Source organism: Kitasatospora sp. NPDC028055, from assembly GCF_040637885.1.
Lineage (GTDB): Bacteria > Actinomycetota > Actinomycetes > Streptomycetales > Streptomycetaceae > Kitasatospora.
On the sequence record NZ_JBEZXE010000041.1, the window covers coordinates 1 to 56,467 of the forward strand.

The 56,467-nt window shown below is 73.4% G+C and carries 52 protein-coding genes (1 of these 52 cut by a window edge); 31 read left to right on the forward strand and 21 right to left on the reverse strand.

Annotation, left to right across the window (positions count from 1 at the left end; translation table 11 throughout):
• Positions 1-687: 687 nt before the first annotated feature.
• Positions 688-2,013, forward strand: a complete 1,326-nt coding sequence (locus AB0F71_RS30615) for a hypothetical protein (protein ID WP_360241058.1) — start codon at positions 688-690, stop codon at positions 2,011-2,013.
• Between the two features lie 98 nt (positions 2,014-2,111).
• On the opposite strand, the gene AB0F71_RS30620 is transcribed toward AB0F71_RS30615, so the two are convergent.
• The 9 genes from AB0F71_RS30620 to AB0F71_RS30660 all read right to left on the reverse strand — a co-directional run bounded on the left by AB0F71_RS30620 (position 2,112) and on the right by AB0F71_RS30660 (position 13,767).
• Positions 2,112-2,936: a CDP-alcohol phosphatidyltransferase family protein gene (locus AB0F71_RS30620; protein ID WP_350506808.1), complete on the reverse strand. Its 825-nt coding sequence runs from the start codon at positions 2,934-2,936 to the stop codon at positions 2,112-2,114.
• A gap of 40 nt (positions 2,937-2,976) precedes the next feature.
• Positions 2,977-3,669 carry a phosphatidylserine decarboxylase gene (locus AB0F71_RS30625; protein ID WP_360241061.1) on the reverse strand — a complete coding sequence of 231 codons (693 nt, stop codon included), beginning with the start codon at positions 3,667-3,669 and terminating at the stop codon, positions 2,977-2,979.
• 517 nt (positions 3,670-4,186) lie between these two features.
• Positions 4,187-5,389 (reverse strand): acyl-CoA dehydrogenase family protein, encoded by a 1,203-nt coding sequence (locus AB0F71_RS30630; RefSeq protein WP_360241064.1) that lies wholly within the window; start codon positions 5,387-5,389, stop codon positions 4,187-4,189.
• A gap of 149 nt (positions 5,390-5,538) precedes the next feature.
• Positions 5,539-6,042, reverse strand: coding sequence for a MaoC family dehydratase (locus tag AB0F71_RS30635; RefSeq protein WP_360241236.1), 504 nt, complete (start codon positions 6,040-6,042; stop codon positions 5,539-5,541).
• Positions 6,043-6,047: 5 nt separating this feature from the next.
• Positions 6,048-7,010, reverse strand: coding sequence for a CoA ester lyase (locus tag AB0F71_RS30640; RefSeq protein ID WP_360241067.1), 963 nt, complete (start codon positions 7,008-7,010; stop codon positions 6,048-6,050).
• 43 nt (positions 7,011-7,053) lie between these two features.
• The gene (locus tag AB0F71_RS30645) at positions 7,054-9,084 is read right to left on the reverse strand and encodes a protein meaA (protein WP_360241070.1); all 2,031 of its coding nucleotides are present in this window, start codon (positions 9,082-9,084) and stop codon (positions 7,054-7,056) included.
• Positions 9,085-9,094: 10 nt separating this feature from the next.
• Entirely contained in the window at positions 9,095-10,432 is a 1,338-nt protein-coding gene (gene ccrA, locus AB0F71_RS30650) for a crotonyl-CoA carboxylase/reductase (protein ID WP_360241073.1), read from the reverse strand.
• Positions 10,433-10,813: 381 nt separating this feature from the next.
• Positions 10,814-11,734 (reverse strand): TetR family transcriptional regulator, encoded by a 921-nt coding sequence (locus AB0F71_RS30655; protein WP_360241076.1) that lies wholly within the window; start codon positions 11,732-11,734, stop codon positions 10,814-10,816.
• A gap of 257 nt (positions 11,735-11,991) precedes the next feature.
• Positions 11,992-13,767, reverse strand: coding sequence for a 3-hydroxybutyryl-CoA dehydrogenase (locus tag AB0F71_RS30660; protein WP_360241079.1), 1,776 nt, complete (start codon positions 13,765-13,767; stop codon positions 11,992-11,994).
• 587 nt (positions 13,768-14,354) lie between these two features.
• Between AB0F71_RS30660 and AB0F71_RS30665 the strand changes: the two genes are divergently transcribed.
• From AB0F71_RS30665 to AB0F71_RS30675, 3 genes are all read left to right on the forward strand, one after another.
• Positions 14,355-15,794, forward strand: coding sequence for a glutamine synthetase family protein (locus AB0F71_RS30665; protein WP_360241082.1), 1,440 nt, complete (start codon positions 14,355-14,357; stop codon positions 15,792-15,794).
• Positions 15,795-15,797: 3 nt separating this feature from the next.
• Entirely contained in the window at positions 15,798-16,874 is a 1,077-nt protein-coding gene (locus AB0F71_RS30670) for an amidohydrolase family protein (protein WP_360241085.1), read from the forward strand.
• A gap of 292 nt (positions 16,875-17,166) precedes the next feature.
• Complete coding sequence (locus AB0F71_RS30675; protein WP_360241088.1) at positions 17,167-18,657, forward strand: S8 family serine peptidase; 1,491 nt, start codon at positions 17,167-17,169, stop codon at positions 18,655-18,657.
• A 127-nt stretch (positions 18,658-18,784) separates the two neighbouring features.
• Here AB0F71_RS30675 and AB0F71_RS30680 read toward each other — a convergent pair whose 3' ends face one another.
• Positions 18,785-19,687 carry a HipA family kinase gene (locus AB0F71_RS30680; protein ID WP_360241091.1) on the reverse strand — a complete coding sequence of 301 codons (903 nt, stop codon included), beginning with the start codon at positions 19,685-19,687 and terminating at the stop codon, positions 18,785-18,787.
• 90 nt (positions 19,688-19,777) lie between these two features.
• On the opposite strand from AB0F71_RS30680, the gene AB0F71_RS30685 reads away from it, so the two are divergent.
• The 9 genes from AB0F71_RS30685 (at position 19,778) to AB0F71_RS30725 (ending at position 30,575) form a co-directional block, all read left to right on the forward strand.
• On the forward strand, positions 19,778-20,218 hold the full coding sequence (locus AB0F71_RS30685) for an SRPBCC family protein (protein ID WP_360241094.1): 441 nt from the start codon (positions 19,778-19,780) through the stop codon (positions 20,216-20,218).
• A gap of 156 nt (positions 20,219-20,374) precedes the next feature.
• Complete coding sequence (locus AB0F71_RS30690) at positions 20,375-21,529, forward strand: glycosyltransferase (protein WP_360241239.1); 1,155 nt, start codon at positions 20,375-20,377, stop codon at positions 21,527-21,529.
• A 394-nt stretch (positions 21,530-21,923) separates the two neighbouring features.
• Complete coding sequence (locus tag AB0F71_RS30695) at positions 21,924-23,447, forward strand: sugar transferase (RefSeq protein WP_360241097.1); 1,524 nt, start codon at positions 21,924-21,926, stop codon at positions 23,445-23,447.
• A 6-nt stretch (positions 23,448-23,453) separates the two neighbouring features.
• Positions 23,454-24,767, forward strand: a complete 1,314-nt coding sequence (locus AB0F71_RS30700; protein ID WP_360241100.1) for an O-antigen ligase family protein — start codon at positions 23,454-23,456, stop codon at positions 24,765-24,767.
• On the forward strand, positions 24,764-26,527 hold the full coding sequence (locus AB0F71_RS30705; RefSeq protein WP_360241103.1) for a lipid II flippase MurJ: 1,764 nt from the start codon (positions 24,764-24,766) through the stop codon (positions 26,525-26,527). The genes AB0F71_RS30700 and AB0F71_RS30705 overlap by 4 nt, the downstream gene beginning before the upstream one ends.
• Positions 26,517-27,368: a polysaccharide deacetylase family protein gene (locus AB0F71_RS30710; RefSeq protein WP_360241106.1), complete on the forward strand. Its 852-nt coding sequence runs from the start codon at positions 26,517-26,519 to the stop codon at positions 27,366-27,368. The genes AB0F71_RS30705 and AB0F71_RS30710 overlap by 11 nt, the downstream gene beginning before the upstream one ends.
• Positions 27,365-28,480, forward strand: a complete 1,116-nt coding sequence (locus tag AB0F71_RS30715) for a glycosyltransferase (protein ID WP_360241109.1) — start codon at positions 27,365-27,367, stop codon at positions 28,478-28,480. The genes AB0F71_RS30710 and AB0F71_RS30715 overlap by 4 nt, the downstream gene beginning before the upstream one ends.
• Positions 28,481-28,527: 47 nt before the next feature.
• On the forward strand, positions 28,528-29,418 hold the full coding sequence (locus tag AB0F71_RS30720; RefSeq protein WP_360241112.1) for a Wzz/FepE/Etk N-terminal domain-containing protein: 891 nt from the start codon (positions 28,528-28,530) through the stop codon (positions 29,416-29,418).
• Positions 29,415-30,575, forward strand: a complete 1,161-nt coding sequence (locus tag AB0F71_RS30725) for a GNAT family N-acetyltransferase (protein ID WP_360241115.1) — start codon at positions 29,415-29,417, stop codon at positions 30,573-30,575. Before AB0F71_RS30720 ends, AB0F71_RS30725 begins: the two co-directional genes overlap by 4 nt.
• Positions 30,576-30,582: 7 nt before the next feature.
• On the opposite strand, the gene AB0F71_RS30730 is transcribed toward AB0F71_RS30725, so the two are convergent.
• On the reverse strand, positions 30,583-31,839 hold the full coding sequence (locus AB0F71_RS30730; RefSeq protein WP_360241118.1) for a glycosyl hydrolase: 1,257 nt from the start codon (positions 31,837-31,839) through the stop codon (positions 30,583-30,585).
• Between the two features lie 370 nt (positions 31,840-32,209).
• Here AB0F71_RS30730 and AB0F71_RS30735 point away from each other — a divergent pair, with 370 nt between their 5' ends.
• The 9 genes from AB0F71_RS30735 (at position 32,210) to AB0F71_RS30775 (ending at position 39,330) form a co-directional block, all read left to right on the forward strand.
• Complete coding sequence (locus tag AB0F71_RS30735; RefSeq protein WP_360241121.1) at positions 32,210-33,181, forward strand: hypothetical protein; 972 nt, start codon at positions 32,210-32,212, stop codon at positions 33,179-33,181.
• A gap of 205 nt (positions 33,182-33,386) precedes the next feature.
• The gene (locus AB0F71_RS30740; RefSeq protein WP_360241124.1) at positions 33,387-34,985 is read left to right on the forward strand and encodes an ABC-F family ATP-binding cassette domain-containing protein; all 1,599 of its coding nucleotides are present in this window, start codon (positions 33,387-33,389) and stop codon (positions 34,983-34,985) included.
• A 327-nt stretch (positions 34,986-35,312) separates the two neighbouring features.
• A complete protein-coding gene (locus tag AB0F71_RS30745; protein ID WP_030059940.1) occupies positions 35,313-35,546 on the forward strand; it encodes a helix-turn-helix domain-containing protein in 234 nt (77 codons plus the stop codon).
• Positions 35,547-35,777: 231 nt separating this feature from the next.
• Positions 35,778-36,584, forward strand: a complete 807-nt coding sequence (locus tag AB0F71_RS30750) for an enoyl-CoA hydratase/isomerase family protein (protein WP_360241127.1) — start codon at positions 35,778-35,780, stop codon at positions 36,582-36,584.
• 159 nt (positions 36,585-36,743) lie between these two features.
• Positions 36,744-37,277 (forward strand): Asp23/Gls24 family envelope stress response protein, encoded by a 534-nt coding sequence (locus tag AB0F71_RS30755; protein ID WP_360241130.1) that lies wholly within the window; start codon positions 36,744-36,746, stop codon positions 37,275-37,277.
• Between the two features lie 103 nt (positions 37,278-37,380).
• Positions 37,381-37,572 (forward strand): hypothetical protein, encoded by a 192-nt coding sequence (locus AB0F71_RS30760; protein ID WP_063349611.1) that lies wholly within the window; start codon positions 37,381-37,383, stop codon positions 37,570-37,572.
• A 92-nt stretch (positions 37,573-37,664) separates the two neighbouring features.
• On the forward strand, positions 37,665-37,961 hold the full coding sequence (locus AB0F71_RS30765; RefSeq protein ID WP_360241133.1) for an Asp23/Gls24 family envelope stress response protein: 297 nt from the start codon (positions 37,665-37,667) through the stop codon (positions 37,959-37,961).
• 107 nt (positions 37,962-38,068) lie between these two features.
• A complete protein-coding gene (locus tag AB0F71_RS30770) occupies positions 38,069-38,671 on the forward strand; it encodes a DUF6286 domain-containing protein (protein WP_360241136.1) in 603 nt (200 codons plus the stop codon).
• Positions 38,668-39,330, forward strand: coding sequence for an alkaline shock response membrane anchor protein AmaP (locus AB0F71_RS30775; protein ID WP_360241139.1), 663 nt, complete (start codon positions 38,668-38,670; stop codon positions 39,328-39,330). Before AB0F71_RS30770 ends, AB0F71_RS30775 begins: the two co-directional genes overlap by 4 nt.
• A 56-nt stretch (positions 39,331-39,386) precedes the next feature.
• Here the strand turns inward: AB0F71_RS30775 and AB0F71_RS30780 are convergent, their stop codons facing one another.
• Positions 39,387-40,148, reverse strand: coding sequence for an SDR family oxidoreductase (locus AB0F71_RS30780; protein ID WP_360241142.1), 762 nt, complete (start codon positions 40,146-40,148; stop codon positions 39,387-39,389).
• A gap of 411 nt (positions 40,149-40,559) precedes the next feature.
• Here AB0F71_RS30780 and AB0F71_RS30785 point away from each other — a divergent pair, with 411 nt between their 5' ends.
• Together AB0F71_RS30785 and trxA are read left to right on the forward strand one after the other, a co-directional pair.
• Positions 40,560-40,976, forward strand: a complete 417-nt coding sequence (locus AB0F71_RS30785) for a MerR family transcriptional regulator (RefSeq protein WP_360241145.1) — start codon at positions 40,560-40,562, stop codon at positions 40,974-40,976.
• A gap of 3 nt (positions 40,977-40,979) precedes the next feature.
• A complete protein-coding gene (gene trxA / locus AB0F71_RS30790) occupies positions 40,980-41,312 on the forward strand; it encodes a thioredoxin (RefSeq protein WP_360241148.1) in 333 nt (110 codons plus the stop codon).
• Here the strand turns inward: trxA and AB0F71_RS30795 are convergent.
• A complete protein-coding gene (locus AB0F71_RS30795) occupies positions 41,309-42,112 on the reverse strand; it encodes an SURF1 family protein (RefSeq protein WP_360241151.1) in 804 nt (267 codons plus the stop codon). The two genes, trxA and AB0F71_RS30795, sit on opposite strands and share 4 nt — an antisense overlap.
• 31 nt (positions 42,113-42,143) lie before the next feature.
• On the reverse strand, positions 42,144-43,139 hold the full coding sequence (locus AB0F71_RS30800) for a DEDDh family exonuclease (RefSeq protein ID WP_360241154.1): 996 nt from the start codon (positions 43,137-43,139) through the stop codon (positions 42,144-42,146).
• Positions 43,140-43,284: 145 nt separating this feature from the next.
• Between AB0F71_RS30800 and AB0F71_RS30805 the strand changes: the two genes are divergently transcribed.
• The 4 genes from AB0F71_RS30805 to moaA all read left to right on the forward strand — a co-directional run bounded on the left by AB0F71_RS30805 (position 43,285) and on the right by moaA (position 47,627).
• Entirely contained in the window at positions 43,285-44,328 is a 1,044-nt protein-coding gene (locus tag AB0F71_RS30805) for a zinc-dependent alcohol dehydrogenase family protein (protein WP_360241157.1), read from the forward strand.
• Between the two features lie 260 nt (positions 44,329-44,588).
• On the forward strand, positions 44,589-44,945 hold the full coding sequence (locus AB0F71_RS30810) for a DUF485 domain-containing protein (protein ID WP_360241160.1): 357 nt from the start codon (positions 44,589-44,591) through the stop codon (positions 44,943-44,945).
• A complete protein-coding gene (locus tag AB0F71_RS30815) occupies positions 44,942-46,561 on the forward strand; it encodes a cation acetate symporter (RefSeq protein ID WP_360241163.1) in 1,620 nt (539 codons plus the stop codon). The genes AB0F71_RS30810 and AB0F71_RS30815 overlap by 4 nt, the downstream gene beginning before the upstream one ends.
• 76 nt (positions 46,562-46,637) lie before the next feature.
• Entirely contained in the window at positions 46,638-47,627 is a 990-nt protein-coding gene (gene moaA / locus AB0F71_RS30820) for a GTP 3',8-cyclase MoaA (RefSeq protein ID WP_360241166.1), read from the forward strand.
• Here moaA and AB0F71_RS30825 read toward each other — a convergent pair.
• The 6 genes from AB0F71_RS30825 to AB0F71_RS30850 all read right to left on the reverse strand — a co-directional run bounded on the left by AB0F71_RS30825 (position 47,624) and on the right by AB0F71_RS30850 (position 53,480).
• Complete coding sequence (locus tag AB0F71_RS30825) at positions 47,624-47,851, reverse strand: hypothetical protein (protein ID WP_360241169.1); 228 nt, start codon at positions 47,849-47,851, stop codon at positions 47,624-47,626. The genes moaA and AB0F71_RS30825 overlap by 4 nt on opposite strands.
• Before the next feature lie 267 nt (positions 47,852-48,118).
• Positions 48,119-48,502: a DUF3099 domain-containing protein gene (locus AB0F71_RS30830; RefSeq protein WP_360241172.1), complete on the reverse strand. Its 384-nt coding sequence runs from the start codon at positions 48,500-48,502 to the stop codon at positions 48,119-48,121.
• Between the two features lie 145 nt (positions 48,503-48,647).
• Complete coding sequence (locus AB0F71_RS30835) at positions 48,648-49,196, reverse strand: RNA 2'-phosphotransferase (protein ID WP_360241242.1); 549 nt, start codon at positions 49,194-49,196, stop codon at positions 48,648-48,650.
• Positions 49,197-49,227: 31 nt separating this feature from the next.
• Positions 49,228-50,625: a metallopeptidase TldD-related protein gene (locus AB0F71_RS30840; protein ID WP_360241175.1), complete on the reverse strand. Its 1,398-nt coding sequence runs from the start codon at positions 50,623-50,625 to the stop codon at positions 49,228-49,230.
• On the reverse strand, positions 50,625-52,127 hold the full coding sequence (locus tag AB0F71_RS30845) for a TldD/PmbA family protein (RefSeq protein WP_360241245.1): 1,503 nt from the start codon (positions 52,125-52,127) through the stop codon (positions 50,625-50,627). Before AB0F71_RS30845 ends, AB0F71_RS30840 begins: the two co-directional genes overlap by 1 nt.
• A 207-nt stretch (positions 52,128-52,334) precedes the next feature.
• Positions 52,335-53,480, reverse strand: a complete 1,146-nt coding sequence (locus tag AB0F71_RS30850; protein WP_360241178.1) for an MBL fold metallo-hydrolase — start codon at positions 53,478-53,480, stop codon at positions 52,335-52,337.
• 316 nt (positions 53,481-53,796) lie between these two features.
• Between AB0F71_RS30850 and fabG the strand changes: the two genes are divergently transcribed.
• Entirely contained in the window at positions 53,797-54,516 is a 720-nt protein-coding gene (gene fabG, locus AB0F71_RS30855; RefSeq protein ID WP_360241181.1) for a 3-oxoacyl-[acyl-carrier-protein] reductase, read from the forward strand.
• A 2-nt stretch (positions 54,517-54,518) separates the two neighbouring features.
• Positions 54,519-55,286 (forward strand): enoyl-ACP reductase FabI, encoded by a 768-nt coding sequence (gene fabI, locus AB0F71_RS30860; protein ID WP_360241184.1) that lies wholly within the window; start codon positions 54,519-54,521, stop codon positions 55,284-55,286.
• Between the two features lie 89 nt (positions 55,287-55,375).
• On the opposite strand, the gene AB0F71_RS30865 is transcribed toward fabI, so the two are convergent.
• Positions 55,376-56,050 (reverse strand): FCD domain-containing protein, encoded by a 675-nt coding sequence (locus tag AB0F71_RS30865; RefSeq protein ID WP_360241187.1) that lies wholly within the window; start codon positions 56,048-56,050, stop codon positions 55,376-55,378.
• A gap of 126 nt (positions 56,051-56,176) precedes the next feature.
• Between AB0F71_RS30865 and AB0F71_RS30870 the strand changes: the two genes are divergently transcribed.
• A protein-coding gene (locus tag AB0F71_RS30870; RefSeq protein WP_360241190.1) for an MFS transporter crosses the window boundary here: on the forward strand, positions 56,177-56,467 show its start. 996 nt of this gene lie beyond the right edge of the window; only the first 291 of its 1,287 coding nucleotides appear in the window; its start codon is at positions 56,177-56,179; the stop codon falls past the right edge of the window.

The following is a 56,467-nucleotide window of genomic DNA, read 5'->3' on the forward strand; positions in this document are numbered from 1 at the left end:
TTGGCCGGGGCCCACGCGGCGCCCCACCACCCCGGCCCCCCCCCCAACCCCCCCGGGGGGCCCCCCCCCCCCCCGCGCCTGCATAAACTCATCGCGGCCTGAGCAAACCGACCACGTGTTGCAACGACCCCTAGAAACCGCCTCCCTCCCCCTCCCCCTCCCCTCCCCTCACCCCCACTGCACCAGAAGTCGACCCCGCCGACTTCCGGTGCAGCACTGCCCCCCACCGGCACATGCCACCTGGCCGGATCACAGCCCTCCGCTTCCACCGCACCCCGCCCCTCCCGCACGCCCGCAGAACCACCCACCGCCCCCACCCCCACACGCAGCGTGACCACCCGACCGGCCAGGGCAACGCCCCACCACCCCCCTGGCATGACCCCGCCACACGTTTCCGGCCAGGCGGTTTGCCTCTGTTGCCCGATCTTGCGGAGGTGCCGCCCCCGGTCGAGCGGTCGTACGGGCAACCGGATGTGACAGAAGGCCGGTACAAGGGGAAGACTGCTCGACGTGACGTCTCGGAACCCGCGCGACCGTGATGCCCCGCTCCCGCCGACGATCGGTACCGGTGCGACGGTGACCCGTCTCCCCGGTACGGCCCAACGGCCCTCCGGCGGCAGGCCGGGCGGGGCCGCCGTACCCCGACGCCGTGGTCCCGCCCCGGCCCCCGGCCGGGGCCGGGTTCCGGTGCCGGAGGGCTTCCCCGCGCCGGCCGAGCTGGCCCCGCTGGCCCGTCGGATGCTGGTGGACGCCGTCCGGATCGCCCGCTGGGCCGGGGAGCTGGCGGAGGTCGACAAGCGCGGCGAGCTGCTCCCGGACGACGCCCGTGAGGCCGGCCGGGCGCTGGCCATGACGGTCGGCGCGGCGGCCAAGGCCTGGGGCCAGGCCCTGCTGGTGGGCCTGGTGGAGGCCCGGGACGGCGGAGCGGGCCCCGGCTGGCGCCTGCACGCCTGGGAGCACGACGACGAGGCCGTGGTGCGCGGCTGGTCCGGGCTGTTCGACGCCTGGACGCTGCTCGCCCCGGTGCCGCCCGCCGCGCTGCGCGGGGTGTTCGCCGTCCTGGCCGGCCAGGCCGTGGACCAGGCCCCGCAGTTGCTGTCCTTCCTGCACCTGGTGGACGGCCCGGTGGCCGAGAGCGAGCTGCTGGAGCTGCTGCGCCGCGGCCTGGACGAGCGCCGGGTCGGGGCCGGGCTGGGCAATCCGGGCCTGTCGCCGGTGCCGCACGCCGCCTCGGCGGTGTCCGCGGTCCGCGGCACCTGCCGGGCGCCGCAGATCGACACCCCGGCCGCGCCCTCCGACGTGGCCGCGGTGCTGGACTGGATGCTGGACGGCCTGACGGCGGTCGGCGCCGTGGTGCGCCGCGACGACGCCGCCGAGCTGTCCCCGCTGGGCCACTGGGCGGTGCGGGCGAAGCTGGAGGAGATCTGCACCGTCGCCCAGACCGCGGCCGGGCACATCGAGCAGAGCGCCTTCGAGCTGCTGAACGCCTGCGCGGACTACTCGCCGGGCCCGGCCCGGGCGGAGTTCCGCGCCTGGGTGGCGGCCCGCCCGGCGGACCGCGCGGTGGCCGAGCTGCTGGACGCGGCCCAGGGCGACGACGCGCTGGTGCGCGGCCTGGCCTTCGAGGCGCTGCGGGTGGCCGGCGGTCCGGCCGAGCAGGCGGTGCGGGCGGCGGTGGACGAGCCGGTGCTGCGCCCGTACGCGCTGCTCTGGCTGGCCGAGCGGTCCGACGAGGGGGTCGCCCCGGCGGACGTGCTGGGCGCCGAGGACGCGGCCTGGCTGTGGGTGGACACGGCGGCGGCGGTGCTGGACCACGGTGAGACGGAGCTGCTGGTGGGGCACGTCGAGGGCGCCTCGGCGGGTGACCCGGTGCGGCTGTTCGCCCGGGCCCGGCAGTCCGGGCACCCCCGGGCGGCCTCGGTGCTGACGGCGGTCTCCGGCGTGCACCCGGACCCGGGCGTGGCCCGGGCGGCCCGCCGCTCGGCGTTCAGCGTCCACACCGGCGGGGCGTGACCCTCCCAGCAAGGACCGCAGACCCCCCAGAAGCAACGCGAAGGGCCCGGAACCTGATGGTTCCGGGCCCTCCGTACGTCACTACGTCACGCGGCGGTTCAGCCGAGCCGCGACTCCGCCCGCCGGGCGCGGACGTCGCCGACCTTCTGCCCGACCTTGCGCCGGATGACCAGCAGCGGCGCCATCGCGGCGAGCGTGATCTGGGCGAAGGCGCCGATGTGCATCAGGGTGTCGCCACCGGGCAGCCCGGTCGCCCAGGCGGCCAGGCAGCCGATCGCCACGACGACCCAGCAGAGCGTGGCGGTGGCCAGCAGCCCCTGCGGCTTGGGGTACTCGATCCGGCTGACCATGAGGTACGCGGCGCCGAAGATGGCGAGCAGACCGGGCAGGAACGGCGGGTCGAGCAGCACGATGGCGATGACCGTCATCGCGCCCATCGGGCAGGGCATGCCCTGGAACACCCCGGGCCGCATCTTGACGGCCGAGAAGCGGGCCAGCCGCAGGACCACCGCGAGCAGCACGGTCAGCGCGATCAGCGCCGAGAGCTTGGTGTTGGAGCCCTGGGAGACCATGCCCCAGACGGCGACGAAGTAGGCCGGCGCGATGCCGAAGCTGATCAGGTCGGCCAGGTTGTCGAGTTCCGCTCCGAGGGCGGAGGAGCGGAGCTTCCGCGCCACCAGGCCGTCGAAGAGGTCGCACATCGAGCCGATCAGCAGCAGCGTCACCGCGGTGGCGGCGCTGTGCCGGTCCGGAGCGGCGTCCGGGTTGGTGATGTGCGGGACGAGGACCCCGGTGGTGATCGAGTAGATCGCCAGGAAGCCGCAGACGGCGTTCCCCAGGGTCAGGAAGTCGGCGGTGGACAGGTGCTGCGGGGAACGCGGGGCGCGCAGCTCACGGTCGCGCGCCCAGCGGCGACGGCGCAGGGCCGTCTCCTCGTCGTCCAGGCCGACGATTGTTTCAGGATCAGTCACGGTCAAGGCGCGTCACCCCGGCTGTGGTCTTCTGGCCGACCTCGACGCCGACCTCGACGCCGGCCGGCAGGTAGGTGTCGACCCGGGAGCCGAACCGGATCAGGCCGATCCGGTCGCCCTGCTCGACCTTGGTTCCGGCGGTCACGTACGGCACGATGCGACGGGCCACGGCCCCCGCGATCTGCACCATCTCGATGTCGCCGAGCTCGGTCTCGAAGTGCCAGACGACCCGCTCGTTCCGGTCGCTGTCCTTGTTGAAGGCCGGCACGAAGCCGCCCGCGACGTGCTCGACCGACGTCACCGTGCCCGGCAGGGGCGCCCGGTTGACGTGGACGTTGAGCGGGCTCATGAAGATCGCGACCCGGGTGCGGCCGTCCGGCCAGGCGTCGATGCTCTGGACCACGCCGTCGGCGGGGGAGATGACTCTGCCGGTGCCGATCTCACGCTCGGGGTCGCGGAAGAACCACAGCATGCCCGCGCCGAGCGCGCAGGCCGGTACCGCGGCCAGGGCCCACTTGCCGTTGCGCCGGGTGAGGGCGGTGGTCACGGCGGCCGTGGCGAGGGTGGGGACGAACCAGGGGGTGGCTCCGCGCGCGATGGTCACGCGGGGTCGCCGACCGGCCGTCGGGGCTGCGAGGGCATCGCGGTCCGTGACGGAGGTGTGAGGGGACGGGCTGATGGGCATCGAAGACCTTTGTCGCGGGGGATCATGGCCGCTGGACGGGGGCCACCGCGGGATCGGTAATAGAGGGACGGCTTGCTGTCCCGGTGGATGCTATCGGGAGCACACGGTGGGTGGGCAACCCGCCTGCTCGTTCATGTGTCCGGTGGGAGCGCGTGCGCGCGTCCCACCTCTACGACCGTAGCTCGCCCCGGTCCGGTTCCCAAGGGACCGGACACGGCTGGTGACACTTGTCTCAGCAGGGGTGCGGTCGGAACCCGGTGGGGGACACGGGCCGCACCGGGTGGAAGAAGGTGTACGGAAGCGGCCGCAGGGCGTGTCGCTGCAGCTGTACGCCCTGCGGCCGCTTTCCGGAGGCCGTGCCGGACCCAGGCGGACCAGGCCGGGCCGTGACGGGCACGGCGCTCTGCCGGGACGGGCCCGCACGCCCGTCGACCGGCGGTTTCGGAGCGGGCCGCCCGTCAATCCGGGCGGTCCCGCAATCACTCGGCGGTCCCCGCGCTCGGGCGGGGACCGGCCGTCACTCGGCGATCTTGTACTCCTCCAGGAGCCGGCGCCCGACGATCATCTTCTGGATCTCCGCAGTTCCTTCACCGATGAGCAGCATCGGGGCCTCGCGGTAGAGGCGCTCGATCTCGTACTCCTTGGAGAAGCCGTAGCCGCCGTGGATCCGGAAGGCGTCCTCGACGACCTCCTTGCAGTACTCGGAGGCCAGGTACTTGGCCATGCCGGCTTCCAGGTCGTTGCGCTCGCCGCTGTCCTTCTTGCGGGCGGCCATGACCATCATCTGGTGGGCGGCCTCGACCTTGGTGGCCATCTCGGCGAGCTTGAACTGGATCGCCTGGTGCTCGGCGATCTTCTTGCCGAAGGTGGAGCGCTGCTGGGCGTAGGAGATGCCGAGCTCGAAGGCGCGGCGGGCGACGCCGCAGCCGCGGGCGGCGACGTTGACGCGGCCGACCTCGACGCCGTCCATCATCTGGTAGAAGCCGCGGCCCGGGACGCCGCCGAGGATCCGGTCGGCCGGGATCCGCACGTCCTGGAGCACCAGCTCGGTGGTGTCGACGCCCTTGTAGCCCATCTTCTCGATCTTCCCGGGCACGGTGAGGCCGGGGACGGTCGGGTTCGGGCCGAAGCCGGCCGTCTTCTCGATCAGGAAGGTGGTCATGTTCTTGTACGGGGAGCTGCCGCCCTCGTCGGTCTTGCACAGGACCGCGACCAGGGTGGAGGTGCCGCCGTTGGTGAGCCACATCTTCTGGCCGTTGAGGACGTAGAAGTCCCCGTCCTTGACGCCCTTGGTGGAGATGGCCGAAACGTCGGAGCCGAGTCCGGGCTCGGACATCGAGAAGGCGCCGCGGATTTCGCCGGCGGCCATCTTCGGCAGGAAGTAGTCCTTCTGCTCCTGGGTGCCGTGGGCGTTGATCATGTGCGCCACGATGAAGTGGGTGTTGACGATGCCGGAGACCGACATCCAGCCGCGGGCGATCTCCTCGACCACCAGGGCGTAGGTGAGCAGGGACTCGCCGAGGCCGCCGTACTCCTCGGGGATCGTGAGGCCGAACAGCCCGAGCTGCTTCATGCCCTCGACGATCGCGGTCGGGTACTCGTCCTTGTGCTCCAGCTCGGTCGCGACCGGAATGATCTCCTTGTCGACGAAATCCCGCACGGTGGCGAGGATGTCCCGCTGGATCTCGGTGAGGCCGTCGGTCTGTGCGAGGCGTCCCATCGTGCGGCTCCGGAATGTCTGAAAAAGGGCGGGGGGGGGGGATTTTCCGGGGGCCCTGCCGGCGTGGCTGCGGCAGCAGGGCCCCCGACCGGGTGGGGGTCGGCCGATGACGGCGGCCTACCCGTCCGGGGTCTTTGAGAGGGGAGAGGCTAGGAAAGGGGCTCGGGGCGGCCGGGCTGCTCGCCGCCGCGCGCCTTGGTGTACGTCTCGGTCGGCACCATCACCTTGCGGCGGAAGATGCAGACGACCGTGCCGTCCTGCTTGTACCCCTTGGTCTCGACGTACACGATGCCCCGGTCGTCCTTGGACTTGGACGGCCACTTGTCGAGCACGGTCGTCTCGCCGTAGATGGTGTCGCCGTGGAAGGTCGGCGCGACGTGGCGCAGCGACTCGATCTCCAGGTTGGCGATCGCCTTGCCGGAGACGTCCGGGACGGACATGCCCAGCAGCAGCGAGTAGATGTAGTTGCCCACCACGACGTTCTTCCCGAAGTCCGTCGTCTTCTCCGCATAGTTGGTGTCCATGTGGAGGGGGTGGTGGTTCATGGTGAGCAGGCAGAAGAGGTGGTCGTCGTACTCGGTGACCGTCTTGCCGGGCCAGTGCTTGTAGACCGCGCCGACCTCGAACTCCTCGTAGGTGCGTCCGAACTGCATCTGGATCACGCCTCCGGGATCTCGAACTTGGTGGTGCGCTGCATGCCGGCGGCCCGGCCCTTGCCGGCGATGACCAGGGCCATCTTGCGGCTGGCCTCGTCGATCATCTCGTCGCCGAGCATCGCGGAGCCCTTGGCGCCGCCCGCCTCGGAGGTGCAGTAGTCGTACGCGTCGAGGATCAGCTCGGCGTGGTCGTAGTCCTCCTGGGAGGGGGAGTAGACCTCGTTGGCGATGGCGACCTGGTCCGGGTGCAGCACCCACTTGCCGTCGAAGCCGAGGGCGGCGGAGCGGCCGGCGACCTCGCGGTAGCCGTCGGCGTTGCGGATCTGGAGGTACGGGCCGTCGATCGCCTGGAGGTCGTTGGCGCGGGCGGCCATCAGGATGCGCATCAGGATGTAGTGGTAGGCGTCGGCGTGGTAGCCGGGCGGCTGCTCGCCGACCACCAGGGACTTCATGTTGATGGAGGCCATGAAGTCGGCGGGGCCGAAGATGATGGTCTCCAGCCGGGGCGAGGCCTCGGCGATGGCGTCGACGTTGATCAGGCCCTTGGCGTTCTCGATCTGCGCCTCGATGCCGATCTTGCCGACCTCGAAGCCCATGGTCTTCTCGATCTGGGTGAGCAGCAGGTCGAGCGCCCTGACCTGCTCGGCGTCCTGGACCTTGGGCAGCATGATGCAGTCGAGGTTGGGGCCGGCGCCCTCGACGACGGTGATCACGTCGCGGTAGGTCCAGTGGGTGGTCCAGTCGTTGACGCGCACGACGCGGGTCTTGTTGCCCCAGTCGCCGTTGTTCAGCGCGTCGACGATGTTGTGGCGGGCGCTCTCCTTGACCAGCGGGGCGCAGGCGTCCTCGAGGTCGAGGAAGACCTGGTCGGCCGGGAGGCCCTGGGCCTTCTCCAGGAAGCGCGGGTTGCTGCCCGGTACGGCGAGGCAGGAGCGGCGCGGGCGCAGGCGGTTGACAGTGGTCATGAGGGTGGTTCGGTTCCTTCCCAGTGGTCAGCTGGTCAGCTGGTCAGTTCGTGGCCGCGGTCGGTGCGGACGTCCACGGCTGGAGCCGGTTGGCCAGCCGGATCTCGTCCACGATCCGGCCGATGATGGTGGTGATGCCGAAGTCCTTCGGGGTGAACACGGCGGCGACGCCGGCGGCCTTGAGGGCCTCGCCGTCCGCTGCCGGGATGATGCCACCCACGATCACCGGGACATCCTCCACCCCGGCGCGGCGCAGCCGCTTGAGGACGTCGGGCACCAGCTCGGTGTGCGCGCCGGAGAGGATGGACAGGCCCACGCAGTGCACGTCCTCCGCCACGGCGGCGGAGACGATCTGCTCCGGGGTGAGCCGGATGCCCTGGTAGACCACCTCGAACCCGGCGTCGCGGGCCCGGACGGCGATCTGTTCGGCGCCGTTGGAGTGGCCGTCCAGGCCGGGCTTGCCGACCAGCAGGCGCAGCTTTCCGGCGCCCAGCTCCTCGGCGGTGGCGGCGACGGCGGCGCGGACCTGCTCCAGCTCCCCGCCCGGCTCGGCGGCGACCGCGACGGGCGCGCCGCCCACGCCGGTGGGGGCGCGGTACTCGCCGAACACCTCGCGCAGGGCGAAGGACCACTCGCCGGTGGTGACCCCGGCCCGGGCGCAGGCGAGGGTGGCCGGCATCAGGTTGGCCTCGGTGGCGGCGACGGTCTTGAGCTCGGCCAGCGCCTCCTGGGCGGCGGCCTCGTCGCGGGCGCCGCGCCAGGCCTCCAGGGCGGCGAGCACGGACTGCTCGGAGGCCGGGTCGACGACCATGATCGCGGTGTCGAGGTCGGCGGTGAGCGGGCTGGGCTCGGTGGTGTCGAAGCAGTTGACCCCGATGATCTTGTCCTCGCCGGACTCGATCCGGGCCCGGCGGGCGGCGTGCGAGGCGACCAGGTTGGACTTGAGGTAGCCGGACTCGACGGCCGGGATCACCCCGCCCATCTCCAGCACCTTGGCGATCTCCGCCTCGGCGCCGGCCAGCAGCGCCGCGGTCTTGGTCTCGATCACCTCGGAGCCGTTGAAGATGTCCCCGTACTCCAGCAGGTCCGACTCGTAGGCCAGCACCTGCTGGATCCGCAGCGACCACTGCTGGTCCCAGGGCCTGGGCAGCCCCAACGCCTCGTTCCAGGCCGGGAGTTGGACGGCGCGGGCGCGGGCGTCCTTGGACAGGGTGACGGCCAGCATCTCCAGCACGATCCGCTGGACGTTGTTCTCCGGCTGGGCCTCGGTCAGCCCGAGCGAGTTGACCTGGACGCCGTAGCGGAACCGGCGCTGCTTGGGGTCGGTGACCCCGTAGCGCTCCAGCGTGACCTTCTCCCAGAGCTGGGCGAAGGCGCGCATCTTGCACATCTCCTCGATGAAGCGCACGCCGGCGTTGACGAAGAAGGAGATCCGGGCGACCACGTCGCCCATCCGCTCGGCGGGCACCTGCCCGGAATCGCGGACGGCGTCGAGCACCGAGATGGCGGTGCACATCGCGTACGCGATCTCCTGGACGGGCGTGGCGCCCGCCTCCTGGAGGTGGTAGCTGCAGATGTTGATCGGGTTCCACTTGGGGATGTTGCCGACCGTGTAGGCGATCATGTCGGTGATCAGGCGCACCGACGGGCCGGGCGGGAAGACGTGCGTCCCGCGCGACAGGTACTCCTTGACGATGTCGTTCTGGGTGGTGCCGGTGAGCTTGGCGATGTCGGCGCCCTGCTCCTCGGCGACCACCTGGTAGAGCGCCAGCAGCCACATCGCGGTGGCGTTGATCGTCATGGAGGTGTTGGTCTGTTCGAGCGGGATGCCGTCGAACAGGGTGCGCATGTCGCCGACGTGGCCGACCGGGACGCCGACCCGGCCCACCTCGCCGCGGGCGAGGATGTGGTCGGAGTCGTAGCCGGTCTGGGTCGGCAGGTCGAAGGCGACGGACAGGCCGGTCTGGCCCTTCGCCAGGTTCCGCCGGTAGAGCGCGTTGGAGTCGCTCGCGGTGGAGTGGCCGGCGTAGGTGCGCATCAGCCAGGGGCGGTCGCGCTTCTGGGGCTCGGTCATCGGAGGTTCCTCAGACGTTCCGGAAGCGATTGATCGCGGGCAGGTGCTTCTCGCGCAGCTCGGCGTCGCGCACGCCCAGGCCCTCCTCGGGGGCCAGGCAGAGCACGCCGACCTTGCCCTGGTGCTTGTTGTGGTGCACGTCGAGGGCGGCCTGGCCGGTCTCCTCCAGCGAGTACACCTTGGAGAGGGTCGGGTGGATCTTGCCCTTGGCGACCAGGCGGTTGGCCTCGTAGGCCTCGCGGTAGTTGGCGAAGTGCGAGCCGACGATCCGCTTGAGCGACATCCACAGGTAGCGGTTGTCGTACTGGTGCATGTAGCCGGAGGTGGAGGCGCAGGTGACGATGGTGCCGCCCTTGCGGGTGACGTACACCGAGGCGCCGAAGGTCTCCCGGCCCGGGTGCTCGAAGACGATGTCGACGTCCTCACCGCCGGTGAACTCGCGGATCTTGGAGCCCAGGCGCTTCCACTCGCGCGGGTCCTGGTTGTGCTCGTCCTTCCAGAACCGGTAGCCCTCGGCCGAGCGGTCGATGATCGCCTCGGCGCCCATGGCGCGGCAGATGTCGGCCTTGGACTCGCTGGAGACCACGCAGATCGGGGTGGCGCCGCCGGCCAGCGCGTACTGGGTGGCGTACGAGCCGAGGCCGCCGCTGGCGCCCCAGATCAGCACGTTGTCGCCCTGCTTCATGCCGGCGCCGTTCTGCGACACCAGCTGGCGGTAGGCGGTGGAGTTGACCAGGCCGGGGGAGGCGGCCTCCTCCCAGGAGAGGTGCTTCGGCTTGGGCAGCAGCTGGTTGGTCTTCACCAGGGCGAGCTGGGCCAGGCCGCCGAAGTTGGTCTCGAAGCCCCAGATGCGCTGCTCCGGGTCCATCATCGTGTCGTTGTGGCCGTCCGGGGACTCCAGCTCGACCGAGAGGCAGTGGGCGACGACCTCGTCGCCGGGCTTCCAGGCGTTGACCCCGGCGCCGGTGCGCAGCACCACGCCCGCGAGGTCGGAGCCGAGCACGTGGTACGGCAGGTCGTGGCGCTTGGTGAGCGGCGACAGCCGGCCGTAGCGCTCCAGGAAGCCGAAGGTGGAGACCGGCTCGAAGATCGAGCTCCACACGGTGTTGTAGTTCACCGAGCTGGCCATGACCGCGACCAGGGCCTCGCCGGGGCCGAGCTCCGGGAGGGCGACCTCGTCGAGGTGGAGGGACTTTCGGGGGTCCTTGTCGCGGCTGTCGAGGCCCGCGAACATCTGCTCCTCGTCCTTGTGGAGCGTGACCGCCCGGTAGGACTCGGGGAGCTTGATCGCCGCGAAGTCGGCCGACGTGGCGTCGGAGCTGAGGATCGCGTCGAGGATTTCCTGCATGGCTGCCTCCGAAGGCGTACCTGTGTGAGGGTCACAGGGCGTCTGGGGGAGCCGGGAGCGGACACCGGCTTCGCTGAGGTGGGTGGTTGGCGGTCAGGCGGTCGCCCGGTGCTGGTCCGGGCGGGTCCGCACTGCTGGTCTGGCTCTGTTCCCGGGGTGGGGGAACGCCGGACGACGGCGCGCCGAGGTGGGGAGCCGCGGCGCCGCGACTGGTGAGTAACAAGGTAGTGGCACCCTGTGCCACTCGTAAAGACACCGGGTGTCAGGAATTCCGACGCTCTGGAAGGGTGCGGGACGCGCGTAGTGCGGGTACGCCGAGGGCCCGCACCGATTCATCGGTACGGGCCCTCGCTACGCCTCTGACCTGCAGTAACAGCCGCCTCAGTGGTCCCGGGCGCCACTCAGCGCGGCCCGGATGCTGTCCACCACGACGTCCAGCGGAGCGTCCGTGCGGGCGACTGTGATGAGCACCTCACCTCCGGGGCTGGCACTCAGTGCGCTCTCCGCCACCACGTCCTCGGGCATCCCACTGGCACCGGGTGCCACCAGCGAGCCCCGGCGTCTGGCACCCGGGGCGCTGGCCGCCCAGAAGGTCCGCCGGATCACCTCGAAGGAGTGGTCCAGCTGCGCCTCGACGTCGCCCCGGCCGCCGGCCCGCAGCCAGCGCCGCAGCACGTGGTTGTGCGCCGCGACCACCGCCGCCGCCGACACCTCGGCCAGCATCGAGTCGTCCTCGCCGCCGCGCTGCCAGCCCGACGGAATGGACTCCCCGGTGTCGAAACGGCCCAGCAGGTAGCGGGTGAACAGCCGCTCGTACCGGGCCACCACGGCGATCTCGCGCTCGCGCAGCGCCGGGACCTGACGGATCAGCTGGTACCGCGCGACCGACACCCCCGGGGTGGAGGCGTACATCCGCAGCACCTCCTTGATGCCGCGGCACACCACGTCCAGCGGGTGCTCCTCCGGCTCGGCGCTGGCCAGCAGGTCGGCCACCCGGACCAGGGTGTCGTCGTGGTCGGGGAAGATCGCCTCCTCCTTCGACCGGAAGTACCGGAAGAAGGTGCGCCGGGCGACCCCGGCGGCCGCGGCGATCTGGTCGACCGTCGTCTCCTCGTAGCCCTGCGAGGCGAACAGCTCCATCGCGGCCGCGGCCAGGTCCTGGCGCATCTGCTGGCGCTGCGCCGCCGCCCGGCGGCTGCCCGGCCCGGCCTCCGTCCCGGCGCCCCCGGACGGGCCGGCCGTCCGGTCGGCGCCGCGCGGTCCGGCGGTGTGCTGCGGGGTGGCTGACTGAACCCGATCCATGTCCGGAACGCTACACGGCCCGGGTGGCGGGGCCGCGGCCCTTCCCCGGCGCACCGGCGTGACCGGGCCGGTCACGGCCGGTCTGGGCCAGCGCGCGGACACCGCCCCCGGGGTCCAGGCGGGGCGGGCGGCCGCCCCGGAGCCGTACGGCGCGGTGCCGTTGCCGTAGGCCGCGCCGTTGCCCGGCGGGGCGGAGCCGGGGCCGTACGGGGTCGCCCCCGCGTCGGGCAGCCGGTCGCCGCCGGCCCGTGACGCGGTCACCGGCGCGCGTGGTCGCGGAAGCCGCGGCCGGTCTTGCGGCCCAGGCAGCCGGCCGCGACCAGGTGCTCCAGCAGCGGCGCCGCGGCCAGGCCCGGCTCGCGGAACTCCTGGTGCAGCACCTGCTCGATGGTCAGCGAGACGTCCAGGCCGACCACGTCCAGCAGCTCGAACGGGCCCATCGGGTAGCCGCAGCCCAGCTTCATCGCGGTGTCGATGTCGTCCACCGTCGCGTAGTGCTCCTGGAGCATCCGCACCGCGTCGTTCAGGTACGGGAACAGCAGGGCGTTGACGATGAAACCGGCCCGGTCGCCGCACTCCACCGGGTGCTTGCGCACCTTCGCGGTCAGCTCCAGCACCGTCGCCGTGACGTCCGGGGCGGTCAGCACGGTGGAGACCACCTCGACCAGCTTCATGGCCGGCGCCGGGTTGAAGAAGTGCATGCCGATCACGTCCTGCGGACGCGAGGTGGCGGTCGCGCAGCTGATCACCGGCAGCGAGGAGGTGGTGGTGGCGAGCACCGCGCCCGGACGGACGATCTTGTCCAGAGTGGCGAACAGCTCCCGCTTGACCGCCAGGTCCTCGGCGACCGCCTCGACCACCAGGTCCACCTCGGCCAGCTCGGCGTACTGGCCGACCGGGGTGACCAGCGCCAGCGCGGCGTCCCGCTGCTCCGCGCTCAGCCGCCCCTTGGCGACCGAGCGCTCCAGCGACTTCGCCAGCTGCGCCTTGGCCCGCTCGGCCTTCTCCTGGCTGCGGGCGGCCAGCAGCACCGGGTGCCCGGCCTTGGCGAACACCTCGGCGATCCCGGTGGCCATCGTGCCCGAGCCGCAGACGCCGACGGTGCGCACCTCGCGGCCCGCCACCTTCGGCCGCGCCGGGCCGGTCGCCGCGTCCACGGCCCTGGAGGAGCCCGGCGCCTCGTAGGTGTAGAAGCCGCGCCCGGACTTGCGGCCCAGCAGCCCGGCCGAGACCAGCTGGCCGAGGATCGGCGCGGGCGCGTGCAGCCGGTCCCGGGACTGCTCGTACATCGCCTCCAGCACCGTCCGGGCGGTGTCCACGCCGATCAGGTCGAGCAGCGCCAGCGGGCCCATCGGCAGGCCGCAGCCGAGCCGCATCGCGGCGTCGATGTCCTCCCGGGAGGCGTACTTGGACTCGTACATCGCGGCGGCCTGGTTCAGGTAGGCGAACAGCAGGCCGTTCACCACGAAGCCGGCCCGGTCGCCGGCCGCCACCGGCTCCTTGCCGAGGTCCCGGGCGAAGGCGGCGGCGTCCTCGGCGGTCTGCGGGGAGGTCAGCACGGTGCGGACCACCTCGACCAGCTTCATGCTGTGCACCGGGTTGAAGAAGTGCAGGCCGAGCACCCGCTCCGGGCGGGCGGTCGCGGCGGCGATCCGGGTCACCGACAGCGCGGTGGTACCGGTGGCCAGCACCGTGCCCTCTGGGCAGATCCGGTCCAGCTCGGCGAAGACCTCCCGCTTCAGCTCCAGCTGCTCGGGGACCTCCTCGATCACCAGGTCCGCCTCGGCGGCCGCGGCCAGCGCGTGCCCGACCGAGATCCGGGCCAGCAGCGCGGTGCGCTCCCCGGCGGTGATCCGCTCCCGGTCGACCGCGTGCGCGGTCGCCTCCTCGATCCGGGCCAGCGCCCGGGTGGCCGAGTCCTCGGAGGCCTCGATGCCGATCACCCGGCGGCCGCTCCTGGCGACCGCCACCGCGACGCCGGCACCCATCGTGCCGAGGCCGACGACGGCCACGGTGGGGAAGGGACGCTCCATCTGTCCTGACTCCTAGTCATGAAGGGCCCGCGCGCGCTCCGGCGGGCGGGCCGCCGCACCCGTCGACGAGGACGGGGGCGGCCGCCCGCCGGAGGAGGGTCCGCGCACGGGGGCTTGGGGAGATGACGGGGTTCCGGCAGGCCCGGGCAGCGGCCGGTCCGCTCCGGCCGAACTGCGGGGTGTGCCGTGGTGCTCAGGCGCTCGAAGGTGAAGGAAGCGGCGCTGATACGAGGAGAGACCCGGCCCGCCGCGGTTCGCGGCACCGGCCGGTGAAAGCGCACCGCACGGGCGCCGCAGACACGGCGACCGCGACCTCCCGTCGGTGCGGCTCCCGAAGCCCGACGGTGGTGCGTCCGGCCACTGTAGCGAAGCTACTCGTGAGTAGGAAGAGGGCGTCGGCGGAAAACCGCCCGGACCGCGGACGGAGCGGTGGACTCCTTCGCCGAGCGGGCGGGGGGCTTGCCCGGAGCAGTGGCGGATCGGACCCGAATGACCCTTCCTCGAACGGGTGAACGGGCGGACGCGTGTCCGCCCGTTCCACTCGATAGGGGAGTTACCGGCCCCGCTCCGCAGGGCAGCATGGCGGCATGACCACCGCCACCCCCGCCCAGGCCGCCGACCCCGTCGGGCCGCTCGGCCCCGGCGCCCTCGCGGCCGCCGTCGCGCTGCCCCCGCGGGCCGAACGCGCCGAGCGGGCCGAGCGCGCCGTCGACCGGCTGCGCACCGCCGCCGTCGAGGCGGTCGCCGTGACGTGGGTGGACAACGCGGGCATCGCGCGGGTCAAGGGCGTGCCGCTCGACGGCCTGGCGCACGCGGCCCAGTGGGGCGTCGGCGCGGCGCCCTGCTTCGACGTGTTCCTCGCCGACGACACCATCACCACCAGCCCGCTGATCGGCGGCCCCACCGGCGACTTGAGGCTCTACCCCGACCTCGACCGGATCGTCCCGCTGGCCGCCCAGCCCGGCTGGGCCTGGGCCCCCGCGGACCGCTACACCCAGGCCGGCGCCCCGCACCCCGGCTGCCAGCGCCTGTTCGCCCGCCGGGCGGAGGCCGCGGCCGCCACCCGCGGGCTGAGCCTCAAGGCGGGCATCGAGGTCGAGTGGGTGGTCGCCCTGGCGGGGGCCCCGCAGGAGCCGCCGCAGTACCCCACCCACGGCCCCGCGTACGGCATGCACCGGCTCACCGACCTCTCCGACTACCTGCGGGACGTCCTGCGCGCCCTCCGCGCCCAGGGGCTGGGCGTGTTGCAGATCCACCCCGAGTACTCCCCGGGCCAGTTCGAGGTCTCGGTCGCCCCCGAGGGCCCGGTCGGCGCCGCCGACACCTCCGTCCTGGTCCGGCACACCGTCCGCGCCGTCTCCGCCCGGCACGGCCTGCGGGCGTCCTTCGCCCCCGTGGTCGAGCCCGACGGGGTCGGCAACGGCGGCCACCTCCACCTCAGCCTCTGGCGGGACGGCCGCAACCTCGGGCACGGCGGCTCCGGCCCGCACGGGCTGACGGCCGAGGCCGAGGGCTTCCTCGCCGGGGTGCTCCAGGCGCTGCCCGAACTCCTGGTGCTGGGCTGCTCCAGCCCCGCCGGGTACCTGCGGCTGGTGCCCCAGCACTGGGCCGGGGCGTACCAGTGCTGGGGCCTGGAGAACCGGGAGGCCGCGCTGCGCCTGGTCACCGGCTCCACCGGGGAGCGCGCCGACGCCGCGAACGCCGAGGTCAAGTGCTTCGACGGGAGCGCCAACCCGTACCTCGCGGTCGGTGGCGTGATCGCCGCCGGCCTCGCCGGCCTGGACCAACGCCTGGCCCTGCCACCGGAGTTCACCGGGGATCCGGCCGCCGCCGAGCCGGGTACGGTGCCCCGGCTGCCACAGGGCCCGGCCGAGGCGCTCGCCGCGTACGAACGCTCGGCGGTGCTGCGCGAGGCGCTCGGTGAACCGCTGCACCAGGCGGTGGCGGCGGTGCGCCGGGCCGAGGCCGAGCAGTACGCGGCCGTCGGCGCACCGGAGTTGATCGCGGCGACGCGCTGGCGGTACTGAGAAGTGGCCCGGCCGGAGGTCGGGGCACTGGTCGACCACCACTGCCACAGCGTGGTGGCGGCCGAGCTGGCCGACGACGCCCTGGCCGGACTCCTCACCGAGTCCGACCGACCGCCCGCGCCCGGCTGCTCGCCCTTCGACAGCGCGATCGGCCTCGCCGTCCGGCGGTGGTGCCCGCCCGTACTCGGCCTGCCCGCGCACGCCCCGGCCGCGGACTACCTGGCCCGGCGGCGCGAGCTGGGCGCGGCCGAGGCCACCCGCCGGCTGCTCGCGGCCGCCGGGCTGGACACCTGCCTGGTGGACACCGGGCTGACCGCCGCCGCGGGCCGTGACCTGCTGCCGCTGCCCGAACTCGCCCGGGCCACCGGGGCGGTGGTGCGCGAGGTGGTCCGGCTGGAGCCGGTGGCCGAGCGGGTGCCGGGCGGCGCGGCGGACTGGCCGCGGGCCGTCGGCGAGGCCCTGGCGGAGGCCGCCGCCGGAGCCGTCGCGGTCAAGTCGGTGGTCGCCTACCGGCACGGCCTGGCCGTCCCCGCCGAACGGCCCGCCCGCCGGGCCGTGGTGGCCGCCGCCGGGGCCCGGCTGCGTGCCGGGGGCGGGCGGCTGACCGATCCGGTGCTGCTGCACCACCTGCTCTGGACGGCCGTGGACGTCTGCGCCGAGCTGCGCCTGCCCCTCCAGCTCCACACCGGCTTCGGCGACCCCGACCTCACCCTGCACCACGCCGACCCGTCCCTGCTGACCGACTTCGTCCGCGCCGCCGAGCCCAGCGGCGTCCCGCTGGTGCTGCTGCACGGCTATCCCTACCATCGACAGGCCGGCTGGCTGGCCCAGGCCTTTCCGACGGTGTACGCCGATCTGGGGCTGACGGCCTCCTACACCGGGCCGCGGGTGGCGGCGGTGCTCGGCGAGATGTCGGAACTGGTGCCGTTCGGAAAACTGCTGTTCTCCACCGACGCCTACGGACTTCCCGAACTGTTCTTGGTGGGCGCCGCACAGTTCCGGCACGGACTGGGCATGCTGCTCGCCGACTGGCGGGCGGACGGCGCCTGTTCGGCCGCGGACGCGCAGCGGGTGGCCTGACTGGTCGCGGCCGACAACGCGCGCCGCCTGTACGCGCTGGGCTGAGCGCCGGGGTGTGTTTTCGCGCACATGCCAAATCAGCCCAGTCGTCGACGAACCATCACTTTTTAACAATCTTCAACCCTGTTTCGCCTGTTGGCCGGTGGAGCGCGAACCTCCGTTGTTGGGCTAGATGTGACGATTAGATGACTACCTCTTGCGCTTATCAGCGAATATTCATTAACGTCCCGGTCATCCCAGCGCACCTGCCACACCGCAGCTGCCGGATGACGACTCGGGAGGGCCAACCCCAATGAGAGTTCCTCGGATCAGCCGGACCCGTTACGCGGCCGTGGGCCTGGTGCTCGCGACCGCCGGAGCCCTCGCGCTCCCGGCCGGCACCGCCGTCGCGGCGCCCACCGGCGACTCGACGACCGGTCCGCTGCTCAGCTACGTCGTCAACACCAAGGCCAACCACGGTCAGGCGCAGAAGGTGGAGAAGGCCGTCACGGCCCTCGGCGGCACGGTGGTCCAGTCGTACGAGCAGGTCGGCGTCATCGTCGCCCGCTCCAACGACACCAAGTTCGCGGAGAAGCTGCGCCTGGCCAAGGGCGTCGACTCGGTCGGCGCCAGCCGCACCAAGGGCATCCTCGCCGCCGACCAGAGCAAGGCCGAGGTCGCCGCCGAGCCGACCGGCGCCGCCGCCGCCACGGACGGCCAGGAGCCGTACGAGCCCAACCAGTGGGACATGCGCCAGATCGGCGTCGACAAGGCGCACAAGATCTCGCTGGGCAGCCGCAACGTCACCGTCGGCGTGCTGGACTCCGGCATCGACGCCACCCACGAGGACCTGGCCGCCAACGTGGACGCCTCGCAGTCGGTCTCCTGCATCGACGGCAGGACGAACACCGACTGGAAGGCCTGGCAGCCGACCACCAGCGACCACGGCACCCACGTCGCCGGCACGATCGCCGCCGCCAAGAACGGCAAGGGCGTCGTCGGCATCGCCCCGAACGTCAAGCTGGCCGCGGTCAAGGTCGTCGACGACGGTGGCTTCATCTACCCGGAGAACGCGGTCTGCGGCTTCGTCTGGGCCGGCGAGCACGGCTTCAAGGTGACGAACAACAGCTACTACGTCGACCCGTGGATGTTCAACTGCCCGAACGACAAGGACCAGGCCGCGATCTCGGACGCCGTCCGCAAGGCCGTCGCCTTCTCGCAGCGCAAGGGTGTCCTGAACGTCGCCGCCGCCGGTAACGAGAACATCGACCTGGCGCACAAGACCACCGACGTCTCCAGCCCGGACGACACCAAGCCCGGCACCCGCCCGGTCACCAACGACTGCCTGTCGCTGCCGACCGAGCTGCCCGGCGTGATCGCGGTCTCCGCGGTCGGCGTCAACGGCGACAAGTCGTACTACTCCAGCTACGGCAAGGGCGTCGTTACCGTCGCCGCGCCGGGTGGTGACGCCCGCTACCAGATCCCGAACACCCCGGACAAGAACGGTCGCATCCTGTCGACCATCCCGGGCAACAAGTACGGGTACATGCAGGGCACCTCGATGGCCACCCCGCACGTCACCGGCGTGGTCGCGCTGCTCGCCAGCACCTTCCCGTGGGCCAGCCCGGACGAGCTCACCGAGCTGCTGACCAACCAGGCCGAGTCCCACGCCTGCCCGACCGGCGTCTACAACCCGGGCAACACCGGCCAGTGGAACGCCACCTGCGAGGGCGGCGTGGACGACAACGGCTTCTACGGCGCGGGCATCATCAACGCCGAGAAGGCGGTCCAGTGGTGGCGCTGACGCGCTGACCACCGAGCGCTGAACACCGAACGCTGAGCTGGGGAGCGGGGCCACGGGCCCCGCTCCCCAGCGGCGTTGAGGCCCTGGGCCGCGACCGGGCCGCGGCAGGCCAGGCGGTCCGTCCGAGCTACTCCCCGGCCTCGACGTGGTGCTCCCAGACCGTCTCCACCGAGGGCTTGCCGTGCAGGTCCGGCACCTCCTGCAGCCAGGCCGGCCGGCCGGCCCGGGTGCGGGCCGCGCGGCGCAGCTCCGCCTCGCGCAGCTGCGCGGGCGTGGCGAAGCCCTCCGGCAGCCACTCCGCGGAGAGCACCGCCCGGGCGGCCAGGTGGGTGACGTAGGCGTGCCGGACGGCATCCACCGAGTCGAAGCCGGGCTCGCCGGCCAGCCACTCGTCCGGGACCAGCGCCACCACCTGCTCCAGCAGTTCGACGGTGACCAGCGGCCCGAGGTCCTCGTCGGCCAGCCGGACGTCCGGGGCGCAGGCGCCCAGCGCGTGGGCGCTGAGGTCGTACCGCTTGCCGACGGACGCCTCGGCGTTGGCCCAGCGGTGGTGGAAGATCAGCGCGGCGCCGTTGTCGATCAGCCAGAGCCGCCGGTGCCAGACCACCAGGTTGGGGTTGTGCACGGTGCGGTCGACATTGCCGGTGAGCGCGTCCAGCCAGACCACCCGCCCCGCCTCGGCGGAGTCCACCGGGATCATCCCGGGCCGGTAGTCGGCGGCCCCGGGCAGCAGGTCCATCCCGAGGTTGAGCCCGGCGCTGGCCTTGAGCATGTCCTGGATCTCGGTGTCCGGTTCGTCGGCGGCCACCGCCGGATCGAAGTCCACCAGCCGCAGTTCCGGCACCCGCAGTCCGAGCCGCCGGGCCAGCTCACCGACGATCACCTCGGCCACCAGCGCCTTGCGGCCCTGGGCGGCACCGGTGAACTTGACCACGTACGTTCCCAGGTCGTCGGTCTCCACGACGCCCGGCACCGAGCCTCCGGCCCGTAGGGGGTCCACGTAGCGCAGCGCAGTCACCAGATCGAGCACACCCGCCACCCTATCCCGCCGTGCCACGTGATTGGCTTGCCGCTGAGACCGGTACGCAGAGCGGTACCCACCACACGAGGAGAGCAAGGCATGGGACAGGTCCAGGCCACCACCGAGCGGGTCTACGACGCCGCGCCCGAGCGGGTGTACGAGGCGCTGGCCGACTACCAGGTGACCCGCCCGAAGCTGCTGCCCGCGCAGTACAGCGAGTACGAGGTCCGGGTCGGCGGGACCGGTGCCGGCACCCAGGTGCACTGGAAGCTCCAGGCCACCGAGAAGCGGGTGCGCGACTGCCTGTTCACCGTCTCGGCGCCGCAGCCGGACCAGCTGGTGGAGAAGGACGCCAACTCCAGCATGGTGATCACCTGGACCGTCGCGGCCGCCGGCGAGGGCCGCACCAAGGTCACCGTCACCGCCACCTGGCAGGGCGCCACCGGCATCGGCGGCTTCTTCGAGCGCACCTTCGCCCCCAAGGGCCTGAACCGGATCCACGACCAGGTGCTGGCCAACCTGGCCGCCGAGGTGCGCTGACCCCGGGGTCCCGCCCGATCCGGGGGAATCGCCCGGAGTTTCGAGCGGTTCGTCCGCCCGTACGAGCCGCAAGCCGTACGGGTGGACGGCCCACCACCTGCGGGTGACGCGGGCCGCCCCGCGCGGGGGAGCCACCCTAGGCTCGCCGCCGTGCATATGACGATCCTTCACATTTCGCAGCCGGTGGACGGCGGAGTCGCCCGCGTCGTCGTCGATCTGGTCCGGGGGCAGCGCGAGGCCGGGCACCGGGTGCTGGTCGCCTGCCCGCGCGGCGGGCGGCTGGCCGAGGAGGCCGCCGCGGTCGGCGCGCTGGTCCAGGACTGGCCCGCGGACCGCTCGCCCGGCCCGGCCACCGCCGCCGAGGCCTGGCGGTTGCGCCGGATCGTCCGGGCCGCCGGACCGGACGTGGTCCACCTGCACAGCGCCAAGGCCGGGCTGGCCGGCCGGCTGGCCGTGCGCGGCGCGGTGCCGACCGTCTTCCAGCCGCACGCCTGGTCCTTCGCCGCCGTGGACGGCGCGATGGCCGCCGCGACCCTGCGCTGGGAGCGCTTCGCGAGCCGTTGGGCGCACCGGCTGCTGTGCGTCAGCGTCCAGGAGCGGGCCGACGGCGTGGCCGCGGGGGTGCACGCCGACTGGGCGGTGGTGCCCAACGGCGTGGACGTCCGCCACTACGCGCCCGCCGACCGCCGGGCCGCCCGGATCGCGCTCGGGCTGGACCTGGACGCCCCGCTCGCGGTCTGCGTCGGGCGGCTGTGCCGGCAGAAGGGCCAGGACGTCCTGCTGGCCGCCTGGCCGGAGGTGCTGCGCCGGGTGCCGCAGGCCCGACTGGCGCTGGTCGGCGGCGGGCCGGAGGAGCAGCGGCTGGCGGAGGCGGTCCGGGAGTCGGCCGAACCGTGCCGGGTCCGGCTGGTCGGGGACGTGCCGGATCCGCGCCCCTGGCTGGCGGCGGCCGACCTGGTGGTGCTGCCCTCGCGCTGGGAGGGGATGGCGCTGGCGCCGCTGGAGGCGATGGCGGCGGCCCGGCCGGTGCTGCTGACGGATGTGCCGGGGGCCCGGGAGTGCCTGCCGCCGGCGGAGCGCGCGCAGTCGGTGCTGCCGCCCGAGGACGCGGACGCGCTCGCCACCCGGATGGCCGAAGCGCTGTCCGACCCGATCGAGTGCGAGCGACGCGGTGCCCGACTGCGCGAGCACGTCGCGGCCCGCCATGACGTCCGCACGGTGGTCGAACAGGTGGACGTTCTGTACCGCCATCTGCTGGGGGCCGGACCGGCGGCCGGACGGCGCAGGACCCGTGTCCCAGAGCGGATCTGATCGTTTCACATGCCGTGAATCCCCGCCGTTTCCGGCGCCGGAGCATTCGCACCCTCAACCGGAAATGGACGAGGCGTTAAATCCGAAATAACTATTAATGGGCGGCTGGAATGAAACGGCAAGTCAACTTCCGGCGTACATGCCTACGTTCGGTATTGTCGGATTTTGCCTGCTTCGTTTCGATTTCACCCCGGGAGGTCCTGTCCGGGTCCTTCGCAGCCGCGTCCGTGGTGACCAGTCCTTCCGCGAACGGCCCCCTCGCCGGAGAACCGAAAACCGCCAGCGATAGCAGGTGCTGTCAGGACCGCGCCCACCGGGCCGGGACGGCCGCCCCACGCCCATCGGTGCCGGGGCACCGCCACCCCGGGTACACAGCAGGGGAGTTCGTGCGCTGATGACCATTGACCACGACAGTGCGCCGCGATCCGGCGGGCCCCTGGCCGGACCGCGGTGGCCCGGCACCGGGCTGCTCGACCGGCCGACCGGTGCGGCGTACACCCGGGCGGTGCCGTCGCCCCGCCGGCACCGCCGGGCCGGCCGCTCCCGGCTCGCCCTGCCGCTCGCACTGGTCCAGGTCGACGTGATCGCGCTCTGCTCGGGCACCGGCATCGCCAACCGGGCGATCGACCCGACCGCCCCGCTCGCCCCGCTGCTCGGCGTCGCCGCCGTCCTGCCCCTGCTCCTGCTGCTCAACCTGGCCGGCGGCCTCTACCGCACCCGGCTCACCCTGTCGGTCCTGGACGAACTCCCCGCCCTGGCCGTCCGCGCCGTGGTCGCCACCGCCTTCGCCGTCACCCTGGCCGGCTGCCTGGACGGGCGCTGGCCCGACTGCGGCCCGGCCACCCCGGCCCGGCTCACCGTCCTGCTCGGCGCCCAGCTGCTGATCGCGGCCGTCGGCCGCGCCGTCCTCTACCACCTGGTCCGGCGGATCCGCTGCGGCCGCCCGGCCCCCGTCCTGGTGCTCGGCGCCGGCCGGCTCGGCCGCAAGGTCGCCGCCGCGCTGCGCGAGCACGGCGAGTACGGCATGCGCCCGGTCGGCTTCCTGGACGCCGACCCGCCGCTGCTGGCCGACGACACCGAGCTGCCCGTGCTCGGCGGCCGCGAGGTGCTGGAGCGCGAGGTCCGCCGGCACCGGATCCACCACGTGATCGCCACCGCCGGCGCCGCCGACGAGGCCGAGACCGCCGCCGCCCTGCGCGACGCCGTCCGGCTCGGCTGCCAGGTCTGGCTGGTGCCCGCGCTGCGCGAGCACGGCTCGCTGCCCACCGCCCCGATCGCCGGCGGCGACCACCTGTGGGGCTTCCCCTGCCTGCGCCTCGGCGGCCCGGCCATGCGCCGCCCCGGCTGGGCCGCCAAGCGCGCCCTGGACGTCACCGTCGCCGGGCTCGGCCTGCTGCTGCTCGCCCCCGTCCTGGCCCTGTGCGCCCTCGCCGTCCGCTTCGACACCGGCCCCGGCGTGCTCTTCCGCCAGCAGCGCACCGGCCTGGACGGCCGGGTCTTCACCGTCCTCAAGTTCCGCACCCTGCGCCCCAGCAACGAGCACGAGTCGGCGACCCGCTGGAACATCTCCCAGGACCACCGGATGGGGGCCGTCGGCCGTCTGCTGCGCAAGAGCTCGCTGGACGAGCTGCCGCAGCTTTGGAACATCCTGCGCGGCGACATGAGCCTGGTCGGCCCGCGCCCCGAACGCCCGTACTTCGTCATGCGGTTCAGCCAGGCCTACCCCGAGTACGCCGACCGGCACCGCGTCCCGGTCGGCCTCACCGGCCTCGCCCAGGTCAACGGCCTGCGCGGGGACACCTCGATCGAGGAGCGGGCCCGCTTCGACAACCGCTACATCGAGAGCTGGAGCCTCTGGCAGGACGTCAAGATCCTGTGCCGCACCGCGGCCCTGATGCTCCACCCGGACGGGAGCTGACCCCGCGTGGCCCTGATCGTTGCGTCCCTTCCCCGGCCCGCGTTACGGCGGGCCCTGCCGGCCCTCGCGGACCGGTCCAGCCTGCTCGCCGCGGCCACCGTCCTGCTGGTGTGCGTGCCTGCCCGGGAGAAGGACGTCACGGCGGCCGTCCACGTCACCGCCGCCGACGTCGCCTCGCTCGCCCTGGTCGCCCTCACCGCGCTCAACCTGCTGCGCGGGCGCCTGCCCGCGATCAGCCGCACCAACTGCGCGCTGTTCGGCGGCATCGTGGTCGCCGCCGCCGTCGCCACCCTCGGCTCGATCGACCCGGCCACCAGCCTCACCGGCTTCGTCCGGCTCACCCAGGTGTTCGTCCTGGTGCCGGCCGCCGTGCTCTGCTCGCTGCGCGACCGCACCGACCAGCGGCTCGTCCTCGGCTCCTTCGTGCTGGCCGCGCTGATCCAGGGCGTGGTCGGGGTGAACCAGTACCTCACCCGCACCGGCGCCTCCTACGCCGGGCAGCCGATCCGGGCCGTCGGCACCTTCGGCGCGCTGGACATCATGGCGATGTCCACCGTGGTCAGCTTCGGGCTGCTCGCCGCCCTCGCCCTGGCCCTCGGCGAGCGTGCGGGCGGCGACGCACGGCTGCGCCGGGCGATGTTCGCCGCCGCCGCCTTCCTCGCCTTCCCGCTCGCCGTCTCGTTCAGCCGCGGCAGCTGGATCGCCACCGGCGTCGCCGCCACCGTGCTGCTGCTGCGCGCCGACGCCCGGCTGCTGGTGCGCAGCGCCGTGCTGGGCCTGGCCGCCGCGGTCGTCCTGGTCGGCGGCCTCGGCCTCGGCGCCTCCGGGGTCACCGAGCGGCTCAGCTCGATCGGCTCCGTCTCCGCCGCACCCGACCAGTCCGTCTCCGACCGCTACGACCTGTGGGCCACCGCCGGGCGGATCTGGCAGGACCACCCCGTCCACGGCGCCGGACCGAAGGCCTTCCCCAGGCTCCGCGACAGCCACGCCCCGCTGCGGCTCTCCTCCGGCAGCGACGCCGCCGACTCCACCATCGGCTTCCAGCGCGAGCCGCTGCTCTCCCCGCACAACATGTACTTCCTGGTGCTCAGCGAACAGGGCCTGATCGGGATCACCGCCTACGCCGCGCTCCTCCTCGGCCTGCTGCTCGGCTGCCTGCGGCGCCGCCGCACGACCTCGCTGGCCGCCCTCGCGCTGCTCACCTGGGTGCTGGTCGACTTCCTGTACGCCGACATCGGCGGCACCACCACCGTGCTGACCTCCGTCGTCCTCGGCCTCGCGGCCCGCGCCGCCGTCCAGGAGCGGGCGATGCCCCGGTGACCACCGACCGGCCCGCCCTCGCCCCCGCCCTCCCGGCCCCGCGCAGCGTCCCCGCCGAGCCGCCCGCCGCCGAGCCGCCCGCCGGGTCGCAGCGGCCGTCCCGGGGCGGCTTCCTCGCCAAGGCCTTCGGCGTCACCGCCGTGCTCAGCGCCGCCGGCTCGGGCCTCGGACTGCTGCGCGACCTCCTGCTGGCCCGCTACTTCGGCGCCAGCCAGGGCACCGACGCCTTCCTGGTCGCCTGGACCGTGCCCGAGACGGCCGCGCCGCTGCTGATCGAGGACGCCATGTCCTTCCTCATGGTGCCCGCCTTCGCCCTCGCCCTGGTGCTGCGCGAGGAGGACCCGGACGCCCCCGACCCGGTCCGCCAGTTGGTCCGCGCCACCCTGCCCTGGCTGCTGCTGGCCCTCAGCGGGCTCGCCCTGGCCGCCGCCCTCGGCGCCCCCCAGCTGGTGGAACTGCTCGCCCCCGGGCTGCCCGACCCGGGCCTGGCCGTCGACTGCACCCGGATCACCGCGATCACCGTGCTGCCCTTCGGCGTGGCCGGCTACCTGGCCGCCGCCCTGCGCGCCCACCACAGCTTCACCGCCCCCGCGGGCATCTACGTCGCCTACAACCTCGGCATCCTGGCCCTGCTGTTCGGCTTCCACGGCGTCCTCGGGGTCCGCTCCGCCGCCCTCGGCGTGGCGCTCGGCAGCCTGCTGATGGCCCTCCTGCTGGTCGGCCCGTTCCTGCGGCACCTGCAGACCGGGCCGGCCGCACCCGGCCGCACCCGGCGCAGCCGCAACACGCTGGTGCTGATGCCGCTGGCCCTGCTGCCGGTGGCCGCCTTCACGCTGACCCGGCAGGCCCAGGTCTTCGTCGAGCGCTACCTCGGCTCGGCGCTGCCGCCCGGCACCATCTCGCACCTCAACTACGCCGCCAAGGTCTCCCAACTCGCCATGACGGCGGGCATCCTGATCTGCACGGTGACCTTCCCGCTGGTCGCCCGGGCGCTCGCGGCGGGGGACCTCGGCGCGGCCCGCGACCGGGTCGAGAAGGACCTCGGGCAGGCCGCCGCGGTCGTGCTGCTCGGCACCGCCTTCCTGATGGCCTGCGCCCCCTCGGCGGTCTCGCTGCTGTTCGAGCGCGGCGCCTTCGGGCCCGGGGACACCGCCGCCACCGCCGCCGTCATCCGGGTGTACAGCTTCGGCCTGCCCGCCCAGGCGCTGATCGGCGTGATGATCCGCCCGTACTTCTCGCTGCGCCCGGTGGTCCGCCGGGCCGACGACCCGCGCAGCGAGGACGGCGGGCGCCGGCTGCTGGACTGGTACCCGGTCGCCGCGATGCTGCTCGGCCTCGGGGTGACCGTCACCGTCGGGCTGCTCGCCACGCCCCGGTTCGGCGCGCTCGGCCTGGCCGCCGGCAACGCGAGCGGGATCACCGCCGCCGCCGCGCTGCTGCTGCGCGGGCTGGTGCTGCGGGGCATCCCGCTGCGGCTGCGCCGGGTGCTCGGCGGCCACGGCCGGCTGGTGCTGGCCGCCGCCGGGGCCGCCGCCGTGGGCGCCGCCGCCGCGAGCCTGCCCGCCGACCCGCTGCTCTCGACCCTCTCCGGTGGCCTGACCGTGGTGCTGGCCTTCGCCGCCCTCGGCACCGGGCTCCGGGCCCGCGAGGTGCGCGGCCCGGTGCTGGCCGCCGCCCGGGCCCTGGGACTCGGGCCCGACCAGCGGGCCCTGAACCTGCCAACCGTCGCCGACGAAGGGAAGTTTCCCCATGGACGATGAGCGGGGATCCATCCGTTCGGCACAGGCGGGGGTCACCGACGCCCCGCCCGACCGGGCGCGACTGCCCAGAAGCCGCCGCCCGGTCGGCGAACCCGCCCTGCCCGGCTCCTCCTCACCGTGGATCCTGATGTACCACTCGGTGGCGGTCGAGGAGGAGGACCCGTACCAACTCACCGTCAGCCCCGAGCGGTTCGCCGAGCAGATCGCCTGGCTGCACCGGCGCGGGCGGCGCGGCGTCTCGGTCCGCGAGCTGATGCGGGCCCGCGCCCACGGGCAGGACGACAAGCTGGTCGGCCTGACCTTCGACGACGGCTACGCGGACTTCGCCCGGTACGCCGTCCCGATCCTCCAGGCGTACGGCTTCACCGCCACCGCGTACGTGGTCGCCGACCTGCTCGGCCAGGACAACGGCTGGGACACCGAGGGCCCGCGCAAGCAACTGCTCACCGTCCAGGAGGTCACCGAACTCGCCGCCGCGGGCTGGGAGATCGGCTCGCACGGCCTCGGTCACCGGGCGCTGCCCGGGCTGCCCGCCGAGGTCCTCGGGGTGCAGACCCGGGAGAGCCGGCGGCTGCTGGAGGAGGTCGTCGGCGGCCCGGTCACCGGCTTCTGCTACCCGTACGGCGCCGTCGACCGGCCCGCCGCCGCGGCCGTGCGCGAGGCCGGCTACGACTACGCCTGCGCGATCGCCCACTCCCCGCTCACCGGCCGCTTCGCGCTGCCCCGCTGCTACGTCGGCGACCGTGACGGCGCCTGGCGGCTGCGCGCCAAGAAGGGCCGGCACCTGATGCGCGACGTGGTCACCTCGCTCAAGCGCGGACGGGGGGAGCGTCGGCCGTGAAGGTGCTGCACATCGTCACCGGGCTCGCCTCCGGCGGTGCCGAGCGCCAACTGCACCTGCTGCTAAGGCACTTGCCGCCGCACCAGCGCTGCGAGGTGCTGGCGCTGACCAACCCGGGCGCGGTCGCGGACGCGCTGCGCGCCGACGGCGTGACCGTCCACCACCTCGGCATGCGCGGCAACCGGGACCTCGGCGCGCTGCCCCGGCTGGTCCGGCTGGTCCGGGCCGGCCGCTACGACCTGGTGCACACCCACCTCTACCGCGCCCAGCTGTACGGCCGGCTGGCCGCGCGGCTCGCCGGGGTGCGGGCGGTGGTGTCCACCGAGCACTCGCTGCACGCCGGGGTGATCGAGGGCCGCCCGGTCACCCGGGGCGTCAAGGGCCTCTACCTGGCCGCCGAACGGCTCGGCAGCACCACCGTGGCGGTGTCCCGGCAGGTCGCCCAGACCCTGCGCTCCTGGGGCGTCCCGCCGGCCCGGATCGAGCTGATCCCCAACGGCATCGACACCGCCGGCTACCGCCGCCCGCCCGCCGAGCGGGCCGAGGCCCGCCGCCGGATCCGGGCCGAACTCGGCCTGCCGGACGGCAGTTGGGTGGTCGGCGGGGTCGGTCGGCTGGTGCCGGGCAAGCGCTTCGAGGTGCTGCTGGCGGCACTCGCCGAACTCGACCCGAGGACCAGGCTGCTACTGGTCGGCGAGGGCCCCGAGCGGGCCGGGCTGGAGCGTCGGGCGGCCGAACTCGGCGTCCTGGAGCGGCTGGTACTCACCGGCGAGCGGGACGACGTGCCCGACCTGCTGGCCGCGATGGACGTGCTGGCCGCCCCCTCCACCGCGGAGACCTTCGGCCTCGGCGTCCTGGAGGGCCTCGCGGCCGGGCTCCCGGTCCGGCACAGCGCCTGCCCGGCGCTGGACGAACTGCCGCCCAGCGCCGCCCCGCAGGCCCGCCGGATCCCCTCCGAGCCCGCCGCGTACGCGGCCGCGCTGCGAGACCTGCGGCAGCTGAGTGGCCACATCGCCGACCCGCTGCCGCACCCCCCGGCCGTCGGCCACTACGACATCGCCCGGGTCGCCGCCGACCTGGGCGCCCTCTACGACCGGCTGGCCCGCGCCTGACCCGCCCGCCGCCGGACCCCGCCGTACCAGACCCAAGGAGCCGCACCATGACCACTCCGCGCCGAAGCGCCCGCCTCCTGGTCCGCCGCTGGTGGCCGGTGGCGCTCGCGGTGCCGCTCGGCGCCGCGGCCGGCGCCGGGTACGCCGTCGTCTCGCACCCCTCGTACGCCGCCAGCGCCTACGTCCTCGTGGTGCCGCAGAACCCGGGGGAGGCGTCGACCGCGACCAACTTCGCCCAGGCGTACGGCCGGCTCGCGGGCCAGCCGCAGGTGCTCGCGGTCGCGGCCGCCGAGACCGGCCACACCCGGTCCGAGCTGGAGACCCTGGTGTCCGGGACGACCTCCCCGGACGCCCCGATGATCGAGATCACCGGCACCGGGAAGCGGGCCCAGGAGGCCGCCCAGACCGCCGACGCGGTGGCCCGCTCGCTGGTCGCCTTCGCCAACACCAGCAGCAAGGACACCAACGTTCGGCTGGTCACGCTGGCCCCGGCCGCCGAGCCGGACAAGCCGACCACGCCCTCCGCCAAGCTGGACGTCGCGGTCGGGGCGGCGGCCGGGCTGCTGCTCGGGTCGCTGGTGCTGATGACCCGCCGGCGCGGCGGCCCGGACGGCCCCGGGGCTCCGGTGGCCCCGACGGCTCCCGGGCCGACCGGGACCGCCGAGCCGACCGGGACCGCCGAGCCGACCGGGACTCCCGAGACCACCGCCCCGGCCCCCGTCCCCGCCCCCGCCGCGCCCCGCCCGCGGGCCGAGGAGCCGGCCGGCAAGGCCCGCCCGAAGACCGGGGCGACGTCCGAGCCGGCCGCCGAGCCGAAGACCGAACCGAAGCACGAGCCGAAGACCCGGGCGAAGGCCGGGTCGAAGCCGGCGCCCGAGCCCGCCGCCGCGCCCGCGCCCCCGGCCGAGGAGAAGGCCGCGGCCCGGAGCGGACGATGAGCACCGAGGCCCGCGCCGCCGGCCTCCCGGCCCAGTCCGCCGGGCCCGGCTGGACCACCGAGCTGCGCCGCGAGGACGACGCGCTGGACACCGTCGCCGAGGAGTGGGACGACCTGGCGGCCCGCTGCCGCACCGCCACCTTCTTCCAGGCCGCCGCCTGGCAGCGCTCCTGGTGGCGCCACTACGGCCGCCCCGGCGCGCTGCTGGTGGTGCTGGTCCGGCGGGACGGCCGCCTGGTCGGCGCCGGTGCCTTCATGCGCCGCGGCGGCCCGTTCGGCGGCCTCACCGGCCTCGGCGCCGGGCTGGTCGACTACGGCGACGTCCTGCTGGACGACGACTGCGCCGACCGGGCCGCCGCCGAGTTCGCCGCCGCCCTCCCGCTCACCCGCCCCTGGCACTGGCTGGAGCTGCGCGAGGTGCACCCCGAGGCGGCGGTGCAGCGGGTGTACGAGCACTGGCACGGCTCCCGCCGCCGCCACGAGGACTCGCTCTGCCAGTACCTGCCGGCCGTCCCGATGGAGCGGCTGCTCAAGCGGGTGCCCGGCAAGACGGCCCAGCGCAGCCGGGTGAAGCTGCGCAAGATCGCCGAGGCCGGGGTGCAGGTCCGGTCCACGCCGGTGGAGGAGGTCCCGGCCGCGCTGGAGGGGCTGCTGCGGCTGCACTTCCTCCAGTGGCAGGAGCGCGGCGTCACCGCCGAGCACCGCACCGAGCGCTTCGCCCGGCACCTGACCGAGTCCACCACCGGCCTGGTCGCCACCGGCCGGGCGGCCGTCCACCAGTTCCACCTGGACGGCGAGCTGGTCGCGGTCAACCTGCTGCTGCTCTGCCCCTCCTTCGGCGGGCTGTACATCTACGGTGCCCACCCGGCGCTGCGCGAGCGGCTGGACATCGCCGGGCTGCTGTTCAACGCGGCCCTGGAGGAGACGGTCGGCGCGGGCATCCCGGTGCTCGGCCTGCTGCGCGGCCAGGAGCCGTACAAGCAGCGCTGGCGGCCGGACCGGATGCCCAACCAGCGGCTGCTGCTGGGCCCGGCCGGAGCGGCCCCGGCGGTCGCCGCCCGGGCCGCCGCGGTGCTGGCCCGGCAGGCGGCGGTGCACCAGCTGCGCACCCGCTTCCCCGAGCTCAAGGAGGCGCTGCTGGCCCGCCGCCGGGCCTGACCGCCGCTCAGCGCCGGGACGGCGTCCGGGCCGGGGAGGGGCTCGGCGAGGCCCCGCCCGACGGGCTCGCCGTGGCGGCGGGCACGGTGGCAGACGGGGTGGCGGCGGGCACGGTGGCCGACGGGGTGGCGCCCGACGGGGTCGCCCCCGGCGCCGTGGGCAGGACGGGCGGGGTCGGGGCGACCGGCACGATCGGAGCGGCGGGCGCCGTCGGCACGACCGGTGGCGCCCCCCGCGAACCCGCCATCAGCTGCTTGAACGCCGCCGCCGAGCGCGGATTGCTCCGGCACTGGAAGAAGCCGTGCGGGCAGTAGTCGGTGACGGTCTGGTAGGCGGTGTCGTGGGTGCGCATCCAGTCGACCATCCGCCGGACGAACTCGGGGTTGTCGCCGTTGCGGAACAGCCCCCACTCCGGGTACGAGACCGGCTTGCCGTGCTTGGCCGCGAACTCCACCTGGTCCTGGAGGCCGTACGGCTCGCGCACGTAGTCGTCGAAGGTGCTCCCGGCCGGCTGGTCGTAGCTGTCCGTGCCGACGATGTCGACCACGTCGTCGCCGGGGTAGCACTTGGTCCACGGGATGGCGTCCAGGCCCCGGTTGGGGGTGAAGTCGAAGCGGAACCGCTGCCCGGGCACCGAGCGCATCACCCCGACGATCCGGCGCCAGTAGGCCTTCCAGGCGGTCGGGTCGGGCTTGCAGCGGTGGGTGTAGGTGATGCCGTTCATCTCCCAGCCGAGGGTGAGCACGGTGTCCGCGCCGCCGAGCGCCACCAGCCGGCGGGCGAGCCGCAGGAAGTGGCTGTCGAAGTCCCCGCGGGCGCCCTGGCCGAGCAGCCTGGCGACCTCGCCGTCCGGCACGTGCGCCTCGTTGGGCACCAGCATCGGCACGCCGAGCACCAGCAGCCGGGACGGGTCGGCGAGCCGCCACTGCGACCACAGGCCGAGCACCACCGGCTCGCCCTCGATGTCCGTCCAGCTGTTGCCCGCCAGGTAGGTGTGGCCGACCTGCATGTTGGCGTCGCCCAGCCACTGGGCGTACTTGCCGATCTGCGGGATGTAGTTGTCCCAGGAGCCGACGAAGGCGCCGAACGGCGGCTCGTGCCGGGGCCGCTGGACCGGCGGGCGGGGGGCCGCGCCGCGCGGCTCGAAGGCGTCCGAGGAGAGGCTGTGCCGTTCGGTTCCGCTGAGCGGCGTCCCGGTCGGGACACTGGCCGTGGCCATCAGCAGCAGAGCGGCGGCGGCCAGCGTCAGGCGGCCCATGCGCATGGTCTCTCCTCCGGACGTCGCGGGAGCGGGGCGGGCGGGTGACGACACCGACGGACCGTCGCGCCACGCTCGCCGACAGTAGGCCCGGGGGAGGACGGAAAAGCCGAATGTCACCCTAAAGTGGGCGATATTCGAACGCCGTCTGCCGCAACACCCGTCCGGCCCGGCCCCGTGTATCAGCTCTGTAACGGTCCGGCGGGGTCCGCGGAGCCCGCCGCGCAGCGCCCCGCCGACCGGCCGGGGAGCCGACGGCGCAGGTCGGCGGGCGGGCGCACCGGACGGGCGCGCACCGTCCGCCGTGCGGTCGGCGGTGGGCCCGGACGGCGATTCCGAGCTGACTCGCCCACCCGCCGAAAGGTACGCTCCGGCCGTGTCCTGGAAGCCGCCGCGTGTCCTCACCCCCCGCTCGATCCTGCCTGCCCTGGCGGTGATGCTGGTCCTTGCGGCCGGTGCTGCGGCGCACGCGAACAAGCCGGTGCCGTTCGGCGACCGGGTGGCGGGGCCGGGGGACGCGGAGGCGACGCCGGTCAACTCCCAGTCGGTCAGTTCGGCCGACCTGGACCTGCGGGTGGTCGGCCCCGGCCTGGAGGCGTACCACAAGCAGACCGGCGAGCGGGCCTGGACGTACCGCCGCGAGGGCGCCGAGGCGCTCTACCTGGCGATGGCCGGGGACAACGCGATCGTGGTCTGGGACGACGGCCTGGTCACCTCGGTACGCCCGGGCGACCACGAGGTGCGCTGGCACCGCGCCGTGCCCGGCCTGGTGGACTACCTGCGCGCCGACGGCGAGCCGGGCGCCGACAAGCGCACCGACGCCCAGCGCAAGGACACCGCCAAGCAGCGGGCCGCGGCCGCGCTGCACACCGTGCAGCGGGACGGCTCGCCCTGGCTGGCCGTGGTGACGCCGACCCTGACCATGGGCCTGCGCGACGCCGACGGCGACCTGCGCTACAACGACCGGCCCTCCAACGGCTGCCTCTACGACCCGCTGCGCACCGTGCACACCGACTACGCCGTGCTCATCCCGCGCACCTGCACCAACAGCAGCGGGGTGGCCGTCTCCGGCGGCATCACCGGCTACCGGCTGGACAGCAACGGCTGGTCGATGATCACCGGCCCGGCCGCGACGGTGAAGGCGCTGGACGCCAGCCGGGTGGAGATCACCGACGGCCCGATCGTGCCGCCCAAGGTCTTCGACACCAAGGCGGCCGCCCCCGAGACCGGCTGCGCCAACCCGGACGCCCCGTTCGCCGCGGTCCGCCCCCAGGGCGGCTGCGCCGACCCCTCGGCGAGCCCGGCGGCCACCGCCCCGGCGAGCCCGGCGGCCACGCCGCAGCAGTAGTCGCGGGAAGCCGGCGGGTACCCCCGGGCGGTACGCCCTCGGGGCGTTTCGCGCGGCCCGGTAGACTGGCCGTCATGGCTATCTTCTCCGGGCAATAGCGGGTGGCGGCGCCCAGTTCCAGCGCGCCGACCGCCGATGAAGCCCCCTTCCCGCCGCCCGGGTCCGTACCCGGCCGCCCGCCAACGTCCCAGGAGCAGTCCCAGCCATGATTTCCGCCAACGCCCTCGAGCTGCGCGCCGGTGCCCGGATCCTGATCGAGTCCGCGAACTTCAAGGTCGCCGCCGGCGACCGGATCGGCCTGGTCGGGCGCAACGGCGCCGGCAAGACCACGCTCACCAAGGTGCTGGCCGGTGAGGGGCTGCCCGCCGCCGGTACCGTCACCCGCTCGGGCGAGGTCGGCTACCTCCCGCAGGACCCGCGCACCGGCGACCTGGACGTCCTCGCCAAGGACCGCATCCTCTCCGCCCGCGGCCTCGACACCGTGCTCAAGAAGATGCGCGAGAACGAGGACCGGATGGCCAACGGCAAGGGCTCGACCCGGGACAACGCGATGAAGAAGTACGCGCGCCTGGAGACCGAGTTCCTCACCAAGGGCGGGTACGCCGCCGAGGCCGAGGCCGCCACCATCGCCGCCGCGCTGGGCCTGCCGGACCGCATCCTCGGCCAGCCGCTGCACACCCTGTCCGGTGGTCAGCGCCGCCGCGTCGAGCTCGCCCGGATCCTCTTCTCGGACTCCGACGTGCTGCTGCTCGACGAGCCCACCAACCACCTGGACGCGGACTCGATCGTCTGGCTGCGGGACTTCCTCAAGACGTACAAGGGCGGGTTCATCGTCATCTCGCACGACGTCGACCTGGTCGAGACGGTCGTCAACAAGGTCTTCTACCTGGACGCCAACCGTTCCACCATCGACGTCTACAACATGGGCTGGAAGCAGTACCAGCAGCAGCGCGAGGACGACGAGAAGCGCCGCAAGCGCGAGCGGGCCAACGCGGAGAAGAAGGCCGCGACCCTGAACGCCCAGGCCGACAAGATGCGCGCCAAGGCGACCAAGACCGTGGCCGCGCAGAACATGGCCCGGCGCGCCGACAAGCTGCTCGCCGGCCTGGAGCAGGTCCGGGTGAACGACAAGGTCGCCAAGCTGCGCTTCCCGGAGCCGGCGCCCTGCGGAAAGACTCCGCTGACCGCCAGCGGCCTGTCCAAGTCGTACGGTTCGCTGGAGATCTTCACCGACGTCGACCTGGCGATCGACCGGGGGTCCCGGGTCGTCGTGCTGGGCTTCAACGGCGCGGGCAAGACCACCCTGCTGCGGATGCTGGCCGGGGTGGAGCAGCCGGACACCGGCGAGGTGATCCCGGGCCACGGCCTCAAGATCGGCTACTACGCCCAGGAGCACGAGACGCTCGACCCCGAGCGCAGCGTGCTGGAGAACATGCGCTCGGCCGCGCCGGACACCGACCTGGTGCAGATCCGCAAGATCCTCGGGTCCTTCCTGTTCTCCGGTGACGACGTGGACAAGCCGGCCGGGGTGCTCTCCGGCGGTGAGAAGACCCGTTTGGCCCTGGCCACCCTGGTGGTCTCCTCGGCCAACGTGCTGCTGCTGGACGAGCCCACCAACAACCTCGACCCGGCCAGCCGCGAGGAGATCCTGGGCGCGCTGCGCGAGTTCTCCGGCGCGGTCGTGCTGGTCACCCACGACGAGGGCGCGGTCGAGGCGCTCGACCCGGAGCGGATCATCCTGCTGCCCGACGGGGTCGAGGACCTGTGGAACCCGTCGTACGCCGACCTGGTCTCGCTGGCCTGACCGGAAGTAGACGCCGGATCCGCTTTTCGGCCCAGAATATCTAGTCCTTTCGGCGTGTCCGGGAATGAAGAAGACCCGGATTCCGTTTAAGCACTTCCCGTCGGCCCGCCACTCGAACGTGGTCGGGCCGACGCTGCTGATCAGCTATTTCTCGGCATTCGGCGGCAGCCGCCCGGGGGCGTGCACTCTGCGTGAGCGCCGTGGTGCGCTCGGATCACCACCGCAGGACCACGCATTTGCGACATCGACCTTGTCGAATGGGTGGCCAGGACGCGGTGGATGGGTGATCATGGGAATCTGACCGAGCAACGCTACGAGGAGGCACGGGTGGCCGAGACTCTGAAAAAGGGCAGCCGGGTGACCGGTGCCGCGCGTGAGAAGCTCGCGGCCGATCTCAAGAAGAAGTACGACTCCGGGGCGAGCATTCGCGCTCTCGCGGAGGAGACCGGTCGTTCGTACGGCTTCGTGCACCGGATGCTGAGCGAGTCCGGAGTGATCCTCCGGGGCCGCGGTGGTGCCACGCGGGGCAAGAACAAGGCGACTGCCGGGGCCGGGTCCTGACGGTCCGTCATCTCTGAGCTGGATGGCGCGGCGGCCTGACGCCGACCGAGGAGACGACAGCCGACCACGGCTGGGCGTCCGCCCTCGGGTCGAGTGGACCGGCCGCCGATCGTCATGTCCGCCCCCGGGTCCCGGGGGCCGTTCCGATCTTTCCGGGCCGGGGCCCTGCCCGTCCGCGCCCAGGTTTGTTACTCTCCGGTAGCCAAGTCCCCCGCCACCGGAGGTTCCCGCATGACCGCCCCCGCCACCGACCCGCAGGCCCCGAGCTGGGAGCGGGACGGCGTCCGGCTGGAGATCGACGGCGAGCTCGCCGTCGTCACCCTCTGTCAGCCCAAGCGGCGCAACGCCCAGTCGCCCGCACTCTGGCGCGCCCTCGCCCAGGCCGGCCGCGAACTGCCCGGCAGTGTGCGGGTGGTGCTGCTGCGCGCCGAGGGGGTCTCCTTCTCCGCCGGACTGGACCGGGCCATGTTCACCCCCGAGGGCATCCCCGGTGAGCCCACCTTCCTGCAGCTGGCCGGCTCCGCCGACCAGGAACTGGACGACGCCATCGCCTCGTACCAGGAGGCCTTCACCTGGTGGCGCCGCGCCGACCTGGTCTCCATCGCCGCCGTCCAGGGCCATGCCGTGGGGGCCGGCTTCCAGCTCGCGCTCGGCTGCGACCTGCGGGTGGTCGCCGACGACGTGCAGTTCGCCATGAAGGAGACCTCGCTCGGGCTCGTCCCCGACCTGGCCGGCACCAAGCCGCTGGTCGACCTCGTCGGCTACGCCCGGGCGCTGGAGATCTGCGCGACCGGCCGCTGGGTCGGCGCCGAGGAGGCCACCGCGACCGGGCTGGCCAACCTGTCGGTGCCCGGCGCCGAACTCGACGCCGCCGCCCGGGACCTCGCCGCCGCCCTGCTGGCCGCCCCGCGCGGGGCCGTCACCGAGACCAAGGCCCTGCTCCAGGGGGCCTCCGGACGGTCGTACGAGGAGCAGCGTTCAGCCGAACGGGCGGCGCAGGCCCGCCGGCTGCGGGAACTCGCCGGGATCGGCGACTGACCCACCCGCCACCGCGCGGAGGCCCGGCCCCGGGGGAGCACCCCGGAGCCGGGCCTCCGGCGTTCCCGGGGTGCGTTCGGCGGGCGGGGCTCGTGGCGGAATGTCAGAGTTGGGGAGGTTTGCGATATAGCTGGAGCCGCTACGAGGGAGATGCGCCCCATGCCTGACACTCCGACGCCCGCGACCCTGCACAAGAACCCCGGTGGCGGGCCCACCCCCGGTCCGCCCTCCGGTGCCCGGCCCGCGCACGGCTCGGGCGGCGACGGCGGCCGGCCGTCCGGCGAGCGCGGCCGCACGGCGCTGGCGGTCGGCGTGGTGGAGAAGATCGCCGGAATGGCCGCCCGGGAGGTCTCCGGCATCCATGCGCTGGGCTCCGGGCTGGCCCGCACCTTCGGTGCGATGCGGGACCGGGTCCCCGGCGGCAAGTCGAGCATCGGGCGCGGGATCAAGGCCGAGGTCGGCGAGAAGCAGACCGCGATCGACATCGCCCTGGTGGTCGAGTACGGCGTGGTGATCCCCGAACTCGCCCGCCAGGTGCGGGAGAACATCATCGACGCGGTCGAGCGGATGACCGGCCTGGAGGTCGTCGAGGTCAACATCGCGGTCAACGACGTCCACCTCCCGGACGAACCGGAGTTCGAGGAGGAAGAGGAGCCGATGGCGTCGTCGGGGCAGCGGCCCAGGCTCAAGTAGCGTCCGGCCGCGGGGACCGCCCGGCGGTGGTCGCGTTGGTGTTGGCGTTGGTGTTGGTCTTGGCGTGGGCGTTGGCGTTCGGTGGAGCACGAGGGAGTAGCGGATGAACCTGGCCATCGTCGGCCTGGTGGTGGGCATGGCCCTCGGCTTCGCCGGGTACTTCGGCGGGTTCGCGGCGTTCCTGCTGGTGGCGGCGCTCGGGCTGGTGGGCTTCGTGGCCGGGCGGCTGCTGGAGGGCGACATCGAGCTCGGCGACCTCGGGGACCTGCTCCGCGGCCGCGACCGGCGGCGCTGATGGGGGCCGTCGTACCGGCGTCCGGTCCCGTCCCCGGTTCCGTCTCCGGTTCCGCCCCCGGCCCTGCCGCTGGTGCGGTGCGCCGGGGGCGGTTGCGGATCGCCGACCGGGTGTTCGAGCGGATCGCCGGGCAGGCGGCGCGGGAGGTGGTCGCCGAGGCCTGGGTCGGGCGGTCGGTGAAGGGGAAGCCGCCGCGGGTCTCGGTGGCGCGGCCGGGCAGCACGGTGACCGTCCGGGTGGCGGTCGAGCTGCCCTTCCCGGCCGACCTGGCCGGACTCGCCCGGCGGGTGCGGGACCGGGTGGCGGCGCAGGTGAACGGGCTGACGGGGACGAAGGTGTCCGAAGTGGTCGTGGTGGTCGAGAAGTTGGTCGCCGGGGGAGCGTGGTGAAGGGGGACGCGGTGGCGGCTCCGGGGGAGGGAGTGGGGTCGGAGTCGGAGGTCGGGTCGGGGGCGGGTTCGGGTTCGGGGTCGGATGTGGTGGGGAAGGTGCCCCGGTTGCGGTCGGGGCGGGCGGCGGTGGCGGCGCTGGTCGCCACGGTGGTGCTGGTGGTGGCGGGGGCGCTGCTGTACGACGCGGTCGCGGTGCGGGCCGGGCAACCGGCCCGGCGGTGGCGGGCGCAGATCGCGGACGAGCTGGCCACGCGGCACCTGGACGACCTGTGGGTGCTGGTCGGCGCCGGGGCGGCGGCCCTGATCGGGCTGTGGCTGCTGTGGCTGGCGTTCACGCCCGGGCTGCGGCGGTGGCTGGTGCTGCGGCCGTACGGCGGGACGGGTGCGGCGATCGAGCGGGCCGGGGTCGGGCACCTGCTGGCGGACCGGGCGGCCGGGCTGGCGGGCATCGAGCACCTGAGGATCAAGGTCGGGCGGCGGCGGGTGCGGGTGTCGGTGAGCGGGCCGGTGGATCCGGCGGGGGTGCAGCGGCAGTTGCGGGAGGAGTTGGCGCGGGTGGGGTTGGCGCGGCCGTTGCGGTTGGACGTGCGGTCCTGGCGGGGGCCGGCGGGTGGTGGCGCGGCCGGGGGTGGTGCGGCGGGTGGTGGGGTGACGGGCGGTGCCGTGGCGGATGGTGAGACGGACCGGCCGGGGGAGGAGGGGAGATGAGTAGGACGGTCGTCAACCGGGTGCTGCTGGCGGTGGTGGGGGCGGTGCTGGTGGGGGTCGGGGTGCTGGTGCTGGCGGGCGGGTTCGACCTGTACCGGCGGCTGGGGGTCGATCCGCCGGGGTGGTGGCCGTTGACCTCGCCGGACCAGCCGGTGGTCAGTGCGCGGTCCCGGGTGCGGTGGGTCGGCTCCTCGTGGTGGTGGCCGACGGTGATCGGGGGGCTGTCGCTGCTGGTGCTGGGGATGGCCTGGTGGCTGGTGGCGCAGCTGCGGCGGACCGGACTCGCCCACATCACGGTGCCGACCCCGGGGGCGCGTGGGCTGCGGATGCGGGTGAACTCGCGGGCGCTGGAGGAGGCGCTGGAGCACGGTACGGCGGTGCTGCCGGAGGTCGAGCGGGCGGGGATCCGGCTGGTGCGGGCCCCCGGGCACCCGCGGCTGCGGGGCGCCGTACGGCTGACTCCGGGTGGGGACCCGGTCGGGCTGGTGGAGCACTTCGAGGACGGGCCGCGGGCGGACGCGGTACGGAGCTTGGGGCTGGCGGAGCTGCCGGCCGACCTGCGGATCCGGGTGCTGCAGGAGGCTCCCGCCGGGGGGCGTCGGTCCGGGCGGCGGTCCGGACGGCGGCGGGGGCGGCGGGAGCGTCGTCAGCTGGAGTAGGGCGGCGGGGTTGGGGCGGGGTGGGGGTTGGGGGTGGAGGTGGGGGCCGGGGTGGGTCAGAGGGAGCGGAGGGCGCCGCCGTCGACCGGGACCATCAGGCCGGTCAGGTAGGAGGCGGCGGGGGAGAGCAGGAAGGCGGCGACCTTGCCGAACTCCTCGGGGGTGCCGTAGCGGCCCAGCGGGATGCCGGCGCTGTGCTGGGCGCGGGCAGCCTCCGGGTCGGGGGCGAGGGCGTCCAGTTCGCGGACCCGGTCGGTGTCGATCCGGGCCGGGAGCAGGCCGAGCACCCGGATGCCGCGCGGGCCCAGCTCGTCGGCGAGGCCCTTGGCGGCCATCGCCAGACCGGGGCGCAGACCGTTGGAGATGCCGAGGCCGGGGATCGGCTGGCGGACCGAGCTGGAGAGCACGAAGCCGATCACCCCGCCGGACGGGAGGGCGGCGGCCGCGGTGCGGGCGAGGCGGAGGGCGCCGAGGAAGACGGACTCGAAGGCGTCGCGCCAGGCGGACTCGGGGGTGGTCTCGACCGGGCCGGCCTGCGGGCCGCCGACGCTGATCAGGATGCCGTCGAAGCGGCCGAAACGGGAGTTGGCCTCGGCGATCAGGCGGTCGGCGGTGTCGGGGGCGGCGTTGTCGGCGACCAGGCCGTGGGCGGTGCCGAGGGTTTCGAGCTCGGCGACGGCGGCGTCGACGGCCTGCTGGGTGCGGCCGCTGATCAGTACGTGGGCGCCGTCGGCGGCGAGTTCGCGGGCGGTGGCGAGGCCGAGGCCTCGGGTGGCGCCGGTGACGATGTAGGCCTTGTTCTTGAGTCCTAGGTCCATGGGGGACATTGTGCCGTTGAGGGGGGCCGCTGCGCGGGGCTGGGGTGTGAGGGTGGGCTTTCGGGAGGGTGGGTGGTCCGGGGGCGGTTCCGGGGGTGGGCGCTCCGGGGGCTGGATGATTTTCAGACCGCCGACCCTCATCGATGGGTGCTGGGCGCCGTTGGCGGTCTGAAAATCACCCGTCACGCCCCTCTCCGCACCCACCCCCTCCACCGCCCCCTCCCGCAGCGCGTCCCTCTCGCCTGGGTCGGGTGGGGGGAGGGGGGTGGTGGGGGTGGGTGGGTTGGTGCGGGTGGGGTGGGGTTTGGTGCGGGCGCGCGGGGTGGTGGCCGCGCGCCCGGTGCGGGCTGGCGTTGACGTTGGGGGGAAGGTTTAGCGTCGGTGGTGGTTGTTCGGGAGGAGTGGGGCGGTATGCGGATCGGGGAGTTGGCGGAGCGGGCGGGGACGACGACGCGGGCGTTGCGGTACTACGAGGAGTTGGGGTTGTTGCCGGCCCGGCGGGCGGGGAACGGGTACCGGGCGTACGGGGAGGAGGACCTGCGGTTGCTGCGGGAGATCCGGATGCTGCAGGACTTCGGGTTCGGGTTGGAGGAGACCCGGCCGTTTGTGGAGTGTCTGCGGGCGGGGCACCCGGAGGGGGATTCCTGTCCGGCCTCGTTGGAGGTGTACCGGCGGAAGTTGGCCGAGTTGGACGAGTGCATCGCGCGCTTGCGGGACGTCCGGGTGCGGGTGGCCGGGCAGTTCGAGCGGGCGGTGCGGGCGCGGGACGAGCTCGCGGCTTCCGAGCAGCCGCCCGAGTGTGAACTGGCCAGGGAGCAGAGGGAGTAGACGATGGTGGAGATCGCGGGTGTGCCGGCGGTGACGGACGAGACGTTCGCCGTGGAGGTGCTGGCGGCGGAGGGGCCGGTGCTGGTCGACTTCACGGCGGACTGGTGCCCGCCGTGCCGGATGATGGCGCCGGTGCTGGCGGACGTCGCGCGGGAGGAGGCGCACCGGTTCCGGGTGGTGAGTGTCGACGTGGACCGCAACCCTCGGACCCAGGCGGCGTACGGGGTGCTGTCGATGCCGACGTTGATGCTGTTCCGGGACGGGCAGCCGGTGCGGTCGGTGGTGGGGGCGCGGGCGAAGGCGCGGTTGTTGCGGGAGTTGGAGGATGTGCTCTAGGCGGGGAGGGCGTCGAGGGGGACCTCGGGTTCGGCGGCCTGCTTGGCGCGGTCCTTGGCCTCGCGGCGGATGAGGACCCAGACGCCGACCGGGATCATCGCGGTGAACAGCCACCACTGGATGGCGTAGGCCATGTGCGGGCCGATGTCGGAGTGGTTGGGCTCGGGGATCAGCTGCGGCTGGTCGGCCGGGGCCGGGGTGGTGGCGGTGAGTTCCAGGTAGCCGCTGAGGAGGGTGCTGCCGGTCTCCTTGGACTGCTGTTCGGTGTTGATCAGGTTGAACTGGCGGTCGGGGAGGCCGGCCCGGTCCTTGACCCAGCCGCCGCTGCTGCCGGTGGTCTCGTCGGCGCGCAGCCGGCCGGTGAGGGTGACCTCGCCGGCCGGGGCGGCCGGGACGGGCGGGTACTGGGTGGCGCCGTCGCCTGAGGGGACCCAGCCGCGGTTGATCAGGACGGTGCCCTTGCCGTCGGAGAGCTTGAGCGGGGTGAGGACGAAGTAGCCGAGGGTGCCGTTGGCGTCGGTCCGCTTGCGGACCACGAACTCGTGTGCCGGGTCGTACTGTCCGGTGGCCGTCACGGCGCGCCAGGTGAGGGCGGACGGTACGGCGGTGCCGGGGGCGGTGGACAGGCTGTCGAAGGGCACCGGCGAGGCCGTGAGGGCCTTGCCGATCAGCTCGTTCCGCGCCACCCGCGCCTCGTGGCGGTGCAGCTGCCAGAAGCCCAGCTTGATCGTCGCGGGGATCAGCAGCAGCGCGATCAGGATGGTGATCAGCCACTGGCGGGTCAGCAGAAAACGGTACACATGGGAACGGTACGCCGACCTCACAACGGCCTCACGCACCGGGGTGCGGGGCGACCTCGCGCAGCAGCTGGAGGAAGGCGTCCTCGGTGACGATCGGGGTTCCGACGTCGCGGGCCTTGCGGGCCTTGCCGCTCCAGCTGGTCGGCTCGTTGGTGACCAGGAGGCTGGTGAGCCGGCTGACGGAGGTGGCGATGTGCAGGCCGGCCTCGACGGCGCGGTCCTCCAGGACCTCGCGGTCGGTGGCGGTGTCCCCGGTGAAGGCCACCCGCATGCCCTGGACCAGCGGTTTGCCGTCCTCCCAGCGCCCCGGGTTGGGGTACGGGCAGGGCGGGCGCTTCTTGGCCTGGCGGTACTGGGAGCCGGTCCAGTTGCCGCGGCCGGGGGCGGCGGGCTCGTCCTCGCCGAGGTCGGTGACCGCGACGCAGGTCTGGAAGGGGAGCGGGATGCCGTGGGTGCGGGCCAGGTGGAGGCTGGGGCGGAAGGCCTCGGCGAGCACCCGGGCGTCGTCCAGGGCGTTGTGGGCCTGGCGCTGCTGTACGCCGAAGTGGGCGGCGAGCGAGGAGAGCTTGCCGTTGGGCAGCGGGAGGCGCAGGTCGCGGGAGAGGACCATGGTGCACAGCCGCTGCTCGACCGGGGCGCTGCGGCCGGCCCGGGAGAACTCGCGGGAGATCATGTTCCAGTCGAACAGCGCGTTGTGCGCGACCAGGACGCGGTTCGCCAGGCGGGTGGCGAACTCCTCGGCGATCTCGGGGAAGGTCGGCGCGCCGGAGAGCAGTTCGGCGGTGAGGCCGTGGATCCAGACCGGGCCCGGGTCCCGCTCGGGGTTGACCAGGGTGTACCAGTGGTCGGTCACCTCGCCGTCGCCGTCCAGCTGGTAGACGCCGGCCGAGATGACGCGGTCGGAGCGGCCGAGACCGGTGGTCTCGACGTCGACGACCGCGAAACCCTCGGCGGGGGCGGCGGAACGCTGGGCGGGGACCGGGGCGGTCCGCGGCGCGCCGTACGTCTCGGGCTGGATCGGTTGCATGGTCCAACAGGATAAGGGGCGAGTCGGCGGTGGCCGGTCGAAATGTTCCGGCCCGGTAGCCGGAATAGAGTGGTCCGCATGGGTGTCGTACACCTGGTCGAGATCGTTTCCGGCCGCCCGGCCGGTTCTGTGTGAGGAAAAACGCATGCGCGCCACGGTGATCCACGGACCGAACGACATCCGGATCGAGGAGGTACCGGACCCGGTGATCCAGCAGCCGACGGACGTCGTGCTGCGGGTGGTCAACGCCTGTATCTGCGGCAGCGACCTGTGGGCCTACCGGGGGGTGGCCCAGCGGGTGCCCGGGCAGCGGATCGGGCACGAGTTCCTGGGTGTGGTCGAGGAGGTCGGCGCCGAGGTCCGGGGCTTCGCGAAGGGTGACTTCGTGGTCGCGCCCTTCGTCTGGTCGGACGGGGTCTGTGAGTTCTGTCTCGAAGGCCTCCAGACGTCCTGCCCGCACGGCGGGTTCTGGGGGTCGGTGGGTTCGGACGGCGGCCAGGGCGAGGCGGTGCGGGTGCCGTTCGCGGACGGGACGCTGGTGAAGCTGCCGAAGGAGGCGGTGGGTGACGAGAAGCTGCTGCCGGGCCTGCTGGCGCTGTCCGACGTGATGGCGACCGGGCACCACGCGGCGGTCTCGGCGAGGGTGCGCCCGGGTGCGACGGTCGCGGTGGTCGGCGACGGCGCGGTGGGCCTGTGCGGTGTGCTGGCGGCGCGCCGACTGGGCGCGGGCCGGATCATCGCGCTGGGCCGGCACACCGCCCGGACCGAGCTGGCCCGGCGCTTCGGGGCGACGGACGTGGTGGCCGAGCGCGGCGACGCGGCGATCGAGGCCGTCAAGGAGCTGACCGGCGGCCTGGGGGCGCACGCGGTGCTGGAGGCGGTCGGCACCGAGGAGTCGATGCGGACGGCGGTCTCGATCACCCGGGACGGCGGCGCGGTCGGCTACGTGGGCGTCCCGCACGGCGGCAGCGCGGGCGTCGACATCGGTCAGATGTTCGGCCGAAACGTTTCGCTCAACGGTGGCGTCGCCCCGGCCCGCGCGTACATCCCCGAGCTGCTGCCGGACGTGCTCTCCGGTGCGATCGAGCCCGGTCTGGTCTTCGACCGGACGGTCGATCTGGACGGCGTTCCGGACGGCTATCGAGCCATGGACGACCGGTCCGCGCTGAAGGTCCGGATCGCCTTCTGACGCTTCGTCAACAGGGGCGGCACCGTTGGACGGTGCCGCCCCTTTCGGTTGTGACGGCCCCGGTCCGGAAGTGACGCGAGTGGTGGTTTTCGGCCAATTGGATGGTGCGAGGGGGTGAACGACTGGCTGATCGCGGTCAACCCCTTCCGGGGCGGGCACGACGCTCCTAGCATTGCGCGGCGCGCACGAGGAATGTGACGTCCCTCACGTTCGAATTGTTCCCCTGTGCGACCGCTACGCCGAAGGAGTGAGGAGACAGAGTGGATTCGCCGCCGATCACCACTACCGCTACGGAAGTCCAACTCATCGATGACAGCGAGGAGTTCCGTACCCTGCGGCGCTCGTTCCGGAGCTTCGCCTTTCCGGTCACCATCGGCTTCGTGCTCTGGTACCTGCTCTACGTACTGCTCTCCTGCTACGCCCCCGGACTGATGGGCACCAAGGTCGTCGGGCACATCAACGTGGCCCTGGTGCTGGGACTGCTGCAGTTCGTCACCACCTTCGCCATCGCCGCCTGGTACTCCCGCTACGCCGACCGGCGGATCGACCCGCCCGCCGCCGCGATCCGCGAGGCCCACGGCGCCGTCGTCCACGCCCCCCGGGAGTCCGCCGAATGACGCCGCTCGCCAGCTCCGCCACGGAGCACCGCGGTCTGATCATGTCCTTGTTCGCGCTCTTCGTGGTGGCCACCCTGGTCATCACCGTCTGGGCCGGTCGGCAGAACCGCAGCGCCGCCGACTTCTACGCCGGCGGCCGCGGCTTCACCGGCTTCCAGAACGGTCTGGCCATCTCCGGCGACTACATGTCCGCCGCGTCCTTCCTCGGCATCGCCGGAATCATCGCGCTCACCGGCTACGACGGCTTCCTGTACTCGATCGGCTTCCTGGTCGCCTGGCTGGTCGCGCTGCTGCTGATCGCCGAACCGCTGCGCAACTCCGGCCGGTTCACCATGGCGGACGTGCTCGCGTTCCGGATGCGCCAGCGCCCGGTGCGCACCGCGGCCGGCATCTCCACCATCGTCGTCTCGATCTTCTACCTGCTCGCCCAGATGGTCGGTGCCGGGGCCCTGGTGGCACTGCTGCTGGGGGTCACTGGGGAGGGCGCCAAGCGCTGGACCATCCTCGCGGTCGGCGCGCTGATGATCATCTACGTGGTGATAGGGGGTATGAAGGGCACCACCTGGGTGCAGATCGTCAAGGCCGTGCTGCTGATCGCCGGCGCCGCGCTGATGACCGTCCTGGTGCTCGCCAAGTACCACTTCAACCCCTCCGAACTGCTCGGCGCGGCCGCCTCCGCGAGCGGCAAGGGCTCGGCCTTCCTGGAACCGGGACTGAAATACGGGGCAACGAACACCTCCAAGCTCGACTTCATCAGCCTGGGGATCGCCCTGGTGCTCGGCACCGCCGGCCTGCCGCACATCCTGGTCCGCTTCTACACCGTCCCCACCGCCAAGACGGCCCGGAAGTCCGTGCTCTGGGCGATCGGCATCATCGGCGTCTTCTACCTGATGACCCTGGCGCTGGGCTTCGGCGCGGCCGCGCTGGTCGGCCGCAGCGGCATGGTGGCCGTCGAGGGCAAGACGCCCTCCGGCAACACCGCGGCGCCGCTGCTCGCCGAGCAGCTCGGCGGCGGGGCCGGCACCACCGGCGGGGCGATCATGCTCGCGGTGATCTCGGCCGTCGCCTTCGCCACCATCCTCGCCGTGGTCGCCGGGCTCACCCTGGCCTCCTCGGCGTCCTTCGCCCACGACCTGTACGCCAACGTGATCCGGCGCGGGAAGGCGACCGAGAAGGAGGAGGTGCGGTCCGCCAAGTGGGCCGCCGTCGGGATCGGCGCCGTCGCCATCGTGCTCAGCCTCTACGCGGGCAAGCTCAGCACCGCCGCCCTGGTCGCGCTGGCCTTCGCGGTGGCCGCCTCGGCCAATCTGCCGACCCTGCTCTACTCGCTGTTCTGGAAGCGCTTCACCACCACCGGCGCGGTCAGCTCGGTCTACGCGGGCCTGATCTCCTCGGTGGTGCTGGTGGTGTTCTCCCCGGTGCTCTCCGGAGCCAAGAACTCGCTCTTCCCGAACGCCGACTTCCACTGGTTCCCGCTGGAGAACCCCGGCCTGGTCTCCATCCCGATCGGCTTCCTGGCCGGCTGGCTCGGCACCCTGCTGTCCAAGGAACGTCCGGACCCGGCGAAGTACGCTGAACTGGAGGTCCGCTCGCTCACCGGGCTGGGCGCCCACTGATCGATCCGGCATGACTATGCTGGCCCGGCCTGCCTCGACGGTGGCCGGGCCGGCGGTTTTTCGGGAAGGGACGCACGTGCTGCTCGACACCTTCGGACGACGCGCCGTCGACCTGCGGGTCTCCCTCACCGACCGGTGCAACCTCCGCTGCACCTACTGCATGCCGGAGGAGGGGCTGCAGTGGCTGGCCAAGCCCGAGCTGCTCACCGACGAGGAGATCGTCCGGCTGGTCACCCTCGCCGTGCGCGACCTGGGCGTGCGCGAGGTCCGCTTCACCGGCGGCGAGCCGCTGCTGCGCCCCGGGCTGGTCGCGATCGTCGCCGCCTGCTCCGAGCTGGAACCGCGCCCCGAGCTGTCGGTGACCACCAACGGCATCGGACTGGCCCGCACCGCGACGGCGCTGCGCGAGGCCGGACTGGACCGGGTCAACGTCTCGCTGGACACCCTGGACCCCGAGGTGTTCCACACCCTCACCCGCCGCCGGCGCCACCAGGACGTGCTGGACGGACTGGCCGCCGCCGAGGCGGCCGGGCTGGCGCCGGTGAAGCTGAACGCGGTGCTGATGCGCGGGGTCAACGACCACGAGGCGGCCGACCTGCTCTCCTGGTGCCTGGAGCGGGGCTACGAGCTGCGCTTCATCGAGCAGATGCCGCTGGACGCCCAGCACGGCTGGGACCGCTCGTCGATGGTCACCGCGGAGGAGATCCTGGAGCTGCTGCGGGCCCGGTTCACGCTCACCCCGGAGCCGTCCGGTCGCCGGGGCGCGGCGCCCGCCGAGCGCTGGGTGGTGGACGGCGGCGCCGGCCGGGTCGGCGTGATCGCCTCCGTCACCCGGCCGTTCTGCCGGGCCTGCGACCGGACCAGGCTGACCGCCGACGGGCAGGTGCGCAACTGCCTGTTCGCCACCGGGGAGACCGACCTGCGCAGCGCGCTGCGCTCGGGGGCGGACGACGCGGAGCTGGCCGCGCTGTGGCGGGCGGCGATGTGGGGCAAGAAGGCCGGGGCCGGGATCGACGACCCGGAGTTCCACCAGCCCGAGCGGCCGATGTCGGCGATCGGCGGCTAGGCGCCTTCCGGGCCTTCCGGGGTCCAGTCGGCGAAGGCGACGACCTCCTTGAGGAAGCCGCGCACGCCCAGGAACTGGGACAGGTGCTCGCGGTGCTCCTCGCAGGCGAGCCAGGTCTTGCGGCGGTCCGGGGTGTGCAGCTTGGGGTTGTTCCACACCAGCACCCAGTGGGCGTCCGCCCGGCAGCCCTTGGCGGAGCAGATCGGGGTCTGCGGGGTGTCCATCGGGGGCCGTCCTCCGGGGTTCGGCGGGTGCGTGGTCACCGCCAGTCTGTCACGCCGTCCGGGCCCGACCGGATCCGGGCATGGCGACGCCGGGCAGCCACGGGGGGAGCCGCCCGGCGTCGGTCCGTCGCTCCGACGGGGGATGCGGAGCGCGTACGCAGTATGTCACGCCGAAGGCCTCGGATGGGGAGGTCTTGCATGATTAATCTGAGCTTCTTCTGAGCTTTCGCCGACCTGATTGCGGCTCAATCCCCGCAAACCGGGCGGTCAGTCCGTGCCCGGTGACGTTCCGGCGCCGGAGGGCTTTGCCTGTCCTGTACCAGCGGGCGCACCGGCCCCACCCGTACCACCGGGGCCGAGCATCAGCGGGGTGTCGGCCGGGAAGTCGAAGGAGCTCGGCAGACTCGGCGCCCGCTCCCGGCCGGCGTTGGCGATCAGCACCGCGAAGTACGGCAGCAGCACCCCGCCCGCCAGCGCCCCGAAGGCCAGCCAGCGCTCGACGTTCCACAGCACCACCGCGAGCAGTACGCAGACGGTGCGCAGCAGCATCGAGATGACGTAGCGGCGCTGGCGCCCCCGGACGTCCTCGGAGAGGCTGCTGCGCGCCCCCGTGATCCGGTGGATCTGTCCGCCGCCGGCGCTCTTGCCCATGTGTCCAACCGCCCTCGTCCAGGCATCCGCGCGCCGTTCCGCGCGGCCTCCTCACGGTACGCCCGGGTGCCCGGGACGACGAGACCGGGTGGGCGGGGCCCACCCGGTCGGGCGTGATAGAGGAGCCGTACGGCGTCAGGAGTGTCTACGAGCGCCGGGAGAGGTACTGCGGGGGGACGGCGTCGGTGAGCCAGACGCCGTTCTCGCTGAGCCGGAACTCGTGGCCGGCCGCCGCCATCGCGGCCGCGTTGACGGTCAGCACGACCGGGCGGCCGTGCCGGGCGCCGACCCGGGTGGCCGTCTCGGTCTCCGCCGAGAGGTGGACGTCCTGCCGGGTCATCGGGCGCAGCCCCTCGCGGAAGATCGACGCCAGATGGCGGTCGGCGGTGCCGTGGTAGAGCACCGGCGGCGGCACGGTGGCGGTCAGACCGAGGTCGACCGCCACCGAGTGGCCCTGGTTGGCGCGGATCGAGAGGCCGTCCGGGGAGTAGCCGAAGCGGCGCTTGTTGTTGCTGGCCACGATGTGGTCGAGCTCGGGCCTGGTGAGCGGCCTGCCCTTCGCCGCGAGGGCGCCGAGCAGGACGTCGATCCGGACCCAGCCGGAGTCGTCCAGCGTGATCCCGACCAGCTCCGGCTCGTGCCGCAGGATGCGCGACAGCATCTTGCTCGATCTGACCAGCCGCTTCTCGTCCATCATGTTCTTTCCATCCCCCGTCGGTCAGCGGCTATGAGGCCGGGCTGACCGAACTCATGTTGAAGTCCGCGACACGCACGGGTGGCATCGCGGTGCGGGTGAAGTAGTCGCTCCACTCGCGGGGCAGGCAGGGCTCGGTGCGGCCCGCCTCGGTGATCCGGCCGAGCAGGTCGACCGGGGACTCGTTGAACCGGAAGTTGTTGACCGCGCCGACCACCTCGCCGTTCTCCACCAGGTAGACGCCGTCCCGGGTGAGGCCGGTGAGCAGCAGCGTCGCCGGGTCCACCTCGCGGATGTACCAGAGGCAGGTGAGCAGCAGGCCGCGCTCGGTGCGGGCGATCATCTCGTCCAGGGTCGGCGCGGACTCCTGGTCGGCCGTCTCCAGCACCAGGTTGTCGATGCCCGGGCGCAGCGGCAGGCCGGTGAGGCCTGCCGTGTGGCGGCTGGTGACCAGCTCGGTCAGCACGCCCTCGCGGATCCACTCGGTGGCCTCGATCGGCGCGCCGTTGTCGAAGACCGAGACGTCGCCGCCGGTGCGGTGCGCCAGCACGAACGGGGCGGCCTCCAGGCCGGGCTCGTTCGGGTCGGCGCGCAGGGTCAGCGGCAGCGCGGCGAGCTTGTCGCCGATCCGGGTGCCGCCGCCGGGCCGGGAGAAGACCGACCGGCCCTCGACGGCGTCCCGGCCGCCGGCCGCCCAGTGCAGGCAGAGCAGCAGGTCGGCGACGGCCGCGGGTGGCAGCAGCGTCTCGTACCGCCCGGCGGGCAGGTCGATCCGGCGGGCGCCCCAGCCGAGCCGCTTGGTGAGTTCGGCGTGCAGGGCGGGGACGTCGACGTCGGTGAAGTCCCGGGTGGCGGCGCCGACCCAGGCCGAGCCGGAGAGGTCGGCGGTCTTGCCGTTGATCTCGACCATGCCGGTGGGCTGGTCGTGGCGCAGTCGCAGGCCGGTGGAGCTGCCCAGGTAGCTGGTGGTGAGTTCGTGCCGGGCGAAGCCGTACAGCAGCTCGCCCTGGGCGGCGGCGCGGGCGAAGGCCTCGCCGAGGGCCGGGCCGAAGGCCTCGAACACCTCGATGGAGGTCTCCGCGGGCGGCTCGGTGAAGTCGGGGGAGGACGGCCGGCCGTCGACCAGCGGCTGGGCGTCCTCCGCCGGTCCGGCCGCGCGGGCCGCCGCCTCGGCGGCGCGGACCAGGCCCTCGACGTCCTCGGCGGTGACGGCCTCGCGGGCGACCACGCCGGAGGCGGTGCCCTCGGCGCCGGCCACGGTGGCGATCACGGTGAGGCGGCGGCCGCGGGTGACGCCGTTGGTGGTCAGCGCGTTGCCCGCCCAGCGCAGGTTGGCGGTGGACTCCTCGTCGGCGATCACCACGCAGCCGTCGGCGCGGGACAGGTCGAGGGCCAGCTCGACGAGTTCGTGGGGCTGCATCGCGGTCATCAGTGACCCGCCTCCTGCTGGGTGTTGAGCACGTTGACGTTGCGGAACAGCGCCGACGGGCAGCCGTGGCTGACCGCCGCGATCTGGCCGGGCTGCGCCTTGCCGCAGTTGAAGGCGCCGCCGAGCACGTAGGTCTGCGGGCCGCCGACGGCGGCCATCGAGCCCCAGAAGTCGGTGGTGGTGGCCTGGTAGGCGAAGTCCTTGACCTGGCCGGCGAGTTCGCCGTTCTTGATGGCGTAGGCGCGCTGGCCGGTGAACTGGAAGTTGTAGCGCTGCATGTCGATGGACCAGGAGCGGTCGCCGACGATGTACAGGCCGTTCTCCACCCCGGCGAACAGGCCCGCGGTGTCCGGGCCGTCGGCGGCCGGCTGGAGCGAGACGTTGGCCATCCGCTGGACCGGGACGTGCGCGGGGGAGTCCGCGAAGGCGCAGCCGTTGGAGCGCTCGAAGCCCTTCAACTTGGCCATGCCGCGGTCGAGTTGGTAGCCGACCAGGACGCCGTCCTTGATCAGGTCCCAGGACTGGGTGGCGACGCCCTCGTCGTCGTAGCCGATGGTGGACAGGCCGTGCTCGGCGGTGCGGTCGCCGGTGACGTTCATCAGCTCGGAGCCGTAGCGCAGGCTGCCGAGCTGGTCGAAGGTGGCGAAGGAGGTGCCGGCGTAGGCGGCCTCGTAGCCGAGCGCGCGGTCCAGCTCGGTGGCGTGGCCGATCGACTCGTGGATGGTCAGCCAGAGGTTGGACGGGTCGATGACCAGGTCGTAGCGGCCCGGGCGGACGCTCGGGGCCTTCATCTTCTCGGCCAGCAGGACGGGCAGTTCGGCGAGCTCGGCGTCCCAGTCCCACTCGGTGCCGGTCAGGTACTCGTAGCCGCGGCCGACCGGCGGGGCCAGGGTCTGCATCGAGTCGAAGGCGCCGGTGCGCTCGTCGACCGAGGTGGCCTCCAGGTCGGAGTAGAGCCGGATCCGCTGCTGGGTCGTCACGGTGCCCGCGGTGTCGGCGTAGAACTTGTTCTCCTGCACCGTCAGCAGCGCCGCCTGGACGTGCGACACACCGGGTGCGGCGAGCAGCCGGGCGCTGCGCTCGGCGAGCAGGGCGGTCTTGTCGGCGTCCGGCACCTCGAAGGGGTTGACCTCGTACGAGGAGACCCAGGTGACGTCCCGGTGGACGGGCTCGTCGGCCAGCTCGACCCGCTCGGCGGAGCCGGCCGCCCGGCTGATCCCGCCGGAGAGCCGGGCCACCGCGACGGCGCGGGCGGCGACCTCCGCCGCGGCGCCCGGGGTGAGGTCGACCCCGGCGGCGAAGCCCCAGGCGCCGTCCAGCAGCACCCGGACGGCGAAGCCCAGCTGCACGCTGTCGGAGGTGCCGGCCGGACGGGCGTCGCGCAGCCGCCACGAGGCGCTGCGGACCCGCTCCAGGCGGAAGTCGGCATGGCTGGCGCCGAGTTCGCGGGCCCGGGCGAGGGCGGCGTCGGCCAGGGCGTGCAGCGGCAGGGCGAGGAACAGCGGGTCGACGGCGCGTCCGTGCGCGGCGCCGGCGCTGTCGGCCGGAGGGATCGGAGGCAATCGGGCTCCCAGGTCGCGGAGGGTGGCGGTGCGGCGCCACAGGGGCGTCCGCACCGCATCATTTCCCCTCCACCGGGTTCCCGGCCAGCGCATTTCACCCGGTGCGTTGCGGTTTCGGCCAGGGCGGTCCGGCTCCGTGCGCGGCCGTCAGGAGACGGCCTCCCACCAGCCGTCCAGCTCGGGCGGGTTGTCCACGTCGATCCGCTCGCCGGGGCGCGGGACGGCCAGCGGGACGGCCTGGACCTTCGCCTCCTTGAGCAGCCGTTCGATCGGCTCGGCCCAGGGGTGCAGGCCCAGGTTGAAGGTGCACCAGTGGACCGGCACCAGCAGTCCGGCGGTGAGGTCCCGGTGGGCGAGGACGGCGTCCTCGGGGGTCATGTGGATGTCCGGCCAGGCCGCGTCGTAGGCGCCGATCTGCACCAGGGCGGCGTCGAACGGGCCGTGCTGCGCGCCGATCCGGGCGTAGCCCTCGAAGTAGCCGGAGTCGCCGGTGTAGAAGACCTTGCGGGTGGGCCCGGCGATCACCCAGGAGCCCCACAGGGTGGTGTTGCGGGTCAGGCCGCGGCCGGAGAAGTGGTGCGCGGAGGTGAGGGTGAGGACCAGCTCGCCCAGGGTGCAGGTCTCGTCCCAGTCCAGCTCGATGATCCGGTGCTCCGGGACGCCCCAGCGGCGCAGGTGGCCGCCGATGCCGAGCGGCACCGCGAAGGGCGCGGACTGGCTGCGCACCAGGCGCTTGACGGTCGCCATGTCGAGGTGGTCGTAGTGGTCGTGGGAGATCAGCACGGCGTCGACCGGCGGCAGCTCCTCCAGCTCGACCGGGACGGGGTGCAGCCGCTTGGGGCCGACGTGGGCGGAGGGAGAGCAGCGGTCGCTCCAGATCGGGTCGAGCAGCACGCGCGAGCCCTCGATCTCGACCAGCGCGGAGGCGTGCCCGTACCAGGTGATCTCCACGCCCTCGGCGGCCGGGCCGGGGGTGGTGGCGGGGCGGACGGTGGGCACCGGGTGGGCCGGGACCCGGCCCTCGCGCTGGAACAGCATCCGGCGGACGGTGTCGCGGTCGACGCTGGGGGCGTCCCCGGCCCGGGCGAGGGTCGAGGGCGCGTTGTGGAAGACGCCGTCGCGGTACTGGGGGGAGTCCCGCACCCGCTCCTCGTGCTCGCCGTCGGGGCGGCGCCCGAACGCCGCGGGCAGGTCGCGCAGCGCCCAGGCGGTCGTGCCCAGGCCCGCAGCCAGGGCGGTGAGGGCGAGCAGTCGTCCGCGTCCGGTGGTGCTCCCGGGCCGTGCCTTGGTCATGCGCCCTGCCTTCGTTTCCTCGCCGGGACTCTTCGGGGGAAGGGTACGTCCGGCCCCGGGGGCGGCCCGCACCACGGGGGCAACGGGCACGCCCGCCCGTGTTGTTCCCGCACAGTGCGCCCTTTCGCGGCGCTGCCCCGGCCTGCGGCGGACGGCCGGGACGGCCGGGCGCCACGGGTGCGGATTGTCGGATTGCGACAGTTCCTTTGCTGCGGCGCTGTGGGAGACCGATTCGCCCCCGCCGCCGACCGCCCGATAGCGTCACACTGCGTACGCGTCCGGACGGACGCGCCCAGACACGGAGAGAGGTGGATCGTTGAGCCGCTCGGTTCTCGTCACCGGAGGAAACCGGGGCATCGGCCTCGCGATCGCCCAGGCCTTCGCCGAGGCGGGCGACAAGGTCGCCATCACCAGCCGTTCGGGCGAGGTGCCCGAGGCCCTCGCGAAGTTCGACGTCCTCGCGGTGCGCTGTGACATCACGGACGCCGCGCAGGTCGACGCCGCCTTCACCGAGATCGAGCAGAAGCACGGCGCGGTCGAGGTGCTGGTCGCCAACGCGGGCATCACCAACGACACCCTGCTGCTGCGGATGTCCGAGGAGGACTTCACGTCCGTCCTGGACACCAACCTGACCGGCACCTTCCGGGTGGTCAAGCGCGCGTCGAAGCTGATGATGCGCGCCCGCAAGGGCCGCGTGGTGCTGATCTCCTCCGTGGTGGGCCTCTCCGGCTCGCCGGGCCAGGCCAACTACGCCGCCTCCAAGGCCGGCCTGGTCGGCTTCGCCCGCTCGCTGGCGCGCGAGCTCGGCCCGCGCAACATCACCGTCAACGTGGTCGCCCCCGGCTTCGTCGACACCGACATGACCGCCGTGCTCAGCGACGAGCGCCGCGCGGAGATCGTCTCGGGCGTGCCGCTGGGCCGCTACGCGGCGCCCGCCGAGGTCGCGTCCACCGTGCGGTTCCTCGGTTCGGACGAGGCCGCGTACATCACCGGAGCCGTCATTCCCGTCGACGGCGGATTGGGCATGGGTCACTGATCATGAGTGGAATCCTCGAGGGCAAGCGGATCCTGATCACCGGTGTGCTGATGGAGTCCTCCATCGCCTTCCACACCGCGCGGCTGGCCCAGGAGCAGGGCGCCGAGATCATCCTCACCGCCTTCCCCCGCCCGAGCCTGACCGAGCGCATCGCCAAGAAGCTGCCGAAGCCGGTCAAGGTGCTGTCGCTGGACGTCTCCAGCCCGGAGGACCTGGCCGGCATCGCCGAGCAGGTCCGCGAGACCCTGCCGACCCTGGACGGCATCGTCCACTCGATCGGTTTCGCCCCGCAGGACGCCCTGGGCGGCAACTTCCTGGACACCCCGTGGGAGTCCGTGGCCACCGCGATGCACGTCTCGGCGTACTCGCTCAAGTCGCTCACCATGGCGCTGCTGCCGCTGATGCAGGACGGCGGCTCGGTGGTCGGCCTGACCTTCGACGCCCAGTACGCGTGGCCGCAGTACGACTGGATGGGCCCGGCCAAGGCCGCCCTGGAGTCGACCAACCGCTACCTGGCCCGCTACCTGGGCGAGCGGGACATCCGCTGCAACCTGATCTCGGCGGGCCCGATCGGCTCGATGGCCGCCAAGTCCATCCCGGGCTTCGGCGACCTGGCCGACACCTGGAACCACCGCTCCCCGCTCAAGTGGGACCTGAGCGACCCGGAGCCGGCCGGCCGCGGCGTCGTCGCCCTGCTGTCGGACTGGTTCCCGAAGACCACCGGCGAGATCATCCACGTCGACGGCGGTCTGCACGCGATCGGCGCCTGACCGACCGGTTTCCGCCACTGCCCGGCACCCCCGTTCGCGGGGGTGCCGGGCAGTCGTGTTTCCGGTCCCGCCCCGGAGGCGGGTCGCGCCTACGCGTCGGCCGTCGCGCAGGCGCCGATGGCGCGGCCGGCCTCGACCGAGGCGCGCTGGGGGTCGCCGTCCCGGATGGCGTCCCGGATGGTGTGGTGGCCGATGTAGCGCTCGGCGATCAGCTCGGGGCCGACGTCGTTGCGCAGGTGCTCGCGGGTGACCTCACCGAGGTCGGAGTAGACGGCCAGCAGTACGTCGTTGTGGGCGGCGGCCACCACGGCGTGGTGGAAGGCGGCGTCGGCCTGGACAAAGTCCTCGGCGTCGCCTGAGTGCCAGGCGGCCTCGCGCCGTTCCAGCGCGGAGTCCAGCAGGTCGAGGTCGCGGTCGGTGCGGCGGGCGGCGGCCAGGCCGGCCGCGGAGGTCTCCAGCGCCGCCCGCAGCTCGGCGACCTGCGCCTGGTCGGCGTCGGCGAAGCGTCGGTGCATCACCCCGGCCAGCTCGCTGGTGGCCAGGACGTACGTGCCGGAGCCCTGGCGGATGTCGAGCAGCCCGTTGTGGGCGAGGGCCCGGACGGCCTCCCGGACGGTGTTGCGGGCCACCCCCAGCTGTTCGACCAGGGCGGCCTCGGTGGGGATGCGCGAGCCGACGGGCCACTCCCCGGAGGTGATCTGGGCGCGCAGCTGCGCGATCACCTGGTCGGACAACGGGGTGCGCCTCGGCGAGGACAGCGCCACGGGGACTCCTAGCGACTACGGGGTTGGGTGGGCCGTGGGGGGAAAGCGGCTGATGGACGAACGGATCGGGACATCATGCCAATTCCGAGGTGCATCAATTCATCCCATCATTCTATGATGGCGCCCATGCCTCCCGCAGCAGACACCACCACCTCCTCCCCACGGAGCGGGGAGCGGCCGCAGACCGAGCGGCCGTCCGCCCCCGGCACGTACCTCGGCGTGCTGTTCGCCGTCGCGATCGCCGCCGCCGCCTTCAACCTGCGCCCCGTGGTCACCAGCCTCGGACCGCTGCTCGACCAGGTCCGCGACGACCTCGGGATGAACCCGACACTCGCCGGGCTGCTGACCGCCGTCCCCTCGCTGTGCTTCGCGCTGTTCGGCCTCGCCGCCCCGACCGCGGCCCGCCGGATCGGCCCG

Bases quoted from the DNA above. Each gene is read 5' to 3' on its own strand.
- AB0F71_RS30625 (WP_360241061.1), bottom strand. From the start codon at position 3,669: ATGCCCATCAGCCCGTCCCCTCACACCTCCGTCACGGACCGCGATGCC.
- AB0F71_RS30630 (WP_360241064.1), bottom strand. From the start codon at position 5,389: ATGGGACGCCTCGCACAGACCGACGGCCTCACCGAGATCCAGCGGGAC.
- AB0F71_RS30635 (WP_360241236.1), bottom strand. From the start codon at position 6,042: ATGCAGTTCGGACGCACCTACGAGGAGTTCGAGGTCGGCGCGGTCTAC.
- AB0F71_RS30640 (WP_360241067.1), bottom strand. From the start codon at position 7,010: ATGACCACTGTCAACCGCCTGCGCCCGCGCCGCTCCTGCCTCGCCGTA.
- AB0F71_RS30645 (WP_360241070.1), bottom strand. From the start codon at position 9,084: ATGACCGAGCCCCAGAAGCGCGACCGCCCCTGGCTGATGCGCACCTAC.
- ccrA (WP_360241073.1), bottom strand. From the start codon at position 10,432: ATGCAGGAAATCCTCGACGCGATCCTCAGCTCCGACGCCACGTCGGCC.
- AB0F71_RS30655 (WP_360241076.1), bottom strand. From the start codon at position 11,734: ATGGATCGGGTTCAGTCAGCCACCCCGCAGCACACCGCCGGACCGCGC.
- AB0F71_RS30660 (WP_360241079.1), bottom strand. From the start codon at position 13,767: ATGGAGCGTCCCTTCCCCACCGTGGCCGTCGTCGGCCTCGGCACGATG.
- AB0F71_RS30665 (WP_360241082.1), top strand. From the start codon at position 14,355: ATGACCACCGCCACCCCCGCCCAGGCCGCCGACCCCGTCGGGCCGCTC.
- AB0F71_RS30675 (WP_360241088.1), top strand. From the start codon at position 17,167: ATGAGAGTTCCTCGGATCAGCCGGACCCGTTACGCGGCCGTGGGCCTG.
- AB0F71_RS30685 (WP_360241094.1), top strand. From the start codon at position 19,778: ATGGGACAGGTCCAGGCCACCACCGAGCGGGTCTACGACGCCGCGCCC.
- AB0F71_RS30690 (WP_360241239.1), top strand. From the start codon at position 20,375: ATGACGATCCTTCACATTTCGCAGCCGGTGGACGGCGGAGTCGCCCGC.
- AB0F71_RS30695 (WP_360241097.1), top strand. From the start codon at position 21,924: ATGACCATTGACCACGACAGTGCGCCGCGATCCGGCGGGCCCCTGGCC.
- AB0F71_RS30710 (WP_360241106.1), top strand. From the start codon at position 26,517: ATGGACGATGAGCGGGGATCCATCCGTTCGGCACAGGCGGGGGTCACC.
- AB0F71_RS30720 (WP_360241112.1), top strand. From the start codon at position 28,528: ATGACCACTCCGCGCCGAAGCGCCCGCCTCCTGGTCCGCCGCTGGTGG.
- AB0F71_RS30725 (WP_360241115.1), top strand. From the start codon at position 29,415: ATGAGCACCGAGGCCCGCGCCGCCGGCCTCCCGGCCCAGTCCGCCGGG.
- AB0F71_RS30730 (WP_360241118.1), bottom strand. From the start codon at position 31,839: ATGCGCATGGGCCGCCTGACGCTGGCCGCCGCCGCTCTGCTGCTGATG.
- AB0F71_RS30740 (WP_360241124.1), top strand. From the start codon at position 33,387: ATGATTTCCGCCAACGCCCTCGAGCTGCGCGCCGGTGCCCGGATCCTG.
- AB0F71_RS30750 (WP_360241127.1), top strand. From the start codon at position 35,778: ATGACCGCCCCCGCCACCGACCCGCAGGCCCCGAGCTGGGAGCGGGAC.
- AB0F71_RS30755 (WP_360241130.1), top strand. From the start codon at position 36,744: ATGCCTGACACTCCGACGCCCGCGACCCTGCACAAGAACCCCGGTGGC.
- AB0F71_RS30760 (WP_063349611.1), top strand. From the start codon at position 37,381: ATGAACCTGGCCATCGTCGGCCTGGTGGTGGGCATGGCCCTCGGCTTC.
- AB0F71_RS30775 (WP_360241139.1), top strand. From the start codon at position 38,668: ATGAGTAGGACGGTCGTCAACCGGGTGCTGCTGGCGGTGGTGGGGGCG.
- AB0F71_RS30780 (WP_360241142.1), bottom strand. From the start codon at position 40,148: ATGGACCTAGGACTCAAGAACAAGGCCTACATCGTCACCGGCGCCACC.
- AB0F71_RS30785 (WP_360241145.1), top strand. From the start codon at position 40,560: ATGCGGATCGGGGAGTTGGCGGAGCGGGCGGGGACGACGACGCGGGCG.
- trxA (WP_360241148.1), top strand. From the start codon at position 40,980: ATGGTGGAGATCGCGGGTGTGCCGGCGGTGACGGACGAGACGTTCGCC.
- AB0F71_RS30800 (WP_360241154.1), bottom strand. From the start codon at position 43,139: ATGCAACCGATCCAGCCCGAGACGTACGGCGCGCCGCGGACCGCCCCG.
- AB0F71_RS30805 (WP_360241157.1), top strand. From the start codon at position 43,285: ATGCGCGCCACGGTGATCCACGGACCGAACGACATCCGGATCGAGGAG.
- AB0F71_RS30815 (WP_360241163.1), top strand. From the start codon at position 44,942: ATGACGCCGCTCGCCAGCTCCGCCACGGAGCACCGCGGTCTGATCATG.
- AB0F71_RS30825 (WP_360241169.1), bottom strand. From the start codon at position 47,851: ATGGACACCCCGCAGACCCCGATCTGCTCCGCCAAGGGCTGCCGGGCG.
- AB0F71_RS30830 (WP_360241172.1), bottom strand. From the start codon at position 48,502: ATGGGCAAGAGCGCCGGCGGCGGACAGATCCACCGGATCACGGGGGCG.
- AB0F71_RS30835 (WP_360241242.1), bottom strand. From the start codon at position 49,196: ATGGACGAGAAGCGGCTGGTCAGATCGAGCAAGATGCTGTCGCGCATC.
- AB0F71_RS30840 (WP_360241175.1), bottom strand. From the start codon at position 50,625: ATGACCGCGATGCAGCCCCACGAACTCGTCGAGCTGGCCCTCGACCTG.
- AB0F71_RS30850 (WP_360241178.1), bottom strand. From the start codon at position 53,480: ATGACCAAGGCACGGCCCGGGAGCACCACCGGACGCGGACGACTGCTC.
- fabI (WP_360241184.1), top strand. From the start codon at position 54,519: ATGAGTGGAATCCTCGAGGGCAAGCGGATCCTGATCACCGGTGTGCTG.